This is a genomic window from Nocardioides luteus, from assembly GCF_000960475.2.
Lineage (GTDB): Bacteria > Actinomycetota > Actinomycetes > Propionibacteriales > Nocardioidaceae > Nocardioides > Nocardioides luteus_A.
Genome location: NZ_JZDQ02000009.1, coordinates 56,229 through 111,600, shown reverse-complemented (window position 1 = coordinate 111,600; position 55,372 = coordinate 56,229). Strand labels below are relative to the sequence as shown.

Annotated in this window: 56 protein-coding genes (2 of these 56 only partly in view); 27 read left to right on the top strand and 29 right to left on the bottom strand. The window is 70.6% G+C overall.

Annotated features, from left to right (window positions below; translation table 11 throughout):
- The 4 genes from UG56_RS08200 to UG56_RS08185 form a co-directional block, all read right to left on the bottom strand.
- On the bottom strand, positions 1 to 76 hold the 5' end (the start) of the coding sequence (locus tag UG56_RS08200) for an acyl-CoA dehydrogenase family protein (RefSeq protein WP_045549177.1). 986 nt of this gene lie to the left of the window's left edge; only the first 76 of its 1,062 coding nucleotides appear in the window; its start codon is at positions 74 to 76; its stop codon lies off the left edge, out of view.
- On the bottom strand, positions 73 to 1,047 hold the full coding sequence (locus UG56_RS08195) for an acyl-CoA dehydrogenase family protein (RefSeq protein WP_045549178.1): 975 nt from the start codon (positions 1,045 to 1,047) through the stop codon (positions 73 to 75). Before UG56_RS08195 ends, UG56_RS08200 begins: the two co-directional genes overlap by 4 nt.
- On the bottom strand, positions 1,044 to 2,174 hold the full coding sequence (locus tag UG56_RS08190) for an acyl-CoA dehydrogenase family protein (protein WP_045549179.1): 1,131 nt from the start codon (positions 2,172 to 2,174) through the stop codon (positions 1,044 to 1,046). The genes UG56_RS08195 and UG56_RS08190 overlap by 4 nt, the downstream gene beginning before the upstream one ends.
- 124 nt (positions 2,175 to 2,298) lie before the next feature.
- Positions 2,299 to 3,141, bottom strand: a complete 843-nt coding sequence (locus UG56_RS08185; RefSeq protein WP_045549180.1) for an enoyl-CoA hydratase — start codon at positions 3,139 to 3,141, stop codon at positions 2,299 to 2,301.
- Between the two features lie 47 nt (positions 3,142 to 3,188).
- On the opposite strand from UG56_RS08185, the gene UG56_RS08180 reads away from it, so the two are divergent.
- Genes UG56_RS08180 through UG56_RS08170 form a run of 3 tightly spaced genes read left to right on the top strand, consistent with a single transcriptional unit; the run spans position 3,189 to position 6,322 of the window.
- A complete protein-coding gene (locus UG56_RS08180; RefSeq protein WP_045549181.1) occupies positions 3,189 to 4,367 on the top strand; it encodes an acyl-CoA dehydrogenase family protein in 1,179 nt (392 codons plus the stop codon).
- Positions 4,364 to 5,158 (top strand): SDR family oxidoreductase, encoded by a 795-nt coding sequence (locus UG56_RS08175; RefSeq protein WP_045549182.1) that lies wholly within the window; start codon positions 4,364 to 4,366, stop codon positions 5,156 to 5,158. The genes UG56_RS08180 and UG56_RS08175 overlap by 4 nt, the downstream gene beginning before the upstream one ends.
- A 15-nt stretch (positions 5,159 to 5,173) precedes the next feature.
- Positions 5,174 to 6,322: an acetyl-CoA C-acetyltransferase gene (locus UG56_RS08170; protein ID WP_045549183.1), complete on the top strand. Its 1,149-nt coding sequence runs from the start codon at positions 5,174 to 5,176 to the stop codon at positions 6,320 to 6,322.
- Positions 6,323 to 6,392: 70 nt separating this feature from the next.
- Here UG56_RS08170 and yidC read toward each other — a convergent pair whose 3' ends face one another.
- The 5 genes from yidC to UG56_RS08145 are packed head-to-tail and all read right to left on the bottom strand — an operon-like array spanning position 6,393 to position 9,982.
- On the bottom strand, positions 6,393 to 7,205 hold the full coding sequence (yidC, locus tag UG56_RS08165) for a membrane protein insertase YidC (protein WP_045549184.1): 813 nt from the start codon (positions 7,203 to 7,205) through the stop codon (positions 6,393 to 6,395).
- A gap of 56 nt (positions 7,206 to 7,261) precedes the next feature.
- The gene (locus tag UG56_RS08160) at positions 7,262 to 7,549 is read right to left on the bottom strand and encodes a hypothetical protein (RefSeq protein WP_045549185.1); all 288 of its coding nucleotides are present in this window, start codon (positions 7,547 to 7,549) and stop codon (positions 7,262 to 7,264) included.
- A 35-nt stretch (positions 7,550 to 7,584) separates the two neighbouring features.
- Positions 7,585 to 8,154, bottom strand: a complete 570-nt coding sequence (locus UG56_RS08155; protein ID WP_045549186.1) for a GNAT family N-acetyltransferase — start codon at positions 8,152 to 8,154, stop codon at positions 7,585 to 7,587.
- Positions 8,155 to 8,171: 17 nt separating this feature from the next.
- Complete coding sequence (locus UG56_RS08150; RefSeq protein WP_045549187.1) at positions 8,172 to 9,242, bottom strand: NAD(P)H-dependent flavin oxidoreductase; 1,071 nt, start codon at positions 9,240 to 9,242, stop codon at positions 8,172 to 8,174.
- Complete coding sequence (locus tag UG56_RS08145; protein ID WP_045549188.1) at positions 9,239 to 9,982, bottom strand: enoyl-CoA hydratase family protein; 744 nt, start codon at positions 9,980 to 9,982, stop codon at positions 9,239 to 9,241. Before UG56_RS08145 ends, UG56_RS08150 begins: the two co-directional genes overlap by 4 nt.
- 111 nt (positions 9,983 to 10,093) lie before the next feature.
- On the opposite strand from UG56_RS08145, the gene UG56_RS08140 reads away from it, so the two are divergent.
- Positions 10,094 to 10,975, top strand: coding sequence for an SDR family oxidoreductase (locus UG56_RS08140; protein ID WP_045549189.1), 882 nt, complete (start codon positions 10,094 to 10,096; stop codon positions 10,973 to 10,975).
- A 152-nt stretch (positions 10,976 to 11,127) separates the two neighbouring features.
- Here UG56_RS08140 and bla read toward each other — a convergent pair whose 3' ends face one another.
- Positions 11,128 to 12,009, bottom strand: coding sequence for a class A beta-lactamase (bla, locus tag UG56_RS08135; RefSeq protein WP_045549190.1), 882 nt, complete (start codon positions 12,007 to 12,009; stop codon positions 11,128 to 11,130).
- A gap of 108 nt (positions 12,010 to 12,117) precedes the next feature.
- On the opposite strand from bla, the gene UG56_RS27840 reads away from it, so the two are divergent.
- The 3 genes from UG56_RS27840 (at position 12,118) to UG56_RS08120 (ending at position 15,504) form a co-directional block, all read left to right on the top strand.
- Positions 12,118 to 12,981 carry a LysR family transcriptional regulator gene (locus UG56_RS27840; protein ID WP_071326957.1) on the top strand — a complete coding sequence of 288 codons (864 nt, stop codon included), beginning with the start codon at positions 12,118 to 12,120 and terminating at the stop codon, positions 12,979 to 12,981.
- Positions 12,978 to 13,901 carry a serine hydrolase gene (locus UG56_RS08125; protein ID WP_045549214.1) on the top strand — a complete coding sequence of 308 codons (924 nt, stop codon included), beginning with the start codon at positions 12,978 to 12,980 and terminating at the stop codon, positions 13,899 to 13,901. The genes UG56_RS27840 and UG56_RS08125 overlap by 4 nt, the downstream gene beginning before the upstream one ends.
- Positions 13,902 to 14,208: 307 nt before the next feature.
- Complete coding sequence (locus tag UG56_RS08120) at positions 14,209 to 15,504, top strand: MFS transporter (RefSeq protein WP_256206504.1); 1,296 nt, start codon at positions 14,209 to 14,211, stop codon at positions 15,502 to 15,504.
- A gap of 21 nt (positions 15,505 to 15,525) precedes the next feature.
- Here the strand turns inward: UG56_RS08120 and UG56_RS08115 are convergent, their stop codons facing one another.
- Together UG56_RS08115 and UG56_RS08110 are read right to left on the bottom strand one after the other, a co-directional pair.
- Positions 15,526 to 17,571, bottom strand: coding sequence for an acyltransferase family protein (locus tag UG56_RS08115; protein WP_045549212.1), 2,046 nt, complete (start codon positions 17,569 to 17,571; stop codon positions 15,526 to 15,528).
- Between the two features lie 45 nt (positions 17,572 to 17,616).
- On the bottom strand, positions 17,617 to 18,924 hold the full coding sequence (locus tag UG56_RS08110) for a D-arabinono-1,4-lactone oxidase (protein ID WP_045549211.1): 1,308 nt from the start codon (positions 18,922 to 18,924) through the stop codon (positions 17,617 to 17,619).
- 199 nt (positions 18,925 to 19,123) lie between these two features.
- Between UG56_RS08110 and UG56_RS08105 the strand changes: the two genes are divergently transcribed.
- A complete protein-coding gene (locus tag UG56_RS08105; protein WP_045549210.1) occupies positions 19,124 to 20,332 on the top strand; it encodes an amino acid deaminase/aldolase in 1,209 nt (402 codons plus the stop codon).
- A 9-nt stretch (positions 20,333 to 20,341) separates the two neighbouring features.
- Here the strand turns inward: UG56_RS08105 and UG56_RS08100 are convergent, their stop codons facing one another.
- Complete coding sequence (locus UG56_RS08100) at positions 20,342 to 20,947, bottom strand: TetR/AcrR family transcriptional regulator (RefSeq protein WP_045549209.1); 606 nt, start codon at positions 20,945 to 20,947, stop codon at positions 20,342 to 20,344.
- A gap of 97 nt (positions 20,948 to 21,044) precedes the next feature.
- Here UG56_RS08100 and UG56_RS08095 point away from each other — a divergent pair, with 97 nt between their 5' ends.
- Positions 21,045 to 22,268, top strand: a complete 1,224-nt coding sequence (locus UG56_RS08095) for an alanine racemase (protein ID WP_052693611.1) — start codon at positions 21,045 to 21,047, stop codon at positions 22,266 to 22,268.
- Positions 22,269 to 22,272: 4 nt separating this feature from the next.
- Here the strand turns inward: UG56_RS08095 and UG56_RS08090 are convergent, their stop codons facing one another.
- The 4 genes from UG56_RS08090 to UG56_RS08075 form a co-directional block, all read right to left on the bottom strand.
- Positions 22,273 to 23,175, bottom strand: coding sequence for an endonuclease/exonuclease/phosphatase family protein (locus UG56_RS08090; protein ID WP_045549208.1), 903 nt, complete (start codon positions 23,173 to 23,175; stop codon positions 22,273 to 22,275).
- An 85-nt stretch (positions 23,176 to 23,260) separates the two neighbouring features.
- Entirely contained in the window at positions 23,261 to 24,346 is a 1,086-nt protein-coding gene (locus UG56_RS08085; RefSeq protein WP_045549216.1) for an EstA family serine hydrolase, read from the bottom strand.
- 16 nt (positions 24,347 to 24,362) lie between these two features.
- Complete coding sequence (locus tag UG56_RS08080) at positions 24,363 to 25,142, bottom strand: hypothetical protein (RefSeq protein ID WP_143054958.1); 780 nt, start codon at positions 25,140 to 25,142, stop codon at positions 24,363 to 24,365.
- A gap of 125 nt (positions 25,143 to 25,267) precedes the next feature.
- Complete coding sequence (locus tag UG56_RS08075) at positions 25,268 to 25,720, bottom strand: carboxymuconolactone decarboxylase family protein (RefSeq protein ID WP_045549206.1); 453 nt, start codon at positions 25,718 to 25,720, stop codon at positions 25,268 to 25,270.
- Positions 25,721 to 25,859: 139 nt separating this feature from the next.
- Between UG56_RS08075 and sigJ the strand changes: the two genes are divergently transcribed.
- Complete coding sequence (gene sigJ, locus UG56_RS08070) at positions 25,860 to 26,741, top strand: RNA polymerase sigma factor SigJ (protein WP_084100718.1); 882 nt, start codon at positions 25,860 to 25,862, stop codon at positions 26,739 to 26,741.
- 12 nt (positions 26,742 to 26,753) lie between these two features.
- Here the strand turns inward: sigJ and UG56_RS08065 are convergent, their stop codons facing one another.
- The gene (locus UG56_RS08065; protein WP_045549204.1) at positions 26,754 to 27,413 is read right to left on the bottom strand and encodes a maleylpyruvate isomerase family mycothiol-dependent enzyme; all 660 of its coding nucleotides are present in this window, start codon (positions 27,411 to 27,413) and stop codon (positions 26,754 to 26,756) included.
- 154 nt (positions 27,414 to 27,567) lie between these two features.
- Between UG56_RS08065 and UG56_RS08060 the strand changes: the two genes are divergently transcribed.
- Positions 27,568 to 28,341 (top strand): IclR family transcriptional regulator, encoded by a 774-nt coding sequence (locus UG56_RS08060; protein ID WP_045549203.1) that lies wholly within the window; start codon positions 27,568 to 27,570, stop codon positions 28,339 to 28,341.
- Between the two features lie 53 nt (positions 28,342 to 28,394).
- Entirely contained in the window at positions 28,395 to 29,186 is a 792-nt protein-coding gene (locus UG56_RS08055) for a hypothetical protein (protein ID WP_045549202.1), read from the top strand.
- 11 nt (positions 29,187 to 29,197) lie between these two features.
- Here UG56_RS08055 and UG56_RS08050 read toward each other — a convergent pair whose 3' ends face one another.
- Positions 29,198 to 30,103: a hypothetical protein gene (locus UG56_RS08050; protein ID WP_045549201.1), complete on the bottom strand. Its 906-nt coding sequence runs from the start codon at positions 30,101 to 30,103 to the stop codon at positions 29,198 to 29,200.
- Between the two features lie 384 nt (positions 30,104 to 30,487).
- On the opposite strand from UG56_RS08050, the gene UG56_RS08045 reads away from it, so the two are divergent.
- From UG56_RS08045 to UG56_RS08035, 3 genes are all read left to right on the top strand, one after another.
- On the top strand, positions 30,488 to 31,360 hold the full coding sequence (locus UG56_RS08045; RefSeq protein ID WP_045549200.1) for a S1 family peptidase: 873 nt from the start codon (positions 30,488 to 30,490) through the stop codon (positions 31,358 to 31,360).
- Positions 31,361 to 31,601: 241 nt separating this feature from the next.
- On the top strand, positions 31,602 to 32,399 hold the full coding sequence (locus UG56_RS08040; protein ID WP_256206503.1) for a S1 family peptidase: 798 nt from the start codon (positions 31,602 to 31,604) through the stop codon (positions 32,397 to 32,399).
- A gap of 218 nt (positions 32,400 to 32,617) precedes the next feature.
- Positions 32,618 to 33,478 carry a S1 family peptidase gene (locus UG56_RS08035; protein WP_045549199.1) on the top strand — a complete coding sequence of 287 codons (861 nt, stop codon included), beginning with the start codon at positions 32,618 to 32,620 and terminating at the stop codon, positions 33,476 to 33,478.
- A 51-nt stretch (positions 33,479 to 33,529) separates the two neighbouring features.
- Here the strand turns inward: UG56_RS08035 and UG56_RS08030 are convergent, their stop codons facing one another.
- On the bottom strand, positions 33,530 to 34,729 hold the full coding sequence (locus tag UG56_RS08030) for a glycosyltransferase (RefSeq protein ID WP_045549198.1): 1,200 nt from the start codon (positions 34,727 to 34,729) through the stop codon (positions 33,530 to 33,532).
- Between the two features lie 348 nt (positions 34,730 to 35,077).
- Between UG56_RS08030 and UG56_RS08025 the strand changes: the two genes are divergently transcribed.
- On the top strand, positions 35,078 to 35,917 hold the full coding sequence (locus tag UG56_RS08025) for a hypothetical protein (protein ID WP_045549197.1): 840 nt from the start codon (positions 35,078 to 35,080) through the stop codon (positions 35,915 to 35,917).
- On the opposite strand, the gene UG56_RS08020 is transcribed toward UG56_RS08025, so the two are convergent.
- On the bottom strand, positions 35,901 to 36,806 hold the full coding sequence (locus tag UG56_RS08020) for a class I SAM-dependent methyltransferase (RefSeq protein WP_045549196.1): 906 nt from the start codon (positions 36,804 to 36,806) through the stop codon (positions 35,901 to 35,903). The genes UG56_RS08025 and UG56_RS08020 overlap by 17 nt on opposite strands.
- A 35-nt stretch (positions 36,807 to 36,841) precedes the next feature.
- Between UG56_RS08020 and UG56_RS08015 the strand changes: the two genes are divergently transcribed.
- A complete protein-coding gene (locus UG56_RS08015) occupies positions 36,842 to 37,573 on the top strand; it encodes a hypothetical protein (protein ID WP_045549195.1) in 732 nt (243 codons plus the stop codon).
- A gap of 272 nt (positions 37,574 to 37,845) precedes the next feature.
- Here the strand turns inward: UG56_RS08015 and UG56_RS08010 are convergent, their stop codons facing one another.
- Complete coding sequence (locus UG56_RS08010) at positions 37,846 to 38,640, bottom strand: HAD family hydrolase (RefSeq protein WP_045549194.1); 795 nt, start codon at positions 38,638 to 38,640, stop codon at positions 37,846 to 37,848.
- A gap of 124 nt (positions 38,641 to 38,764) precedes the next feature.
- On the opposite strand from UG56_RS08010, the gene ssd reads away from it, so the two are divergent.
- The 7 genes from ssd (at position 38,765) to UG56_RS07980 (ending at position 43,667) form a co-directional block, all read left to right on the top strand.
- Positions 38,765 to 39,820 (top strand): septum site-determining protein Ssd, encoded by a 1,056-nt coding sequence (ssd, locus tag UG56_RS08005; RefSeq protein WP_071326956.1) that lies wholly within the window; start codon positions 38,765 to 38,767, stop codon positions 39,818 to 39,820.
- Positions 39,817 to 40,983 carry a TadA family conjugal transfer-associated ATPase gene (locus tag UG56_RS08000; protein ID WP_045552156.1) on the top strand — a complete coding sequence of 389 codons (1,167 nt, stop codon included), beginning with the start codon at positions 39,817 to 39,819 and terminating at the stop codon, positions 40,981 to 40,983. The genes ssd and UG56_RS08000 overlap by 4 nt, the downstream gene beginning before the upstream one ends.
- A complete protein-coding gene (locus tag UG56_RS07995) occupies positions 40,980 to 41,753 on the top strand; it encodes a type II secretion system F family protein (RefSeq protein ID WP_084100712.1) in 774 nt (257 codons plus the stop codon). Before UG56_RS08000 ends, UG56_RS07995 begins: the two co-directional genes overlap by 4 nt.
- Positions 41,750 to 42,466, top strand: coding sequence for a type II secretion system F family protein (locus UG56_RS07990; protein ID WP_071326955.1), 717 nt, complete (start codon positions 41,750 to 41,752; stop codon positions 42,464 to 42,466). Before UG56_RS07995 ends, UG56_RS07990 begins: the two co-directional genes overlap by 4 nt.
- 284 nt (positions 42,467 to 42,750) lie before the next feature.
- Positions 42,751 to 42,927 (top strand): DUF4244 domain-containing protein, encoded by a 177-nt coding sequence (locus UG56_RS27475; protein WP_084100706.1) that lies wholly within the window; start codon positions 42,751 to 42,753, stop codon positions 42,925 to 42,927.
- 3 nt (positions 42,928 to 42,930) lie between these two features.
- Positions 42,931 to 43,305, top strand: a complete 375-nt coding sequence (locus UG56_RS07985) for a TadE family protein (RefSeq protein WP_045548631.1) — start codon at positions 42,931 to 42,933, stop codon at positions 43,303 to 43,305.
- Positions 43,302 to 43,667, top strand: coding sequence for an Rv3654c family TadE-like protein (locus UG56_RS07980; protein ID WP_071326954.1), 366 nt, complete (start codon positions 43,302 to 43,304; stop codon positions 43,665 to 43,667). The genes UG56_RS07985 and UG56_RS07980 overlap by 4 nt, the downstream gene beginning before the upstream one ends.
- On the opposite strand, the gene UG56_RS07975 is transcribed toward UG56_RS07980, so the two are convergent.
- Entirely contained in the window at positions 43,664 to 43,966 is a 303-nt protein-coding gene (locus UG56_RS07975) for a hypothetical protein (RefSeq protein ID WP_052693510.1), read from the bottom strand. The two genes, UG56_RS07980 and UG56_RS07975, sit on opposite strands and share 4 nt — an antisense overlap.
- 15 nt (positions 43,967 to 43,981) lie before the next feature.
- Positions 43,982 to 46,288: a DEAD/DEAH box helicase gene (locus UG56_RS07970; protein WP_045548632.1), complete on the bottom strand. Its 2,307-nt coding sequence runs from the start codon at positions 46,286 to 46,288 to the stop codon at positions 43,982 to 43,984.
- Between the two features lie 188 nt (positions 46,289 to 46,476).
- Here UG56_RS07970 and UG56_RS07965 point away from each other — a divergent pair, with 188 nt between their 5' ends.
- Positions 46,477 to 46,812, top strand: a complete 336-nt coding sequence (locus UG56_RS07965) for an anti-sigma factor antagonist (RefSeq protein WP_045548633.1) — start codon at positions 46,477 to 46,479, stop codon at positions 46,810 to 46,812.
- Positions 46,813 to 46,837: 25 nt separating this feature from the next.
- On the top strand, positions 46,838 to 48,316 hold the full coding sequence (locus UG56_RS07960; RefSeq protein ID WP_045548634.1) for a DUF7059 domain-containing protein: 1,479 nt from the start codon (positions 46,838 to 46,840) through the stop codon (positions 48,314 to 48,316).
- Here UG56_RS07960 and UG56_RS07955 read toward each other — a convergent pair.
- Entirely contained in the window at positions 48,264 to 49,004 is a 741-nt protein-coding gene (locus tag UG56_RS07955) for a hypothetical protein (RefSeq protein ID WP_045548635.1), read from the bottom strand. The two genes, UG56_RS07960 and UG56_RS07955, sit on opposite strands and share 53 nt — an antisense overlap.
- A 327-nt stretch (positions 49,005 to 49,331) precedes the next feature.
- Here UG56_RS07955 and topA point away from each other — a divergent pair, with 327 nt between their 5' ends.
- Positions 49,332 to 52,025 carry a type I DNA topoisomerase gene (topA, locus tag UG56_RS07950; RefSeq protein ID WP_045548636.1) on the top strand — a complete coding sequence of 898 codons (2,694 nt, stop codon included), beginning with the start codon at positions 49,332 to 49,334 and terminating at the stop codon, positions 52,023 to 52,025.
- Positions 52,026 to 52,068: 43 nt separating this feature from the next.
- Here the strand turns inward: topA and UG56_RS07945 are convergent, their stop codons facing one another.
- The 4 genes in view from UG56_RS07945 to UG56_RS07930 are tightly spaced (at most 11 nt apart) and all read right to left on the bottom strand, a layout consistent with a single transcriptional unit that may run on beyond the window.
- Complete coding sequence (locus tag UG56_RS07945; protein WP_045548637.1) at positions 52,069 to 52,503, bottom strand: HIT family protein; 435 nt, start codon at positions 52,501 to 52,503, stop codon at positions 52,069 to 52,071.
- An 11-nt stretch (positions 52,504 to 52,514) separates the two neighbouring features.
- Positions 52,515 to 53,540, bottom strand: a complete 1,026-nt coding sequence (locus tag UG56_RS07940) for a potassium channel protein (RefSeq protein ID WP_052693511.1) — start codon at positions 53,538 to 53,540, stop codon at positions 52,515 to 52,517.
- On the bottom strand, positions 53,540 to 55,111 hold the full coding sequence (locus UG56_RS07935) for a polyamine aminopropyltransferase (RefSeq protein ID WP_143054956.1): 1,572 nt from the start codon (positions 55,109 to 55,111) through the stop codon (positions 53,540 to 53,542). Before UG56_RS07935 ends, UG56_RS07940 begins: the two co-directional genes overlap by 1 nt.
- Positions 55,108 to 55,372, bottom strand: the 3' portion of a protein-coding gene (locus UG56_RS07930; RefSeq protein ID WP_045548639.1) for a DUF350 domain-containing protein. It continues 158 nt past the right edge of the window; only the last 265 of its 423 coding nucleotides appear in the window; the start codon falls outside the window, past its right edge; its stop codon occupies positions 55,108 to 55,110. The genes UG56_RS07935 and UG56_RS07930 overlap by 4 nt, the downstream gene beginning before the upstream one ends.

Here is a 55,372-nt window from a genome sequence, read left to right as displayed (position 1 = left end):
ACGCGGCCCGCTTGGCGATCAGCGTATGAACCGTCGCGACCAGGTCGGACTGCTCCTCGGTCAGCGCGAACCTCATCGCGCCTCCACCAGCGACTCGAGGATCCGGGCACGGTGCTCGGCCGGGGTGCCCCAGGCTCCGACCAGCGCGCGCACCTTGAGGATCCACAGGCTCAGGTCGAACTCGCGGGTGTAGCCGATCGCGCCGTGGACCTGGAGCGCGGTGCGCGAGGCGAGGTACGCCGCATCCCCCGCCGCGACCTTCGCGGCCGAGACCGCACGGCCGGCCGTGGGGGTTCCGGCGTCGAGCTCGACGGCCGCGTTGTGCACCAGCGGGGCCGCGAAGTCCAGGGCGACGCGTACGTCGGCCAGCAGGTGCTTCACCGCCTGGAACTCCCCGACCGGACGCCCGAACTGCGTCCGCTGCTTCACGTAGGCGACCGAGTCGTCGAGCAGCCTCAATCCGGCGCCGAGGAGCTGGGCCGAGCAGGCGAGCGTGCCGAGATCGCGGGCGCGGGAGGGGTCGATCCGGCCAGTGATCGGATAGCCCGCTGACATGACGAACAGTCGTCGCTGTGGGTCCACCGAAGTCTTGGTAGCGCCTGGGTTCAGTTCGATGACCATGTCGTCGAAGACGCCGTAGGCCTTGGATGCAATATCGGCGTCAAGAGCGTAGGGCCCGCCGGGCGCGGCAACGGTGACGATGCTTTCGCCAGATGCCACCTGACTGAGGATCGTGGTGGCGTCGGACCCTTCGAGTAATTGCGGGGCAACGGCGACGGACTCGATCCAGGGGCCGGGAACGCCGTGGTACCCCAGCCGCTCGAAGGCCACGGCGAGGTCGGCACAACCTGCTCCGACGCCACCGTGCTCCTCCGGCACCAGCAGCCCGGTGACGCCGAGCTCGGCGAGCCGCTGCCAGAGCTTGAGTCCGGCCGAGTGGTCACCGGCCGCCCAGGCGCGCGAGGCCGACGAGACGTCGGCGGCGCCGAGGAGATCGTCGAGTGCTTCGGAGAAGGCGTGCTGCTCCGGCGTACGTCCGAACCTCATCGGCCACCCCTCGGCAGGCCGAGCACGCGCTCGGCAACGATGTTGCGCTGGATCTGGTTGGTGCCGGCGTAGATCGGGCCGGACAGGGAGAAGAGGTAGTCGTCGAGCCAGGGGCCGGAGAGCTCGGCGTCGGCACCGAGCAGCGAGAGCGCGGTCTCGTGCAGCGAGAGGTCGAGATCGGACCACCACAGCTTGTTGATCGAGCCCTCCGCGCCGACCGAGCCACCGGCCTCGACGTGGGTGACGGTGCCCCAGGTGTAGAGGCGGTAGGCCTCCGCGCCGATCCAGGCGTCGACGACCTGGTCGCGCAGGTGCGGCTGAGGGTCGGACGCCCACAGGTCGAGCAGGCGGTCGGCCGCGGCGCAGAAACGGCCCGGCGAACGCAGCGAGAGACCCCGCTCGTTGCCGGCGGTCGACATCGCGACCTTCCAGCCGTCCCCGACCCCGCCGAGCACGTCGTCGTCGGGCACGAAGACGTCGTCGAAGAAGATCTCCGCGAACCCGGGCGTCCCGTCGAGCTGGTCGATCGGGCGGACCGTGACGCCGTCGGCGTCGAGCGGAAAGAGGAAGTACGTCAGCCCTCGGTGCCGCTCCGCGGAGGGATCCGAGCGGAAGAGCCCGAAGCCACGGTCGGCGAAGGGCGCCCGGCTGCTCCAGGTCTTCTGGCCGTTGAGCCTCCAACCGCCGTCGACCTGCGTCGCGGTCGCACGGAGCGAGGCCAGGTCCGACCCTGCCTCCGGCTCGGACCAGGCCTGCGCCCAGACCAGGGTGCCGTCGGTCATGTCGCGCAGGTAGCGCTCCTTCTGGGCCTCGGTGCCATGGCCGAAGATGATCGGGGCGAGCAGCGAGATGCCGTTCTGGCTGATCCTTGTCGGGGCGCCGGCGAGGTAGTACTCCTCCTCGAAGATGACCCACTCGGTCAGCGACGCGTCCCGGCCGCCGTACGTCTCGGGCCAGGTGACCACCGACCACCGTCCGGAGGCCAGGGTGCGCTCCCACTCCCGGTGCGCCGCGGCGCCCTCGGCGGTGTCCATCGACGGCAGCCGGCCGGGGTTGTGGGCGGCGAGCCACTCGCGGGCCTCGAGCCGGAAGGCCTCCTCGGCCTCGGTGAACTCCAAGGTGCTCATCGCGCTCCTCGCTCGCTGTAACACGTCGTTCGTGGGACTATCCGGTCGTTCCGAACGGGCGAGTAGTCCGACGAACGACGTGTTACAGCGGCGCTCGTCGGCCGCAGCGGGCCATGCTCGGGCTTCACGACTTCATCGCCTTCGCGTCCATCCCGGCGAGCGAGTCCTTGCCGACCTCGGCGTTGTGCGCGTGCGCGGCGTGGTGGAGGCCGAAGACCGAGTCCATCCCGGCGCGCATCCCCATCAGGTCCTCGGCCTGGTTGACCGCCTTCTTGGCCAGCGCCAGCCCCAGGCGCGGCATCTCGGCGATCCTTCCGGCGAGGGCGAGCGTCTCGGTCTCGAGATCGTCGCGGGGCACGACATGGTTGACCATGCCCCAGGTCTCCGCCTGCGAGGCCGAGAAGCGGCCGCCGGTGAAGAGCATCTCCTTGGCGGCGCGGGGGTTGGTGACCCACGGATGGGCGAAGTACTCGACCCCCGGGATGCCCATCTTGACCACCGGGTCGGAGAAGAAGGCGTCGTCGGAGGCGACGATGAAGTCGCAGGACCAGGCCAGCATCAGGCCGCCGGCGATGCAGGCGCCCTGCACCATCGCGATCGTCGGCTTCGGCAGCTCACGCCAGCGGCGGCACATGCCCAGGTAGACCTCGGACTCGCGCGCGAACCGGGAGTCGACGCCCTCCTTGCCGACGTGGTCCCACCACATCACGGCCTTGCGCTCGAAGCTCTTGTCGATGTCGCGGCCCGGGGTGCCGATGTCGTGGCCGGCGCAGAAGTGCTTGCCGTTGCCACCGAGGACGATCACCTTGATCTCGTCGTCGTTGGTCGCCCGCGTGAACGCCTCGTCGAGCGCGTAGGTCACCTTCGAGTTCTGGGCGTTGCGGTATTCGGGGCGGTTCAGCCGGACGATCGCCACGGGTCCGCGGGTTTCGTACGTCACCACGTTGGTCTCGGGAGTGCCGCTCATGCCGCAGACGCTACCAAACAAGTGCTTGGTTTGGTAGGTTGTCCGGCATGGACCTGACCTACTCCGCCGAGGACGAGGCGTTCCGTGCCGAGGTGCGCGAGTGGCTGGCCGACCACCTGGTCGGCGAGTGGGCGGCGCTGCGCGGCACCGGCGGGAACGGCCGCGACCACGAGTCGTACGAGGCCCGGCTGGCGTGGAACCGCTACCTCGCTGCCCATGGGTGGACGTGCCTGGGCTGGTCGGAGGAGCACGGCGGCCGCGGCCTGCCGCTGTTCCAGCAGGTGATCTTCCACGAGGAGTACGCCCGCGCAGATGCCCCGGTGCGGGTGAACCACCTCGGTGAGGAGCTGCTCGGACCCACCCTGATCGCGCACGGCACCGCGGCCCAGAAGGAGCGGTTCCTGCCCAAGATCGTCGCCGTCGAGGAGCTGTGGTGCCAGGGCTACTCCGAGCCCGGCGCCGGCTCCGACCTGGCCGGCGTGCGCACTCGCGCGCGGCTGGACGGCGACCAGTGGGTCGTCGACGGGCAGAAGGTCTGGACGTCGAACGCCCACCTCTCCGACTGGTGCTTCGTGGTGTGCCGCACGACGCCCGGCTCCGAGCGCCACCACGGGCTGTCCTACCTGCTCGTGCCGATGGCGCAGGACGGGATCGAGGTGCGGCCGATCGAGCAGCTCACCGGCACGTCCGAGTTCAACGAGGTCTTCTTCGACGGGGCGGTCACCGCCGCGGACATGGTCGTCGGCGAGCCGGGCGACGGCTGGAAGGTCGCGATGGCGACGCTCGGGTTCGAGCGCGGGGTCTCCACGATCGGCCAGCAGGTCGGCTTCGCGCGCGAGCTCGAGACGGTCGAGGAGGCCGCCCGCGCCAACGGCGCCATCGACGACCCCGGCATCTCGTCCAGACTCGCCCAGGCCCATGTCGGGCTGGAGGTGCTCCGGCTGCACGCGCTGCGGACGCTCTCGGCGTACGACTCCGGCTCCTCGGGCCCCGAGGCGAGCGTCTCCAAGCTGCTCTGGGCGCGGTGGCACCGTGACCTCGGCGAGCTGGCGATGGACGTCGTCGGCCTCGCCGGACTGACCACCGGGGAGGACTACGCCCTCGACCGGCTGCAGTCCCTCTACCTCTTCTCCCGCGCCGACACGATCTACGGCGGCTCGGACGAGATCCAACGGAACATCATCGCCGAGCGCGTCCTCGGCCTGCCACGAGAGGCTCGACCATGAAGCCGGAACAGCCCACCCCCGCGTACGTCCTCGGCCACTCGCTCCTGGAGGGCCGGGTCGTCGTCGTGACCGCCGCCGCAGGTGCCGGGATCGGGGCGGCGGTCGTGCGGAAGGTGCTCGAGGAGGGCGCCAAGGCGGTCGTCATGTCCGACACCCACGAGCGACGGCTCAAGGAGTCCGTCGATGCGCTCGGAGAGGAGTTCGGGGCACACCGGGTCACGGCCGTGACCTGCGACGTCACCCAGGAGGACCAGGTCCAGGCCCTGCTCGACGCGGCCGATCCGTTCGGTGGTGTCGACGTGATGATCAACAACGCCGGGCTCGGTGGGACCGCGTCGGTGCTGGAGATGACCGACGAGCAGTGGTCGAAGGTTCTCGACATCACCCTGACCGGGACCTTCCGGTGCATCCGGGCGGTCGGGCAGCGGTTCGTGGCCGCCGGGAAGCGCGGCGTCATCGTCAACAACGCCTCCGTGATCGGCTGGCGGGCGCAGGAGGGGCAGGCCCACTACGCCGCGGCCAAGGCCGGGGTGATGGCGCTGACCCGCTCGGCCGCCGCCGACCTGGCGCCGCACGGCATCCGGGTCAACGCGGTCTCGCCGTCGCTGGCGATGCACCCGTTCCTGGAGAAGGTCACCTCGCCCGAGCTGCTCGTCGAGCTCAAGGGTCGCGAGGCCTTCGGCCGCGCCGCCGAGCCGTGGGAGGTCGCCAACGTCATGGTCTTCCTGGCCAGCGACTACTCGTCCTACATGACCGGCGAGGTCGTCTCCGTCTCCAGCCAGCACGCCTGATCGAGAGGATCACCGATGCCCGAGGCATTCATCATCGACGCCGTTCGTACGCCGGTGGGCAAGCGCGGTGGCGCGCTCGCCGGCATCCATCCGGCCGATCTCGGCGCCCACTCGCTGGTCGCGCTCGTCGACCGCACCGGGATCGACCCGGGGGCCGTCGACGACGTGATCATGGGCTGCTGCGACACCATCGGCGGCCAGGCCGGCGACGTCGCGCGGACCGCGTGGCTGGTGGCCGGGCTGCCCGACCGCGTACCCGGCGTGACCATCGACCGGCAGTGCGGCTCCTCGCAGCAGGCGGTGCACTTCGCGGCGCAGGGGGTGATGTCGGGGACGCAGGACCTCGTGGTCGCGGGTGGGCTGCAGAACATGTCCGCGATCCCGATCTCGGCGGCGATGCTGGTGGGCGCCGAATACGGGTACACCACGCCGTTCGCCGAGTCGCCCGGCTGGGTGAAGCGCTACGGCGACCAGGAGGTCTCCCAGTTCCGTTCCGCCGAGATGATCGCCGAGAAGTGGGACATCTCGCGCGAGGACATGGAGGCCTATGCGCTGGCGTCCCACCAGCGCGCCAAGGCGGCGATCGAGGAGGGCCGGTTCGACCGGGAGATCGTGCCCGTGGGTGACTTCGCTGTCGACCAGTGCCCGCGCGAGACGTCCCTCGAGAAGATGGCCGCGCTGGAGCCGCTCGCTCCCGGGGGGCGGATCACCGCGGCCGTCGCCTCGCAGATCTGCGACGCCTCCTCGGCGCTGCTGGTCGCCTCGGCCGCGGCCGTGCGAACCTTCGGTCTGACCCCGCGAGCCCGGATCCATCACCTCTCGGTCCGCGGTGACGACCCGGTCTGGATGCTCACCGGACCGATCGAGGCGACCCGTCACGCCCTTGCCAAGACGGGTCTCACGGTCGACGACATCGACCTGTTCGAGTGCAACGAGGCCTTCGCCTCCGTGGTCCTGGCATGGATGAAGGAGCTCGACATCCCGCATTCGAAGGTGAACGTGAACGGCGGCGGCATCGCCCTCGGCCACCCCATCGGCGCCACCGGCACCCGACTGATGACGACGCTCCTCAACGAGCTCGAGCGCACCGGCGGCCGCTACGGCCTGCAGACCATGTGCGAGGGCGGCGGCCAGGCGAACGTCACCATCATCGAGCGCCTCTGAGGCGTGGAGTTGTGAAGCTGAGAGTGGCCTATAGACCACTCTCAGCTTCACAACTGCGGGACCGGCCCCGTCAGGCCGGCTGCAACCTGAGCGTGCGGCGCTCGGCGGCGGGGGAACCGGGGGTCGGGAACCAGCGGTGGATGACCGCGGCCTGGCCGGCGGTCCACAGGCCGCTGATGACCCAGTAGACGAGCAGGGCGAGGGGGACGCTGCTGCCGGCGAGGAGCATGCCGCCGGCGGAGATGACGGGCATGAGCTCCTGCATCCGGATCATCGACTCGGGCATGTCGGCGCGCACCATGTTGGGCAGGACCCACAGCCGCTGGCTGAGGTAGCTGACCGCGGCGGCGGTCGCGGCGAGGCCGAGGGTGATCACCAGGTGGGTCGTGTCGCCGGAGAGGTAGCCGCGGCCGGTCAGCGGTGTGCCGAGGAAGGTCGCAGCCCCGAGCGAGGCGACCAGCGAGTCACCCATCGCGCCGACCGCATGCTGCCGGCTGACGTCGGAGAGCAGGTGGTAGAGCGCCAGGAAGATCGGCAGCTGGGCGAAAGCGGCGAGCATCGCGAAGCGGGGTACGCCGTGCTCCTCGTTGATCTTCCGCCGCTCCTCCATCATCGCCATCATGTCGGCCTGGCTGGCGCTACCCTTCGCGGTCTGCTTCTGGTACTTCTTCGTCAGCGCCTGGAGCTGCGGGCGCGCCCGGGCGGCGGCGTGGGCGTGGCGTACGCCGCGGATCGTGAGCGGGAGGAGGACGAGCCTGACCAGCACCACGACCGCGGCGATGGCCAGCAGCCAGCTGGTGTTGGAGCCGGCGAAGGACAGGGCGTGGTGGGCGCCGGCGAGGACGGCCGCGAGGGCGTGTGAGACGGGGGCGAGAACGGACATGGGTGTGCTCCTGAGGTGAGTGGGTAGGACTGACGGGCTCGCCAGTGGGCGAGCGGTCAGTCCTGCTCAGGAGCGCGCGGTCGGCGCGGGGAGCACACCGGGTCGGTGACCCGGGCAGCGAGATGGTGAGGCCCGTCGGAGACATCCGGAGGGACCGTCGAACGTGCCCTGACCAGGGCGAACGTGCTGATGTTGTGGAGCGCGCCCAGCGCGACGGCCGCGAGCGCGGTCGAGACGGCGATGGTCAGCAGCGCCTGCTCGGGGTCGACGCTCATCAGCGCCGGGAGCATCAGCGTGAAAAGCGCGACGAGCGCGATGCGTACGCGGCTCGTCTCGGTCTTCACGCAGGTCAGTGTAGCGATCGTGGTCAACCGGGTGGTCAGCTCAGGTCGCGCCGCATCAGGATGCGTGGGTGGCCGGCGAGGACCGAGGTGGTGTCGGCGGCCCAGGTGAAGCCGGCCGCCTCGAAGTTCTTGCGGATCCCCGCGTACGCCATCGTCTGGTCGACCTTCGCGCCCTGGTTGTCGAGCGGGTAGGCCTCGATGGCCGGGGCGCCGCGGTCGCGCGCGAAGTCGACGGCACCCTCGATGAGCGCATGCGAGATGCCCTTGCCGCGGTGCCCGGGCCGGACCCGGATGCACCAGACGGACCAGACCGGCAGGTCGTCGACGTGCGGGATCTTCCGGTTGCGGGCGAACGTGGTGTCCGCGCGTGGGGCGACGGCGGCCCAGCCGACCGGTTCGTCGCCGTCGTAGGCGAGCACGCCCAGCGGGCCGTCGGCCAGCAGGTTGCGCACGAACTCCCCGCGCTCCTGGCCGCGCATCTTGTTGTTGATCGTCGACGGGATCCGGTAGCTCAGGCACCAGCACACGCTGGCGTCGGCCCGTTTGGGGCCGACGAGGGTGCGTACGTCCTCGAACACCTCTGCCGGGCGAACCTCGATCACCATGGGCGCAAGGTTGCTGCTCAGGTGTGGGTCGCGTCCAGATGTTTTAGGCGATCCACGGCGCCGGCGATGATCCGGTCGACGAGCTCCTCGCAGGTCGGCAGGTCGTCGAGGAGGCCGACGACCTGGCCGCTGGAGAGCATCCCGGCGGAGGTGTCGCCCTCGACGAGGCCGGCGCGCAGCAGCATGGGGGTGTTGGCGGCGAGGACGACCTCGGCCCAGGTGCGGTCGCCGCCGTGGACCATGCTCCGGCCGTCCTTGACGAGCGTCCGCCAGGGGAGGCCGGACATCTCCTTGAACTGCCTCGTCCGCTTGATCGTGCGGGCCAGCTTCGCGGTGACGCCCTCCTTCTCGAGGGTGTCGATGAACTCGGTGCGGAGCAGGCGGTGCGGCATCCCGTCGGCCTTCGTGGTCACGACGGTGCCGTCGAGGCCGAACTCGAGATAGCGGCGGCGTACGTCCTCGGGGACCGCCGAGTCGGCGGTGAGCAGGAAGCGCGTGCCCATGCCGATGCCGGCCGCGCCGTAGGCCATCGCCGCGGCGAGACCCCGGCCGTCGAAGAAGCCGCCCGCGGCGACGACCGGGATGTCGACGGCGTCGAGGACGGAGGGGAGGAGCAGGGTGGTCGGGACCGCGCCGGTGTGGCCGCCGCCCTCGCCGCCCTGGATCATCACCATGTCGGCGCCCCAGCTCGCCACCTTCTTGGCGTGCTTGGCTGCGCCGATCGACGGCATCACGACGATGTCGTGCTCCTTGAGCGTGGCGATCAGCTCGGGTTTCGGGGCGAGGGCGAAGCTCGCGACCTTCACCCCGTGGTCGATGAGGAGCCGGCAGCGGTCAGGAGCGTCGGAGGCGTCGGCGCGCAGGTTGACGCCGAACGGCTTGTCGGCGCGCCCCTTCACCTCGACGATCGCCTTCTCGAGCTCGTCGAGCGTCATCGTGGCCGAGGCCAGGATGCCGAGCGCGCCCGCGTTGGCGGTGGCGGAGACGAGGCGCGGGCCGGCGACCCAGCCCATCCCGGTCTGCACGATCGGGTGGTCGACGCCGGTCAGCTCGGTCAGCTTTGTTTGAAAGGTGGGTGCGGTGGTCATCGGCCCTCCTTCACGAAGGCGTCACGGCGCTCGTCGGCGACGCCGGCGAGGTTGAGCTCGTAGGTGAAGCCCTGCTCGAAGCGGTAGGAGGCGTTCACATCGACCGGGTCGATGCCGTTGAGGGCGGCCTTGGCGGCACGGATGACCTGCGGGTCCTTCTGCGCGATCTGCCGGGCGATCTCGAGGGCCTTGTCGTCGAGGTCGTCGCGGGGGACGACGGCGTGGACCGAGCCGAGCTCGTGGAGGCGCTGGGCGGTGATGGTCTGGGCGGTGAAGTAGAGCGTGCGCAGCATGTGCTGGGGTACCAGCCGGCTGAGGTGGGTGGCGGCGCCGAGGGCTCCGCGGTCGACCTCGGGTACGCCGAAGAAGGCGTCGTCGCTGGCCACGATCGTGTCCGCGTTGCCGACGAGCCCGACGCCGCCGCCGAGGCAGAAGCCGTTGACCGCGGCGATGACGGGGACGGGGCACTCGTAGATCGCCTTGAAGGCCGCGTAGCAGCCGCGGTTGGCGCCGAGGATGCCCTCGAATCCCTCGATCTGCTGCATCTCCTTGATGTCGACGCCGGCGTTGAACCCCTTGCCCTCGGCGCGCAGGATCACGACCCGGGCGCCGTTCTCGGCGGCGGTCGTGACCGCGTCGGCGACCTCGAACCAGCCCTTCACCGGCAGCGCGTTCACCGGCGGGTGGTTCATCGTGACGACGGCGATCTGCTCGTCGGTGATCTCGGTGGAGATGCCCATGGCGTCCGTCCTTGACTCTGCACTGCCTAACCTAGCGATTGCTTGGTAGCCTAGCAGTTGCTTGGTTCACGCTGGCAAGACCGACGTACGTATCGACGCAGGGAGCACTCAATGACCGGACTCTTGGACGGCCGGATCGCGATCGTCACCGGAGCGGGGCGGGGGATCGGCCGGGCGCACGCGCTCGAGCTCGCCCGCCACGGCGCGAAGGTGGTCGTCAACGACTTCGGCGTCTCGCTCGCGGGTGAGGGGACCGGTGAGTCGCCGGCCGAGCAGGTCGTCGCCGAGATCGTCGCCGCAGGTGGGGAGGCGGTTGCCAACGCCGCCGACGTCGCCGACTTCGCCGCGGCGGAGGCTCTGGTGAGGCAGGCGGTCGAGACGTACGGGGGTCTGGACATCCTCGTCAACAACGCCGGTTTCGTACGCGACCGGATGCTCGTCAACACCTCCGAGGAGGAGTGGGACGCGGTGATCCGGGTGCACCTGAAGGGCCACTTCGCGACGCTGCGGCACGCGGGCGCCTACTGGCGGGCGGAGTCCAAGGCAGGCCGGCAGCGGGACGCCCGGGTCGTCAACACCTCCTCCGGTGCCGGCCTGCAGGGCTCGATCGGGCAGGGCACCTACTCCGCCGCCAAGGCCGGCATCGCGGGCCTCACCCTCGTAGCCGCCGCCGAGATGGCCCGCTACGGCGTCACCGTCAACGCCATCGCCCCGGTCGCCAAGACCCGGATGACCGAGGGCGCCTTCGACACCTCCGCCATGGCGCTGCCCGAGGACAACTCGCCGGTGGTCGCGTGGCTCGCCTCCGAGGATGCCCGCGACATCACCGGCCGCGTCATCGAGATCGACGGTCCGAAGATGACCGTCGAGAACGGCTGGGCTCACGGCCCCTCCGCCGACGCCGGGGCTCGGTGGGTCGCCGGCGACGTCGGTCCCGCGCTCCGCAAGCTGCTGGCTGAGGCGCCCGAGCCGGAGCCGGTGTACGGGGCCTGACCCGCCGAGGCGTCAGGTGCGTCGGCCGAGGCGTCGGGTGCGTCGGCCGAGATCCGACCGCCGCACGTGTAACACGTCGTTCGTAGGACTATCCGGTCGTCCTGATAGGGCGAGAAGACCTACGAACGACGTGTTACAGCTCGCGCAGCCCGTCAGCCGAGCTCCGCGCAGACGGTCGCCGCGATGTCCGCGAGCGGGGCGTCGAGCGGCGGAGCGGCGGGGTCGTCGGAGCGGGTGAGGGCGGCGATGACGATCGGGGCGCCGTCGGGGGTCCAGGTGACGCCGACGTCGTTCCGCGACGCGTAGTCACCACCACCGGTCTTGTCGGCGAGCCGCCAGCCGGCCGGAACCCCGGCGCCGAACCGGCTGACGGTCGACTGGTTGGCGAGCATCCAGGTGAGCAGCTGGTCCCGGTCCGCACCGCCGAGGGCGTCGCCGAGCACCAGCTTCGTGTAGGTCCGTGCGATGGCACGCGGCGAGGTGGTGTCGCGCGGGTCGCCCGGGATCGCGCTGTTGAGGTCGGGCTCCCAGCGGTCGAGCCGGCTGACGGTGTCGCCGAGCGACCGGGCGAGAGACGTCACGCCGGCCGGGCCGCCGATGAGCTGGAGCAGCTCGTTGGCCGCCGTGTTGTCGGACCGCGTCATCGTCGCCTCGGCGAGCTGCGCCACGGTCAGGCCGTTGCGGGTCGTGAGCGAGGTGACCGGCGAGTTGACGACGACGTCGGCGTCGTCCCAGGTCAGACGCTGCTGGAGCGTACGTGCGGGCAGGTCGCGCAGGATCGCGGAGACGAGCAGGGTCTTGAAGGTCGACAGCATCGGGAAGCGCTCGTCGGCACGGTGCTCGACAACGCGTCCGGTCCGCACGTTCTGCGCCCAGACGCCGAGGTGGCGCTGGTGCTTCTGCTCCAGGGCGTCGATCGAGGGACTGTCGGCGGCGTACGCGACGGAGCCACCGGCACCGGCGGTCGTTGCGACGACGGCAGCGGTGGCGGCTCCGCCCAGCAGGGCGCGGCGGCTGAGGATCGGGTGGGTCATGCCCGGCATCGTGACCCCGTCGCGGCGACGGCGTCCAAGGACGATCCGGCATGGACCTATGCATCGCCGACATGGGACGAGGTCGAGGCGATCAGCCATCCTGTACGCGTGGACCTACTGCTTCACCTGCGCGGCTTCACCGCGGTCGCCGATGAGATGAGCGTCTCCGAGGCGGCCCTGGAGCTGGGTGTCGACCAGCCGCTCCTCAGCCGTCGGTTGCGCGCCCTCGAGCGGGAGCTCGGGGTGGAGCTGCTCGACCGCAGCCGGCGGCAGATCGCCCTCACCCCCGCCGGCCACGCGCTGCTGCCGCGGGCTCGGCATCTGGTTGACCAGGCCGACCATCTGCTGCAGAGCGTCCGCCGGCACGAGCGGGAGCCGTTCGTGGTCGCGGTGCCGCCGGGCTGCGAGCCGGCACCGCTCTCTCGCCTGGTCGCGCTGCTGGAGGAGGAAGGCGTCGACGTACGCCTTGCCGGGACCGCCACCGACCCGCCGGAGTCGGCCGCCTGGCTGGTCGAGGCGTGCGACCCCGACGCGGCCACCTGGGTCACCCCGCTGGGTGCGGCCACCGCGCCCGGGACCGCGCAGGGGCCCGTGTCGTTGAGCGCCCTGCGACCCCGCAGAGGCGGGGAACGTACGCAGGTGCTGGCTCTCCCGCGAGACCTGGACGACCCCGCCGGCCGACTGCGACGGCTGGCGGACCGGGCCGGCGTCGGACCGGCCACCCTGCGCGCCGCGCCGCACCAGCTCGCGGTGGCCGAAGCACTGGCAGGGCGCGCGACGCTGGTCTGCGCGCGGCACGAGGCGGTGACGTACGGGCTGAGCTGGTCGCCCTTCGTCGACCCCGTGTCACGCGGTCACCGGCTCGTCGAGCAGCCGCCAATCCCCGGACCGTTGACCGCCGGCCGCCCCCGCGAGCAGGCGCTCGCTCTGCTCGGTGCGTGTCTCGGCACCCCTGAGAAGGGGCGCGGATGAGTCCGCTCGTCGGCAGCGACCGGGGCCTGATCGATCTCGCCGAGGCCGCCGCCGAGCGCTTCGAGACGCTTCAGGTACGCGCCGCGTTCCTGGCCCGCGACATCGACACCGGCCAGGAGGTCGGGGTCGGCGTCGACCGGCCGATGCCGCTGGCCTCGGTGGCCAAGGTGCCGCTTGCCCTGGTCGTCGCGGACCGGATCGCCCGCGGGGAGGTCGACGGCGGCACGATGGTCACGCTGAGCGCGGCGGAGCGGAGCTACGGGCCGTACGGCATCTCGGCCTTCGCCCACGACGCGACCTGTTCCGTCGCCGACCTGATGCTGATGATGCTCGGCCTCAGCGACAACGCCGCCGCGGATGCGCTCTTCGACCTCGTCCCGCCGCGGGAGGTCGACGAGCAGCTCGCCGAATGGGGCGTCGAGGGGCTGCGGCTGCGGCACCGGATGCAGCCGATGTACGACTACGCCACCCGCGTCGCCGGCCCCGACTTCGCCCTCGCCACCCAGCTGGCGGTCGAGGGGCGCCGGCCGGGCGGCCGGCACGTCATCGAGTCGCTCGACGTCGAGCGCGCCACGGTCGGCTCGCCCCGCGCCTGTGTCGACCTGCTCGTGCGCGTCTGGCGTGACGAGATCGCCAAGCCCGAGGCGACCGAGATGGTGCGCCGGCTGATGGCCAAACAGGTCTTCACCCACCGGATCGCCGCCGACCTGCTCGCCGACGACATCCACCTCGCCGGAAAGACCGGCGGCTTCCTCACCCTGCGGCACGAGATCGCCGTCGTCACCCACCCCGGCGGCCGCGTGGCCATCGCCGTACTCACCGACTCCGACCGCACCGCCCGGATCCAGAACGACGTCGATCTCGCCATCGCCGCCACCGCCCGCGACGCCGTCGAAGCCCTCGCCTCCCGACGCTTCTGAGCCGAGCCGTCACGTACGTCGGCCGAGCCGTCACGTACGTCGGCCGAGCCGTCACCCCGATGCCACTTCGGGCGACGGGGCTGACGTCTCGGGCGACGCGCCTGACGTCTCGACCGACCGGGCTGACGCCTCGGGCGACGCGTCTGACGTCTCGGCCGACCGGGCTGACGTCTCGGCCGACCGGGCTGACGTCTCGGCCGACCGGGCTGACGTCTCGGCCGACGGGACTGACGTCTCGGCCGACGGGGCCGACTTCTCGGCGATAAACCGGATGCTTCTCGTCCGGTAGCGGTGATGGAATATGCCCGTGCCCGCATTGCCCGGTTTCATCGACAATCTGATTCCGCCGACGCCGTTGTCGAAGCGTCTGGCGACGCAGTCGCTGCTCTTCGCGGCGGGGGACGGGACGTTCAACACCGCGGCCGCGTTCTACCTGGTCGCGTTCGTCGGGTTGACCCCGGCGCAGATCGGTATCGGCCTGACAGTCGCCGGGATCGCGAGCTTCATCACCGCCTACCCGATGGGCCGGCTGGCCGACTTCGTCGGCCCGAAGCGGATCTGGGCGATCAGTGCCCTGCTCAGCGCGATGATGTTCGCCACGATGCCGTTCATCCACGGCTTCTGGGCCTACCTGTGCGTCATCGTCGTCTTCGAGGTGGTCAACAACGCCGGCGGCGCCGGCCGGAACGCGTACGTCCTCGATGTGCTCCCCGACAAGGAGCGGGTCGAGACCCAGGCGTTCATGTACTCGAGCCTCAACCTCGGCTTCACCATCGGCGCCCTGGTCGCCGGCATCGCCCTCGCGCTGGACACCGATACGGTCCTCAAGTGGGGCGTGCCGTTCTTCGCGCTGGCGGTCGGGATCGCCAACTCGGTCTGGATCACCCGGCTGCCGAAGGCGCCTCACGACGAGCGCCGCGCGGCCGGCGAGGTCGCCGAGAAGGTGCCCGGACCGGGTGCGTTGCGCAACGTCGGCTGGCTGCTGGTGACGACGTTCACCGGCACGCTGTGGTCCAACCAGGTGCTGCTGCACACCGTGATCCCGCTGTGGCTGGTCAACTACACCGACTCGCCGCGCTGGCTGCTGGCCTGGCTCTTCGCGACCAACACGGTGCTGTGCATCGTCCTCCCGGCCTACACCTCGAAGGGCGTCCACGGCGTCCGCGACGCGTTGCGCCGGGTGTGGTGGAGCAGTGCCTTCTTCGTCGCCGCCTGCGCGATCACGCTGGTCACCCACGACACCCGCGGGGTCCTGACGATCTTCCTGGTCTGGCTCGGTCACGTCGCCGTGACGGGCGCCGAGCTCGCCATCGGCTCCGCCGGCTGGGCGTTCCAGGCCGAGCTCATGGACCCGGCCCGACGAGGCGAGTACGAAGGCGTCGCCGGCATCGGCCGCCAGCTCGGCGGTGCCTGGGCCCCCGCCCTGTTCACGTTCCTCGCCATGGGCTGGCACCCCGCCTTCTACAGCGGCGCCGGCTGGATCGTCATCGCCGCCATCATCGTCGCTGCCGCCGCCGCGATGCGCCCGTCGGTCGCCCTGGCCGTACGTTTCAAGGAGACCCACTTCCCGCGCGAGGAAGAGCCGGAGCCGGCGGTCGCCTAGCCCGGCCGGATCAGCGCCGGATCAGCGAAGGATCGCGGCGATCCGGTCGCCGAGATACGGCGCAAGGGTGGCGGCATAGAGGGGCGAGATGTGGAATCCGTCCTGATAGACCTGCAGGCTGCCGACGACGGGGGAGCACGTCTCGGCCTCGCAGAAGTAGTCGGTGAGGTCGATGCGATGGGCGTTGGGGGCGAGCCGGGTGGCGCCGGCGGTGCCGTCGCCGCGTACGACCCGGTCCCGGTCCCGCGCGCACGAGGTCGATGCCGCGAGACCGGCGTCGTCGATGCACGGCTGGACGACCCTCGCGAACCGGGTGGTGCTGCCCTCGAAGATCGGGCTGTCCCGGATCGCGATGACCGGCACGGACCGGTCCGGCCGGCTCGCCCAGGCCTCGGCGAGACCGTTGCTGAGCGCCTCGCGGGGCGTCTCGCCGTCGCGGGCCTCGACCGCGATCTGGCTGGAGTGGATGACGACGTACGCGTCGATCCCCTGCTCGGCCTCCAGGTACGCGGCGAGCTGCGACTTCCACTCCCGGCACAGGTCGACGGTCGTCCGCGGTGACCCGACCCGGTCCCGGGCGTTCCAGTGGCAGCCGGCGCGACTGGCGACGTCGATGCGCCAGCCGCGACGCTCGGCGATCTCACGGTAGGCGGGGACGAGCTGGTGGTTGTGCGAGTCGCCGATCGCGAGAAGCCGGCGCGAATAGCCTCGCGAGGGCCCGAGCGTGCACACCTTGAACCGCACCGGCCGTTCCTTGTTGGACCAGCAGTCCGACCCGTCGGGCGCCTGGTAGCCGAGACTGGCGTCGAGCAGCCGGCCCGGCGCCTCGCAGCCGGCGGTCGCCGGGTCCAGGGTGGCGGCACCGATGCAGCCGGCGTACCTCGTCGCCGTCTCGACCGCGGCCTTCCTCGCCGCGGCGTCCTGGCGCTCCACCTCCGCGGCGCCGGTGAGCGTCCCGGCGGCGACCACCGCGAGCACGACGGGGACGGTCACCAGTCGCCGGAGCCCGGCGAAGGGCGGCCCCACGCGGGTGACCGGCAGCTCGACGTAACGGTGGGTGAGCCAGGCCAGCGCCACCGAGGCCGAGAGCACCACCACGGCCGCGGGAAGGGTGATCCGGGTGGCGTACGTCCAGCTCAGCCACGCCACGAGCAGCGGCCAGTGCCACAGATAGAGCGGGAACGAGATGTCCGCGACGAACCGCAGCGGTCTCACCGAAAGCAGCCGCTGCGGCCCCCAAAGAGCCGAGGACCCGGAGCCGAGCACGACCAGCAGCGCCCCGCCGACCGGCCACAGCGCCCACGGGCCCGGGAAGAGCGCCGCGCCGTCGAGGACGAACCCCGAGCTCGCGACCAGCAGCAGCCCGAGCCAGGCGAGCACCGGCCGCACTGCGTCCGGCGGACGCAAACGGTCGAGTCCGAGTGCGAGCAGCGCCCCCACCCCGAGCTCCCAGAAGCGCGCCCCGGTGTGGAAGTACGCCACCTGCTGGTCGGAGGCCCCGAGCCGCCACGCGAAGACGAACGAGACGAGCGTCCCCACCGCCACGACGAGCGCCAGCACGACCCGGAGCCGCGCTCGCGCCACCCACCCGACGACCACCACGACCACCGGCCACACCAGCAGGAACTGCCCCTGCACCGCCAGCGACCAGAAGTGCTGCAGCGGGCTCGCGCTCGGCCCGGCCGCCCCGTAGGCGAGCTGCGAGCGGATCATCTCCCAGTTCAGGACGTACGCCGCCGACGCAGCGATCTCCCGCAGCGTCGAGCCCCACATCGACCGAGGCATGACCGCGACCATCAGCACCGCCGTCCCCGCGAGCACGACCAGCGTGGGAGCCGAGAGCCGCAGGAACGTACGCCCGTAGTGGTCGGCGAGCCGCAGCTCCGAGGCGGTGACCCGGCGGACCAGCGACCGGGTCACCAGGAACCCGGTCAGCGCCAGGAAGACGTCGACGCCGCCGGAGACCCGGCCGTTGCCGAAGAGGTGGAAGACCACGACGAGCGCCAGCGCGAGCCCCCGCAGCCCGTGGATCTCGCCGATGCGTTGAGACGGGGGAGGCGGCGGCATCGGGTCACGCTAAGGGCCGCCGGTGACCCACGGGAGAAGCCCAGGTTAAGAGCCGAGGACCTGCTCGAGGTGGGGGTTTCCGAAGGTGCGCGACGGATCGAGCTTGTCGCGCAGCGCGACGAAGTCGCCGAGGCGCGGATAGCGTTCGGCCAGGTCAGCGGCGGAAAGCGTGTGCAGCTTGCCCCAGTGCGGCCGGCCGCCGACCTCGGTGGCGATCCGCTCGAAGGCTGCGAAATACTCCGAACGCCACGGCGACGACGGTGCGGTGTGGATGGCGATGTAGACGTTCTCGCGCTCGAACCCGGTGGAGAGCGGGATGTCGTCGGCGGCCGCGACCCGGACCTCGACCGGGAAGGAGATGTTCCACGAGGATGCCTCGACCGCACGCTGCAGTGAGGCCAAGACGGACATTCCGGCGGCGCGCGGGACGGCGTACTCGCTCTCCACGAACCGCACCTTCCGCTGCGAGGTGAAGACGCGGTAGGAGATGTCGGTGAACTCGCGCGGCGAGAGCGCGGAGGCGGCGAAGCGGGCCAGCGGCTTGACCAGACCGGGGACGCGGAGACCGAGCCCGACGGTCGCCCCGAACGCCGTGTTGGAGAGGAGCTCGTCGTCGAACCAGCCGCGGAGCCGGCCCACGGGGTCCAGCGGCGTCTCCGGCAGCGGCAGCCGGGTGTTGTGCTTGGTCAGCACGCGGGTGGTGTGCGGGAACCAGTAGAACTCGAAGTGATCGGTCCCCGAGGCGTGCTCCTCGAAGGCGGCCATGATGTCGGCGAGCTCCCCGTTGCCCTCACGAGCGTTCAGCGCGAAGAGTGGCTCGGTCTGGAGGGTGACCTCGACGATGATCCCGAGCGCACCGAGGCCCACGCGGGCCAGCTCGAAGATCTCCGGATTCTCCGACGCGGAGCACGTGACCACGGACCCGTCGGCGAGGAGCAGTCGCAGGCCGCGTACCTGCGTCGCCAGGCCACCGAAGCGCGCCCCGGTTCCGTGCGTACCGGTCGAGATCGCGCCGGCGATCGACTGCTCCTCGATGTCACCGAGGTTCGTCATCGAGAGGCCGAGCGCCTCCAGCGCGCGGTTGAGGACCTTGAGGCGGGTGCCGCCGCGGACCGTCACCAGCCCGGTCGTTGCGTCGGCCCGGACGATCCCGGAGAGCCGGTCGAGGCTGACCTGGACGTCGACCGGCGACCCGATCGCGGTGAACGAGTGGCCCGCGCCGATCGGCTTGACCCTCCGCCCGGCCTCGGTGGCGGCCGCAACGACCGCGGCGAGCTCCGCCTCGTCGCGCGGCGCCACGATCTCGATCGACCCCGTCTGCTGGTTGCCCGCCCAGTTCTGCCACTGACTCACGCCACCACCTCCGTAGCGCAAGCGCGAGAATACGGACGCGGTGGCGTGTTGGTTGTCTGGTTCACTCGCTGGCGCTCGCTCACGCGGAAAGGGTGTCGGCTCGGAGCCGTCCGGTCAACAGATCCTTCGGACCGCGCGGCGGCACAGTTGGTCATCTGCCGTTGACGCGAGTGGCACACGGGGCATAGACACTTGGGTCGTGGTCACGACTTCCCACCATCTCTCGGCCCAGCAGCACGAGCGGCTCGACCGCGCGACCGCGGCTCTCGACGGACCCGTCGGAGCCGTCGACCTGGAGGCGTTCGACGCCAACGCCGACGATCTCGTGCGCCGGGCCGCGGGCACCCCGATCCGCGTGGCCAGCAAGTCCGTACGCTGCCGGGCGCTGATCGACCGGGTGCTCGCCCGCGAGGGATACGAGGGGATCCTCGCCTTCACCCTGGGCGAGGCGCTGTGGCTGGCCGAGTCGCACTACGACATCGTGGTCGGCTACCCGACGGTCGACCGGGTAGCGCTCGCCGCTCTGTCGAAGGACGAGGAGAAGCTCGCCCGGGTCACCCTGATGATCGACAGCGCCGAGGGATTGTCGCTGGTCAAGGCCGCGATCGGCACCCCGGCCGCTCCCGTACGTGTCGCCATCGACCTGGACGCCGCGCTGGTCATCGCCCACCGCATCTGGCTCGGCGCCCGCCGCTCCCCGGTCCGCACCCCCGAGGATGCCGTCGCGCTGGCCCGGATCATCGCCGAGGATCCTGACTTCCAGCTGGTCGGGCTGATGGCCTACGAGGGCCAGGTCGCCGGCACCGTCGACCGCCCGCTGAGCGGCAACCCGCCCGCACCCGTGATCCGGCGGATGAAGAAGGCCTCCATCGCCGAGATCGCCGAGCGCCGCGGAAGGATCGTCGCGGCCGTACGCTCGCTGACCGACCTCGAGTTCGTCAACGGTGGCGGCACCGGCTCGATCGAGTCCACCCACGCCGACCTCTCGGTGACCGAGATCGCGGCCGGCTCCGGCCTCTACGGTCCGACCCTCTTCGACCGCTACGACGGCTTCACGCCCCACCCGGCGGCGTACTTCGGGCTGAGCGTCGTCCGCCGTCCGGCCCCGGGCATCGTCACCGTCGCCGGCGGTGGCTGGATCGCCTCGGGACCACCGGGACTCGACCGCGTCCCCAGCCCCACCTACCCCTTCGGCCTGTCGTACGTCGGCACCGAAGGCGCCGGGGAGGTCCAGACGCCGCTGCGTGGCCATGCCGCCGACGAGCTCGCGATCGGGGACAAGGTCTGGTTCCGTCACGCGAAGGCGGGCGAGGTCTGCGAGCGGCTCGATGTGCTCCAGCTGATCGAGGGCGACTCGATCATCACCGTCGCGCCGACCTACCGCGGCGAGGGTCAGACCTTCCTCTGACCTGCCCGATCACTCACCGAGGAGCTGGAACCAGCTCTCGGTGAGCAGCTCGCACATGCGGTCCTGGTCGGCACCCCACACGCCGTCGGTCCAGTGCTGGAACACATAGTCGAACTGCCCCATCGCCAGCGCGCCGCGGAACTGCCGGCCGTCGGCCTCGAACCGGTCGGCCTTGGCGAGCCCGGCACCGATGTCGTCGATCGCCTGGTCGATCCAGATGTCGATGCCCGCGCACAGGTCGGGGTCGATCGCCTGGGCGGCGCGGCAGATCCTGATGATCGGCTGCAGCCTCGGCCAGTGAGCTGCGACGTCACGGATCCAGGCGCCGAGGTGCTCGCGGGTGCCGGCCGCCACGGCGTCGATGAGTGCCACGGTCGTCGTGCATCCCTCGGAGGCGAGCGCGAGCTCCCCCTCGAGCCGCTCGGCGATCAGCGCCTTGACGATCTCCGACTTGGAAGGGAAGTAGGCGTAGAAGGTCACTCGTGTCGTGCCCGCCGCGGAGGCGATCTCGTCGATCGTCGTGGCCGCGTAGCCGCTGGCGACGAACCGCTCCATCGCCGCGTCCAGAAGGAGGCGGCGCGTCATCTCCCGCTGTGCTGTCCGGCGGCTGGCCATGGCGTCACGATATGCGACGCCGGGAACGCCGCGGAGATTTCCAAGTTTTCTCGAAACCCGATGCCGGGCAGATGGGCCGTCGGTAGGTTCGGTCCCGATGGACGATCATGTGACCTGGGCGGACAAGGGCTTCATGGAGCCGGGAGAAGCCGTCGATCTCACCACGTACGCAACCTCGGGCCGCAACCTCTTCGACGGCTCGTTCACCTGGCCGGTGATGGTGCTCAAGAAGAGCGCGCTGGAGCACAACATCGCGACCCTCGCCGAGTTCGCCGAGGAGCACGGCCTGCTGCTGGCGCCGCACGGCAAGACCACGATGGCGCCCACGCTCTACCAACGACAGCTGGACGCCGGGGCGTGGGCGATCACGGTCGCCACGCCCAACCAGGCGCTGGTCGCCCGCCACGGCGGCGTACGCCGGGTCCTGGTCGCCAACGAGATCCTCGACCACAGCGCGCTGAGCTGGGTCGCCTCCGAGCGTGCCGCCGATCCGGAGTTCCTCCACCTGCACTGGGTCGACTCGGTCGAGGGCGTCGAGGCGGCCGCCGAGGCCTCGGCCCTGGTGGGTGTCGCCGACCGGCCGCTGGCGGTGCTGATCGACCTGGGCTTCCCCGGCGGGCGCACCGGCTGCCGCTCCGTCGAGGAGGCGGTCGCGCTCGCGCGCGTGGTCGACTCCACTCCCGGCGTACTCCTGGCGGGGGTGGCCGGCTACGAGGGCGGGCTGGGGACGGCGGAGGCCGTCGGCGACTACTTCGATCGTCTGAAGGAGCTCGCCTCGACCCTGTTCACCCAGGGCCTGATCACGGCCGACGCCATCGTCTCCGCAGGTGGGAGCGCCTTCTTCGACGTGCTCGCCGAGCGCTGGGCCTCCGGGTGGCCGGACCGGATGGCGCCGCGCAAGGTGCTGCGGAGCGGGACGTACGTCACCCACGACCACGGCCTCTACGCCGAGGAGACGCCCTACAACCGCATCGAGGGCACCCTGGACCCGGCGATCGAGGTCTGGGCCCAGGTGGTCTCCGCCCCCGAGGAGGGGCTGGTCATCGTGGGCATGGGCAGGCGGGACGCGCCCTACGACAACGGCCTGCCCGTCCCGCTCGCCGTGCGGCGCAACGGGTTCGGCGGCGCGGAGCCGTTCGCGGGTACCGTCGAGAAGCTGGCCGACCAGCACGCCTTCCTGCGCACCGACGCGGGCCTGCGGCCGGGCGACCTGGTCAGCTTCGGGATCTCGCACCCGTGCACGGCCTTCGACAAGTGGCGGCTGATCCCGGTCGTTGACCTCGACTACACCGTGACCGAGCTGGTCCGGACGTACTTCTGAGGGATCAGGCGACCCCGGAGAGCCGCACCCGGAGCTGGTAGAACGCGCCGTGGTCGGTGGCCCGGCGGGCCGAGGGGCCGGAGTAGACCTGGTAGCGGTCGGGGCGCAGCGACGGGCTGAGGAAGGCCTGGTCGATCGGCGCCCGGCGCCCGGTGGCGCACTCCGCGTGCGTCGCGAGCGGGCTCACCAGGCCCGTCCCGGGTGAGGTCAGGGCGCACAGGATGTCGTTGCGCTGGTTGAAGTCGCCGGCGACGACCATCGGCACCTCGGCGCGCGCGACCACATCCTTGACGATCCCGGCGTTCACGTCGCGCCATCTCTTCTGCCGGGGAGCCGCCGGGATGCTCGCCGGGAAGTGGACGGGAAGGACTCCCACCCGCTGCCCCGTGGAGCGCTCCTCCAGCACCACCACCGGCGCGGTCGTACGGGCTCCGTGGCGGTAGTACATCGTCACCGCATCCCTGCTGACCAGCCGGAACACCGAGCGACGGTAGAAGACCACGTCGTCGGTGGCGTCCGGCGTGGAGACCAGCGCATACTCCCGGCCGAACGACTCGAAGGCCTCCCGCTGCGGCGCCTCCACCTCGGCGAGCACGCCGAAGTCGACGGCCGTACGCCGCAGGTGCCCGACCACGATCCGCATCCGCGGCACGCCGTCGAGCCGGCCCGCGGCAGCGCCTCCGGGTGCGGTGTGGTGGTCCGCCCACGCGTTGAGCCAGGCGAAGCGCTGGAAGCCGGGCTGCACCGGCGCCGCCTGGGCGACCTTGACGGTCGGCCCGGCGGCCGCGGTCGTCGGGACGAGGAAGCTCAGCGCAGCGCCGAGAACGCCGCAGAGTGCGATCGCGGGCACCGCGGCGCGCAGCAGTGCGGCCGGTTCGGGACCCGAGGCGAACAGTCTGGGGGGCACGCCTACTGACGGTATGAGTCCGCCGTGTGCGCTGAACCAAACGCTTTCTAATACTCAGAAACCTCGGGTGAACTCCGGTGACGGCTCAGACAGGCGGCCCGATCTCGGAGGTCACCAGGTCGGTGAGGCGCTGGGCGGTGCCGAAGTCGGGGGTGAGGCGGTTCCTGGTGATCGCGAACGAGATCTCCGTGGTGGGGTCGGCACAGGCGTAACTGCCGCCTCCGCCCGGCCAGCCGAGCGCGGTCCCTGCCTCGCCGGACGCGGCGCCGATACGGCCCAACGGGTAGCCCAGCGCCAGCCGGGCCGGGTTGCCGAAGACCTGGTCGGTGCCCTCGAAGGCGACCGCCGACAGCTCCTCGAGCTGCTCCGGGGCGATCAGGCGACCGTCCAGCATCGCTGCGTACGCGGTCGTGATCCCGCGCGCAGTGAAGGTGCCCACCGAGGGGATGTCGGCGACGAGGAGCTGCGGGTCGTTGCCCATCGACGCGCTGGGTTTTCGCTCCCACGGCGCCAGGACGTGCCGCCGGCCCGGCGCATCGGGTGGTGGCGCCTCGGCGGCCTCGAGCTGAGCGAGCCGCGGAAGCTCGCCAGGAGGGACGCCGAAGTGCAGCTCACCGGTGATCCCGAGAGGAGCGGCGACCCAGTCGTCCAGCAGCCGGCCCATCGGCATCCCGGTGACCCGGCGCGCGATCTCGCCAACCAGAAAGCCGAAGGTGAAGGAGTGGTAGCCGGTCCGGGTGCCGGGGCGCCACAGGGGCTGCGCCGCGGCGAGCGCCGCGCACACTCGGGACCAGTCGGTCAGATCGTGGGGGCCGAGTCCGCCGGGCAACGCGGGCACGCCGACCGTGTGGGTCAGGACGTGACGTAGCGTCGCGGCATCCTTGCCGTGCGCCGCGAACTCCGGCCACACCTCTGCGACCGGGGTGTCGTAGCCGATCAGGCCCTTGCCGACCAGGAGATGGGCGATCAGCGCGGCCATCCCCTTGCCGGTGGAGAAGCTGAAGAACAGCGTCCCGGGGTTGACCGGCCGCCCGGTCCCGCTGTCCGCGACCCCGGCGACGGCGTCTACGACCCGGTGCCCCCGGTGGTCGACGGCGACCTGCAGGCCGGTCTCCGCGCCGGCGGCGACGAGCTCGTCCAGGACGTACTGGACCCGGGCTTGGAGGGTCATCGCCACCTCGCCCGGCCTAGAGGTCCATGAAGATCAGGGCGCCCGCGATGTCGGCGGTGCCGTAGTGGAGGAAGTCGTCGACGGTCGTCTCCGGCACACCCTTCTGCGCGGTCACGAAACCGACCACGACCGCCTTGGAGGAGTCCTTGGCGACCCACTTCCCGATCACGTCGTCCTGGACGAGACTGCCGGTGGGCAGGTCGATGTCGGTCTCCTTCACCGACTCCGCGGCCGCCGTCGCCGTCGCCTCGCTGTCGAAGACGTAGACGACCCGGAGCATCCGGAGCTTCCCGCCCTCGGCATCGTGGATCCCCATCGCGGCGTAACGGCAGCCCTTGCCCTCCAGCGCCGCCGACGCGATCGGCCCGCAGTCCGGGTAGTCCTGGGAAGCCACGTACGTCGCGTTCATGCTCACGTCGCCGAGCCTGAAGCGCCAGTCACCCTCGAAGAGCTCCGCGGCCAGCCCGCCGGGGTCAGGGGCCGCGGACGACGGGTCCGGCGACGTGGTCGGGGTCGCGGTCACCGTCACCGGACCAGGCCGGGTGGTGGGATCCTCGTCGCCGCGGAGGATGACGATCGCCGCCGTGATGATCACGCCGATCACCAGCACCCCGGCGATCGCCCCGAGCCCGATCACGATGGGCCACGGGTTGTGCGGCTTCTCCGGCGGCGGCCCTCCCGGGGTGAACGAACTTTCGTTCGGCGGCCAGCCGCCCTGGGGCCCGAGGTTCGGCGCCGGCGGCATCGCGCCGTACCCGTCCGGCGGCGGTGGCGGCGGTGGTGTCGGTGTCGTCATCAGTCCCTTGCCGAGTGAAGAAGCGCTTCCGCGTGGTTCCATCCAAACGTAGTCCGGGACGTTCCGGTCCCTCTACCCGCGGGTAATGGGCCGGAACGTCCCGGACTACCTCGTCACCCCGTCGGTCAGGGGGCGACCGGGTAGTGGCTGGAGATCGCGATGCGGTTCCAGCTGTTGATGGCGATCGCGACCCAGGTGAGGGCGGCGATCTGCTTGGCGTCGAGGATGCTCTCGACATCCACCTTCGGGGCGGCGGCGGTGTGCAGGTCGCCGATGCGGGTGATCTGCTCGGCGATGGTGAGGGCGGCCTGCTCCTCGGGCGTGAAGTACTGCGACTCCCACCAGGCGGCGACGAGAGCAAGGCGGTCGGCGGTCTCGCCGTTCTTGAGGGCGTCCTGGGTGTGCATCCGCAGGCAGAAGGCGCAGCCGTTGATCTGGGAGGCGCGGAGCTTGACGAGGTCGACGGTCAGCCGGTCGACGCCGGCGACGGTGATGGCCTCCTCGACAGCCTCCTCGACCGCCATCTGAGCCTTGTACGCAGCGGGGAACAGCTTGGTCACGTTGACGTTGGCGAGCATCGTGGTCCTTCGGGTCGGCCCGCCACAGCGCGGGCATTCACACTGCTTGACGAGACGTCGGAGACGAATGTGAGGTCGCCACCTCACATTCGCGCTGTCCGGCTCGTCACATCAGGTGAACCCCGGAGGAGATGCCACGATGCCTGACATGGACGACCTGGGCGAGGTGATGATCGAGCGCCGTCGCCTGATCGCGCTCGCCTACCGACTGCTCGGCACGCTCGAGGAGGCGGAGGACGCGGTCCAGGAGACCTATCTGCGCTGGTATCGCCTCTCCGACGACGAACGGGCCGCGATCGACAACCCGTCGGGCTGGCTGAGCCGCGTCGCCAGCCGGGTCTGCCTCGACGTGCTCAAGTCGGCAAGATCCCGCCGGGAGAGGTACGTCGGGCCCTGGCTGCCCGAGCCGGTCCGGCCGGGTCTCCTCGCCGGACCCGAGGATCCGGCCGACCGGGCGACCCTGGACGACACGGTGAGCACCGCGCTGCTGGTCGTGCTCGACGCGATGACCCCGGCCGAGCGGGTCGCGTTCGTGCTCCATGACATCTTCGCCGTCCCGTTCGGCGACATCGCCGAGGTGGTCGGTCGCTCGCCGGCCGCGGTGCGCCAGCTCGCCACCTCGGCACGACGCCGGGTCGCCGAGCAGCGCGTCGACGTCGCCCCGCAGCCGGAGCACGACGACGTGGTCCGCGCCTTCGTCGCGGCCACCGCCGGTGGCGACCTCGGCCGCCTGGTGACCCTGCTGGACCCGTCGGTCACGCTCCGCTCCGACGGCGGCGGCCGGGTCAGCGCGGCCCTCAACCCGATCGAGGGAGCGGAGAAGGTGGCGCGGTTCCTGCTGGGCGTGCTCACCAAGCGACCGACGTGGGCCATCCGCACCGAGGCCACCGCCGACGGACTCGGGTTCACCTTCGTCGAGGACGGCGCTCACCGTGGTGTCGCCAACCTCCGGGTCGCCGGCGGCCGGGTCACCGACGTCTGGATCGTCCTCAACCCGGACAAGCTGGCCCGCTGGAGCTGATCTCGGGAAGGGTCACAACCAGGGCCCGAGCTCCGGCGCCCCGACGAGGCCGTGCGGCCGCCCGGCGAGCCAGGCGGCGACCTCGGGCAGCGTGCCGGAGACACCGCTCAGGTCGTCGTCGGAGAGCCCCCGCTTCGTACGGATCTCGTCGGCGAGGACGAGCAGGAAGTCGTCGGGCAGGTCCGCGAAGGTGATCCCGACGCCGAGGTCGACGGCGTGGATGAAGACCTCGCGGGCACGCATCCACGGGACGTCGCTGGCCTGGCGGGTGACCAGCTGCGCGGTGATGATCTCGTGCTCCCACTGCTCGGCGGTCAGCCGGTCCATGGCCGCGTCGAGCTCGCCCGCGCTGCGGAGATACCACGCCCGGAGCTCCTCGGCCGGACGCGTCGCGGCCGCCTCGATGTCGGCGTTGCGCTGCTCGGTGGAGGCGTACATCCGCTTCTCCACACCCGTCTCCGCCCAGGAGATCAGGTTGCCGAGGGCGTCGGCGTTGGCGGCGACGTGGCCGAGCAGGTGCTTGCGCGTCCAGCCGGGCAGCTGTGAGTCGCCGTCGTAGTCGGCGGGGGCGAGGCCGTCGATGGCGCCGGTCAGCAGGGCCGTGCCTTCGGTGACCCAGCGACGCGAGTCGTCGAACGTACGCGTGGGGGTGGTGCCGATGAGGAGGGACATGACGATCAGCCTTTCATGATGGTCGGGTTCACAGCGAGCGGGGTTTCAGGCGTGACAGAAGACGTCATTCTGTTCTCAAGAACATGTAGGTCGGTCAATCTCCTGCGAAATCAGACGAGAGATGCCAGGTTTGATGTGATCAGGAAGAGGTGGGATGGACAAGCCGCTGAAGACACGGCCCCCGTACGCGATCACCAGCGTCGACCACGCGCTCAAGCTGGCGGCGATCCTTCAGCTCGAAGGCCGTTTGACCGTCTCGGAGGCAGCGGCTCGGCTCGACGTTGCCCGCTCCACCGCCCACCGGCTGCTCGCGATGCTGGTCTACCGCGACTTCGCGGTCCAGGACGAGGACAAGGTCTACCGGGCCGGACCGGTGCTGGAGCTGGCCGCCCACTCGCGCTCGACCGCCTCGCGGCTCCGCCAGGTGGCGCTGCCCCACCTGCAGCGCCTGGTCGACCTGCTCGGCGAGTCCGCCAACGTCGCCGTACGCGCCGGTGACACCTGCCGGTTCATCGCCTCGGTCGAGTCGCCGCAGTCGCTCAAGGTCGGCTCCCGCGAGGGCATGGTCTTCCCGGCCCACCGCACCACCGCCGGCCTCCTGCTCCTGGCCCAGATCTCCGAGGACGAGCTCGCCTCGATCTACTCCCGGGAGAGGTACGCCGACCATCTGGCCGATCGTCCAGACATGGACGCGCTGCGTACCGAGCTCGAGCGCGTACGCCGCAACGGCTTCGCCTTCAACGACGGCCGTTCCGAGCGCGGCGTGATCGCCGTCGGCGTCCCTGTCCGTGGCGCCGGGGGCGACGTCGTGGCCGGGATGTCGATCTCCATGCCCAGCGTCCGTTACGACAAGGAGTCGCTGCCGAGCGTCGTGGCGACCCTGATGTCCGGTGCGGCGGCTCTGGAACGTGACCTGAGTCAAGGGTGATCTGCGTCAAGTTGGCTCCGGTAGCGTAGTTTCGCGAGTTAATCTGGAGGTCGATGAGCGACAATCCGCCCTCCCGCGACACCCCCGCAACGAAGCCGATCGACTGGATCGCGACCACGGCAGGCGCCCTCGCAGCCGTCACCTCCGCGCTGCTGCTCTCCACCCTCGGTGCCGTCGGCACCCTCGTCGGGGCGGCGATCGGCAGCGTCGCGGCCACGATCGGCTCCAACCTCTACTCGCAGTGGCTCGCCAAGACGCACCAGAAGGTGACCAGTGCCCAGGCCCTGGCCCGCTGGCGGTCGGCCGGGCTCGCCGGCGTACGCAGCGGCTCGGGGCCGACGGCGGAGCCCGACACGGAGACCGCGGCCGCGGAGAGCGGCGAGGCCGAGCCGGTGCCGCCCTGGCGCGAGCGCCTCAGGACTCTGCCCTGGAAGCGGATCGCGCTGCTGTCGCTGGCGATGTTCGTGGTGGTGGTCGCCGTGATCACGACCTTCGAGCTGCTGGCCGGACGCAGCGTCAGCTCGATCGTGGGCGACGGGAACGACGGCACGACGATCTCCGGTGTGACCGGTGGTGGCTCCGACAAGGGCGACGACGGGCCGCGCGAGAGTCCCTCGACGGGCCCGACCGCGACCCCGGACGAGTCGCCGAGCGCGAGCACGGAGCCCTCGGAGGACGCCGAGCCGTCGGAGCCGGCCTCGACGGAGGAGCCCAGCGCCGAGCCGTCGTCCTCGACCGGGTCGAGCGCCTCGCCCTCGGCGCAGCCGAGCGAGAGCGGCAGCGCATCGAGCGAGCCTTCGCCCTCGGCCCCGACGTCATCGGCCGGGGACCAGCCCACGCCCTGAGCCCGGGGCCCTCACATCCGGAAGAGGATCTCCGCGCCGAGGTCGGTGTTGCCGTAGGAGGTGTACTCCTTGCCCTTGGCCACGGTGATGGCGTCGTTGGCCGTGACCATGGTGTAGACGACGTACTTGCCGTAGTCCTTCACCTTGAACCAGCCCTGCGTGTAGCCGGGCAGGGAGGCTTCCTCGGGCGGGATCACGTGCTTGGGCTCGATCGTCGCGGCGGCCTTCTCGGCGGCCTCGACGGTGCTGAAGTCGTAGATGAAGTGGGTCATCCGCAGGTTGCCCTGCTGGGCTTTGTAGGAGACCCGGACGGCGTAGTCGCAGCCGATGTCGCGGATCGCGCGCCGAAGCGTCGCCTTGCAGCCGGAGTAGTCCTTGCCGCTGAGGTAGCGGGCCTTCAGCGTGACCTCGCCGTAGGTGAACTTCCAGGGGCGGGGGACGTCGGCCTTGGAGAGGTGCTCGGGGCCGATCGTCGAGCGCGAGGTGGCGCCGTCGCTCGGGTCGGCCGGCGAGCTCGTCCCGGGCCAGCCGGGCCCTCCGCTGGCCTCGCCGCCGACGTCGGCGGTTCCGCCGCCCGGCTTCGCCGACTCGGTCGGTCCCCTGCCCGTCGACGGGGTCTCGCTCGCGGTCGGCGCGCCGGTGGTCGTGGCCGCATTGTTCTCGCGGGTGAAGAGGGCGTAGACGACCACCCCGCAGACGACCACGAGCGCGAGGGACGCGGCGATGGTCAGGACCTGGCGCAACGGACCGCCGTGCCCGGCTCGCTCCTTGCGGGCGTTGAAAGCAGGCCGGTTGCCGCCGATCTCCTCGGAGAGCCCGATCAGGCGCTCGTTGTAGTCGAACGGCGCAGGCTGCTTCTGCGGCTCCTCGTCAGGCGCGCCCGAACCGGGGGAGCCTGGGGGCGGCGGATACGGCATGGGGTTTGTCTACCATCTATCAACGGTCGCCACGCCGAAGGTGTGGAAGACGGACGATTTCCGTCCGAATCCCCCGCTCGAGCAGCGAGATGAACAGGGATACCCACCGTACGCGGCTCGCGACCCGGGCACCTACAACTTGGCCATGCTTACCCAATCCTCTTCGAAGGGCTGAGTGCCGGAAACCCTGCGGTCATCGCGTGTTGCTGCAGTGCAGGAATCCGAAGAACGAGTCTTTGCAATGCAGATTCTTGGGGAATCGAATGTGATGCGGGGTGGCGGAAAGAACACGAAACTCAGTTACCCGTTCCCGGTAATGCCGCGAAACCCGTGGATCCGGGTGCGGAGCCCGCATCAAGCGGGCTTTCCCCCAGGAGGAGACGTATGAGGTTCGAACGCACCACCTTCCGTCCCCGCACGCTCGCCGCGCTCGTCGCGGGTGTGGGTCTCGCGGCCTCCGCCGCCGTCGCCGTCCCGGCAGCCGCCGCGGACGCCGAGTTCAGCAAGGCTGAGGTCGCGTCGGTCAAGTCGGCCGTCGCCGAGTCCGCCCCGGTCGGCTCGTCGTGGTACACCGACCCGGCCACCAACAAGGTGGTCATCACGGTCGACGAGACCGTCTCCGCCTCGGCGATCGCCGAGGTGAAGAAGGCAGCGGCCGAGAAGACGAATCAGGGCGACCAGGCCGTGACCGTCAAGCACACCAAGGGCGAGTTCACCCCGCTCATCGGCGCGGGTGACGCCATCTACGGGGGCGGCTACCGCTGCTCGCTCGGCTTCAACGTCAAGGTCGGCGGCGCCGACTACTTCCTGACCGCGGGCCACTGCACCAACGACGTCTCGACCTGGTACGCCAACTCGTCCCAGACCACGCTGCTCGGCTCGACCGCTGGCTCGAGCTTCCCGGGCAACGACTACGGCATCGTCCGCTACAACTCGACCATCTCCAAGACCGGTGGCTTCACCGCGGGCACCGCCCGGGTCGGCCAGAGCGTCACCCGTGACGGCTCCACCACCGGTGTCCACACCGGCACCGTGACGGCGGTCAACGCGAGCGTCCGTTACGCCGAGGGCACCGTCAGCGGTCTGATCCAGACCAACGTGTGCGCCGAGCCCGGTGACTCCGGCGGTGCGCTCTACTCCGGTTCGACCGCGCTCGGTCTGACCTCCGGCGGTTCGGGCAACTGCACCACCGGCGGTACGACCTTCTTCCAGCCGGTGACCGAGGCGCTCAGCGTGTACGGCGCCACGATCTACTGATCAAGCACGGGTACGCCGCGGGGTGAGGTGGTTTGGGCCACTTTGCCCCGCGGCGTACGAAATTTCGTCGAACTATGAAAGTTTTTTGCCAACGACTGGCCGTTGAGGCATCTACAACGACATACTCACTGTGGTCGTGTTCGGGCACATCGCGGTGGAGGAACGTATGAGGTTCACCAGGTCACGTAACCGTCTGCTTGCTGCAGCGGTCGGTCTAGGACTCGCGGCTACCGCCGCGGCCATGCCGGCGGTCGCCGCTCCTCCGGAGCAGAAGCGCAACGCCAGGGCGCTCGCGGCCGTCTACTCCGCCGTCGATGCCGCGGTGAACAGGTCCGCGCTGTCGGGCATCGCGTGGTACACCGACGAGGCTACCGGCAAGGTCGTCGTGACCGCCGACTCCACCGTCCCCGAGGGCGCGCTGAGCAAGCTGACCGACGCCGTCGGTGTCGATGCCGACGCGATCACGCTGAAGCGCGCCGAGGGCGAGTTCAAGCCGTTCCTCGGCCCCGGCGACGCGATCCACGGGGGCGGCTACCGCTGCTCGCTCGGCTTCAACGTACGCAGCAACGGGACCCACTACTTCCTCACCGCCGGCCACTGCGCCGACGAGGTGGAGACGTGGTACACCAACTCCGGTCAGACGACCCGGATCGGACCGACCGTGAAGTCGAGCTTCCCGGGCAACGACTACGCCCTGGTGCGCTACGCCAACAGCTCGTTGAGCCATCAGGGTGGCTACAGCGTCGGTGACGCCCGGGTCGGGCAGCGGGTCACCCGCGACGGCTCGTCCACCGGCGTGCACTCCGGCGAGGTCGAGGCGCTCGACGTCTCGGTCCGCTACCGCGGGTCCGGCACGGTGCGCGGGATGATCCAGACCGACATCTGCGCCGAGTCGGGCGACTCCGGTGGTCCGCTCTACGCGGGCTCGACCGCGCTCGGGATCACCTCGGGCGGCTCCGGCGACTGCTCCTCGGGCGGCACCACCTTCTACCAGCCCGTCCGCGAGGCGCTGAACGCCTACGACGTGAACATCTACTGACGCCAAGACTGACGCCACAGAGGGCGAAGTGGTCCAGACCACTTCGCCCTCTTTGGTAATGATTTCGTCGCGACGGTGAAATTTTCTTTCTCCGCATGGCCGACCCGCTGACCCGCCGACATACTCCCGAGAGGGCCGTGCTCGGGCACATCGCGGTGGTCGGGCAGCCCTGGCGCCTGCAACCACGCGGGTGCCTGGTCGTTTCGTAGGAGGAACACATGAGTTTCACCACGTCCCGCACCCGCCTGGCCGCAGTCCTGGCCGGCCTTGGCCTGGCAGCCACCGCTGCCACCATGCCGGCTGTCGCCGCGCCAGCTGGCAAGGAGTTCAGCCCGAAGGCACTGGCCGCGGTCAACTCCGCCGTCGACAAGTCGGCCGTGTCCGGCATCGCCTGGTACACCGACGAAGCCACCGGCAAGGTGGTCGTCACCGCTGACTCCACCGTCTCGAAGGCCGAGCTCGCCAAGGTCACCAAGGCCGCCGGTGCCAACGCCGACGCGCTCACCATCAAGCGTTCGGCAGGCACGTTCACGACGCTGCTCGCCGCCGGCGACGCGATCTACGGCTCGGGCTACCGCTGCTCGTTGGGCTTCAACGTGCAGAGCGGCAGCAGCTACTACTTCATCACCGCCGGTCACTGCGGTGACGTGGTTCCGACCTGGTACGCCAACTCGGCGCAGTCCACCCTGATCGGCCCGACGGTCTCGTCGAGCTTCCCGGGCAACGACTACGCGTTGGTCCGCTACGACAACGCCTCGCTGTCGCACCCCGGTGGCTTCACGGTCGCCGATGCGTACGTCGGGGAGAAGGTGACCCGGGACGGCTCCACCACCGGCATCCACACCGGCACCGTCCAGGCGCTCAACGTCACCGTCCGCTACCAGGGCTCCGGCCGGGTCAGCGGCCTGATCCAGACGAACGTGTGCGCCGAGCCGGGCGACTCCGGCGGGGCGCTCTACGACGGCACCAAGGCCATCGGCATCACCTCGGGCGGTTCCGGCAACTGCACCACGGGCGGGACGACCTTCTTCCAGCCCGTTCGTGAGGCCGTCAACGCTTACGGCGTGACCGTCTACTGATCCACCCTTCCGCTGGTCGAGCCCCGCTCCGGGGCTCGACCAGCGGTCGTCTCAGACCGCGACCGGGATCAGGGCCGAGTCGGCCGACTCCTTGATGAGCCGGGCGTACGCATCGAAGAGCCGTTGCTCGGAAAGACGCTGCCGGTTGCGGAAGATGCGCTCGAAGTGCTCCTCGCGCTGGGCGAAGGCGGCCTTCCAGGACTCGGCCATCTCGGCGGGGTCGAAGCTCGCCACCAGGCGGGGGTCGCCGACCATCGCCGGGGCGTCGCCGACGGGCGTGGTCACCGGGACCGCGCCGCAGGCCATCCCCTCGAGCAGGCACAGCGGGGCCGCCTCGCCGAACGCCGAGGTGAGCGTGATCAGGTCGGCGGCGTTGTAGAGCGGCGCCATCTGGCTCTGGATCCCGAGCGCGTGCAGGTTGGTCTCCAGCGCCGGCCAGGCGCCCAGCTCCTCGGCGATGAGCTGCGCGAAGGCCGGGTTGTCCGCGGTCATCCCGGCGCCGCACATCACCAGGTGGGCGTCGGGGTGCTCCTGGACGAACCGGCGCGCGGCGCGGACGAAGAGCGGGATGTTCTTCATCTCGTCGAAGCGGGCCGCGATCATCACGACCGGCTCCTCGCCGCTCACGCCGAGCTCGGCGCGCTTGCTCGTCCGCAGCTCGGCGTCGGTGCTGAACTTGTGGAGGTCGACCCCGTTGGGGAAGACCGGGAGCCGCTCCAGCGGGATCCCGGTCGCCTCGTGATAGGCCCGTTGGGTCGACTCCGCGCAGCAGACCGCCGCGGTCAGCAGCCCGGCCCGGTCGAGGTCCATGAGCTCCTGTACGCCGGCTCCCTGGTGCTCCGGGTCGGAGCGGTGCAGGCAGGTGATCAGCGGGGTGCCCGACGTGCCGACCCGGCCCAGCACCGTGAGGGGCTGCTCCTTGAGGGAGAGCACCACGTCGGCCTTCGCCACCGACTGCTCCACGCGCTTGAGCTGGCTGGCGGTGATGGGTCCCGTGGGCGTACGCCGCAAGGCTCTCACCGGCACACCGGCCGCGGTCAGGCGCCGGTAGGAGTTGTCGGAGGAGATCCGCTGGGCGGTGAACTCGCGTTGCACGCGGTCGCTGAGGCTCAGCACGCTGTGTCGCTGCGGTGTGGTCGCGTCGAGTGCACGGACGACTGCGGTGTGCAGGATCCGGGCGCCACCGGCGAAGAATCCTTCGTACAGGGAGAGGACGGAGGGACCGTCCTCGAGGTATGCCACGGTAGACATGTCGACCTCACTTTTCCGCAGAGGCATCGCCCGAGCGGTGATCGTGGTGGGGCTACGGCAGAGATTTGCGGCTTCGTCCGGACGCTAACGCGTCCGTGGGCGCTTCCCAAGACATCGTCGGCTCGGGGCGAAGGATTTCACTTGATGGTCATCTTCACGCGCGCATCGTAGGGAGAGGCGGAGGATTTCTCGAAACCGGCGAACATCCGGAGTCGATTTACGTTATCTGATGTGGCGTGCGTCACGCTATGCGTTCACCCAGATTGCTCGGTGAAGGTTGGAGCGGGTCTCGGACGCGTTGTCGGATAGGGGCCCGCGGACGGCCGGATCCCGCTACCTTCGGGGAGTATGACCGAGGTGACGACGTACCGCTATGTCCGTTTCGCGCTGTGCTGTCTGCTCGCCGGACTGGCGATCTCGGTGGGCGCCCAGACGATCGCGAGCGGCGAGTGGGAGACCTCCATCTCGTCCTACTACTACACCGCGGCGGGCCCGGTCTTCACCGCGGTGCTCTGCGCGCTGGGCGTGTGTCTGGTGGTGCTGCGGGGCTACACCGACGCGGAGGACACCGCGCTCAATCTCGCCGGGCTCTCGGCGCCGATGGTCGGATTCGTGCCGACCCCGGAGATCGGGGAGGAGATCGACAAGGCGGCCATCGTCAACAACGCGTGGAGCTACCTGGCGGTGATGGCGATCGGCTGGGTGGTCGTGCTGATCTTCGGCCTCCGCAAGCGCGCCGTCTCCGGGGCGTGGCCCTCGCGATGGGGTCTGATCGGTCTGGTCTCGGTCGCCGGGGCCTGGGTCGTCGGCGTGGGCTGGCTGCTGATCGACCAGGACACCTTCGCGACCAAGGCGCACGGGCTCGCCGCGATCTTCACCTTCACCCCGTTCGCGCTCGCCGTCGTGCTCAACACCGACTGGGGCGTGCGGAAGATCGCGCGCGAGGCCGACAAGGCGCGTACGCGGCTCGACAAGACCTACTGGGCGCTGGTCGTCGCGATGGTGGTGCTGCTGGCGGCCGGCATCGTGCTCGGCCTGACCGGCTGGAACTACTGGCTCCTGGCGACCGAGATCTCGCTGCTGGGATGTTTCACGATCTTCTGGGTGATCCAGAGCTTCGACCTGATGGACCCGGAGCGCGACGCCGCCACCACGCGGCCGCGCGACCCGCTCACCGGAAGTCGATGAGCAGGTCGTCGTCGCCGTTCTCGGGGTCGGTGACGACCCGGGGGAGGCGTACGGCGGTGTCGGTGCGCTTGGCCAGCGGAACCCTCGGCTCCTCGCCGGCCTCCACGACCTCGTGCCCACCGGTGGTCGGGCCTGTCGACGCCACCACGGCGTGCGGGAGCACCTGCGCGCGCCAGGCACGGCAGTTGTAGGGCAGTTGCATGCCGTCCATGCCACGGCCGTAGTCGTCGTAGAAGGCCAGCACCTCGCGGCGCTTGTGGTCCTGGGCCTCGGGCTCGAGGACGGCGATGTTGGAACGCGACACGACCAGGTCCTGGATCGAGTGGCGGTCGACGACCTGCCAGTGCCGGAAGGTCTGCGCCTCGACGGCCGAGAACATCCCGGAGTCGTCGAGGATCTCGGTCGGGTCGAACCCGGTGTCTTGCGTGCCGATCAGTCTGCCGAGCTTGCGCACCCAGGGGATCCGCTCGTCGCGCTCGTTCTGGATCACCGCGAGTCGTCCGTCGGTCTTGAGGACGCGGCCGATCTCCGCCAGCGCCTTGGCGTGGTCGAACCAGTGGAACGCCTGACCGACGACGACCACGTCGTAGAGGCTGTCGCCGGTCGGGATCTGCTCGGCGGTGCCGCTGGTGGCGCGTACGTCCGGGAGCTTCTCGGAGAGGATGTCGAGCATCGCGTCGTCCGGGTCGGTCGCGAAGACGTCGTGGCCGAGCTGCACGAGGACCTCGGTGAGCTTGCCGGTGCCGGCGCCGAGCTCGAGAACGCTGACCGGTTCGTCGCCGACCAGCCACTTCACCGCATCTGCCGGGTAGGACGGGCGCCCGCGGTCATAGCTGTCCGCCACGCCTCCGAAGGAGCGTGCCGGGTCGGGGTTCGCTGGGTCCGTCATCGTGGCCAGGGTAACCCCCGCTTAGGCTTCATCGTGTGAAGGATGATCCGCTGGCCCGGTTGGTGTCGCTCGAAGGTGTGGCCTCGGGCTTCGCCGCAGCTCGTGACGGTATCGACGTGATGCTGCGCGACCGGGGACTGCGGCGTACGTCCCCGGAGACGACCGCCGAGTCGCTGCTGCGCGGGGCGCACGCGTCGGCCGTGCTGGAGGGGTCCTCGTCGTCCCTGGGCGAGGTCCGTGCCTCCGGCGGCGACGCGATCGCGCAGGACGCGGTGCGGCTCTCGACCGAGCTGCTCTCGCTGGTGCCGGTGGTGAAGCAGGCGCCGTTGCAGGCGTTCGCGCGGATCCACGCGTTGGCGGCCGGGGCGTCGTTGGACGCGGAGGAGCTGGGGCGGCCGCGCTCGTCGGCCGCCGCTGAGAGGTTGCGGCGTCTCTCCGATCTGCTGCTCACGCCGACGTCCGCGCCGGCCCTGGTCGTGGCGGCGTTCGTGCACGCGGATCTTGCTTCGTCTGCGCCGTTCGCGTCGCACAACGGCTTGGTCGCTCGTGCCGCAGAGCGGCTCATCCTTGTCGCACGCGGCGTGGACGAGAAGTCGCTGGTCGTGCCGGAGGCCGGCCATCTGGCGCTGCGCGCCGCCTACGAGTCGAACCTGCGCGGCTTCCGTGAGGGCGGCCAGGCCGGGGCGCACTCGTGGCTGCTCTACGCGGCCGAGGCGTACGCCGCCGGGGCCGAGGCATCGCCGCTGCGCCTGAACGCCGCCGAATAAAGTGGTGGCACCCGGTGGGTTGTGATCACCGGATGCCACCGTGTCCACGAGGCTTTCTGGTTACCAAGCGTGCAAGGTCTGGTCACTGCGTCGGGATGTCTCCCCGGCTACAGCACCCCATCAGATGGGTGGATCGCCGCGTGGGTGCCTGGCCTCGTGTACGTCCTGTTACGACATTGTTTCTACGCTGATTAGCGGCCAGATTCAAGGCTGGAATTTCTGCAGGATGAGGAGGATCATGTCGCTCCTGCAGAATCCCTGTTGCGGCTGCGTCAGGCGCCGAGGCGGCGGCGTTTCGTGCCCGCCCAGATGACTCCGCCGGCGATCGCCACGGCACCGCCGACGGCCAGCGCGGCCAGGGTCGGGGTGGAGGGCGTGAGCACCCTGCTGCGCAGGGCGACCGGCTTGTTGAAGACCAGGATGTCCCAGCCGCGCTCCTTGGCGACCTTGCGGAGGTCCTTGTCGGGATTGACCGCGAACGCGTGACCGACCTCCTCCAGCATGGGGGTGTCGGTGATCGAGTCGGAGTAGGCGTAGGACTGTTCCAGGTCGTAGCCGAACCGCTCGGCCAGCTCCTGGACCGCGCGGGCCTTCTCCTCGCGGTAGGCGTAGAGGGCGATCTCGCCCGTGTAGCGACCGTCCTCGATCTCCATCTGGGTGGCGACGACGTGGTCGGCGCCGAGCATCGCCCCGATCGGCTCGACCAGCTCGGTGCCGGAGGCGGAGACGATGATGACGTCGTGGCCCTGGGCGTGGTGCTGATCGATGAGCTGCACGGCCTCCTCGTAGACGAGGGGGTCGACCACGTTGTGGAGGGTGTCGGCGACGATCTCCTTGACGGTCGCCACGTCCCAGCCGGTGACCATCTCGGAGAGCGCCTTGCGCATCTTCTCCATCTGGTCGTGGTCGGCACCGCCGACGACGTAGACGAACTGCGTGTAGGCCGAGCGGATCATGGCCGCGCGGGTGATCAGGCCGCCGGCCTGGAAGTGCTTGGAGAACGCAAGCGTGCTCGACCTCGCGATGATCGTCTTGTCGAGATCGAAGAACGCAGCGATGCGTGTCATGGGCACATCGTAGACGGCCCTTGGGTGGGCCGATCACCCTCCACAGGGCGGGTTCGGGACGAGGTTATCCACAGGCTCCGGATATGCGGGTGGAAATGTGGGTGCCGCGGCGGATCCTGCTGCCATGACCTCGGAACCTCTCGTCATCACCTCGGACTCGTTGCTGGCTGCCGAGGCGGCCCGTCTGGCCGCCGCCTCCGGCGTCACCGTCGAGGAGTGCCCCGACGCCGTCGGTGCACTCCGCCGATGGCAACGACCACCCCTGATCCTCGTCGGCGCCGATCTGCTGGCGGAGGTGGCGTCCATGCGCCCACCTCGCCGGGACGGGGTCTATGTCGTGGGATGGGGTTCGACCGGCGAGCCGCTGCTGCGGGCTGCGCTGGAGATCGGTGCGGAGACATTGCTGGAGCTGCCGTCGGCCGAGGCCGCCGTCGCCGGACTGCTCGCCGACATCGGTGACGGTGAGGGTGGCGCCGGCCTGGTCATCGGCGTGCTGGCCGGATCGGGTGGTGCCGGGGCGACGACGTACGCGGCGGCCCTGGCCAGCTTGGGAGCCGATCGTGGGCCCACGCTGCTGATCGACGCGGACCGGCTCGGCCCTGGTGCCGGGCGCGTGCTCGGCCTCGACGAGATCCCAGGCGTGACCTGGGCTGATCTCGGGCAGACCGCGGGACGGCTGGGTGCGCGTGCGCTGCGTGAGGCGGTGCCACACGTCGGCTCGCTCGGTCTGCTGGGCTGGCCCGGTGGCGACGTGGTGCCGCCGCGGCCGGAGGTCGTGCGTGAGGTGCTCGCCGCGGCACGTCGAGGTCATGACCTCGTCGTGGTCGACCTGCCGCGCGAGCCGGACGCCGGCGCCGAGGCGCTGCTGACCGGCTGCGACATCGTGCTGGTCGTGGTTCGGGCGAGCGTCACCGGGACGGCGTCCGCCGCCCGGTTGGTCTCGCGCCTGCCTGAGCGGGACCGGGTGCGGGTCGTCGTCCGCGGTCGCGCGGCCGAGCCGGAGGCCGTCGGGCGTGCGCTCGGGCTCCCGGTGATCGCGTCGATGTCCGACCAGCGCGGGCTCTCCGAGGCCATCGACCTGGGGCTCGGCCCGATCCGCTCGAAGAGGGCGCCGCTGGCGCGGGCGGCGGCCGAGGTGCTGATCCGCTGCCGGATCCGCGCGGGGGTGATGGCGGCATGATCGGCGCCGTCGACATCGCGCCCCAGGTCGTCGATCTCGTCCGCGACCACCTGGCGCGTACGCCGGGAGAGCTCACCCCGCACCGGGTCCAGGAGGCGCTCCGTGCGGAGGGGCGGATCGTCGGTGACGCGACCGTGCTGGCGGTCTTCGAGATGCTGCGCCGCGACGTCGTCGGGGCGGGGCCGCTGGAGCCGCTGCTGCGGTTGCCCGGGGTGACCGACGTGCTGGTCAACGGGGCCGATCAGGTCTTCATCGACCGCGGCGCCGGTCTGGAGCCCGCTCCGGTCGCGTTTCCCGACGACGATGCGGTCCGGCGGCTGGCGCAGCGGCTGGCGGCGGGGGCTGGCCGACGGCTCGACGACGCCTCGCCCTATGTGGATCTCCGGCTGGCCGATGGCAGCCGGTTCCACGCCGTGCTCGCGCCGCTGGCCCGTCCGGGCACGGTGATCTCGTTGCGAGTGCCTTCTGCGCGGGCCTTCACGCTCTCCGAGCTGGAGTCTTCGGGGATGGTCGTCCCGTCCGTGGCCGACCTGTTGCGGCGGTTGGTGCTGGCGCGGTCCGCGTTCCTCGTATCGGGAGGCACCGGCACCGGGAAGACCACCCTGCTGGCGTCGCTGCTGTCGCTGGTGCCGCCCGAGGAGCGACTGGTGCTGGTGGAGGACGCCTCCGAGCTGCGCCCGGACCATCCCCATGTGGTCGGTCTCGAGGCACGGCCGGCCAACATCGAGGCTGCCGGTGCCGTCGAGCTGCACACGCTGGTCCGCCAGGCGCTCAGGATGCGGCCCGACCGGCTGGTCGTGGGCGAGGTGCGAGGCGCCGAGGTCGTCGACCTGCTCGCTGCGCTGAACACCGGCCACGAGGGCGGCTGCGGCACGCTACACGCCAACTCGGCGGCCGATGTCCCGGCCCGGGTCGAGGCGTTGGCGCTCGCGGCGGGTCTCGGCAGAGAGGCGGCACACAGCCAGTTCGCCTCCGGGGTGGATGTCGTCGTGCATCTGCGCCGACGCGGGGGCCGCCGGGTGCTGACCGAGATCGCGGTCCCGTGTCGCGGGGCCGACGGGCTGGTCCGGATGGAGACCGCCTGCTCGGTGGCCGCCGACGGAGAGGTGATCGCCGGTCCCGCCTCGAGCCGGCTCGAGTCCTTGCTGGGAGCCGACCGGTGAGCGGGCCGAGCCTCGGGCTGATCACCTGCCTGGCGGGTGCCGCGGCGGCGCTGATGGTCCGCCCGCGCGCCGCTCTCGGGTCACGGCTGCCGGTGTGGAGGGTGCCGCGGTGGTCGTTCCTCCTGGTCGCCCTGATCCCCATCGTCTCCCCGGGCAAGGCGGTCGTCGCGGCTGTCTTGCTCGGGATCGCAAGCTGCGGCGGTGTCGCCCTGTGGCGGCGCCGCTGCGAACGGATCGAGGCGGGACGTACGGCTGAGCGGGTGGTCGAGGCCTGCGAGCAGATGGCCGCCGAGCTGGCCGCCGGGCACCCGCCCGGGCCGGCGCTGTCGCAGCTCGCCACGGAGTGGCCGGTGATCGAGCCGGTCGCGGAGGCGCAGCGGATGGGCTCCGATGTCCCGGCGGCCTGGCGACAGGTCGCTGAGGTTCCCGGGGCGGGTTCGCTCCGCGTGGTGGCCGCGGCCTGGCAGATCGCGCACCAGACCGGCAGCGGTCTCGCCGACGCACTCGACCGGGTGGCGCTCGACCTGCGGGCGGCGGCCGCCACCCAGCGGGTCGTCGACGGCGAGCTCGGGTCGGCCCGGTCCACCGCTCGGCTGATCGCGGGTCTGCCGGTGGCTGCCCTGGCGATGGGCAGCGGAGTCGGCGGTGACCCGCTGGCGTTCCTCCTCGGCTCGCCGGTCGGCCTGGCCTGCCTCGGTCTGGGCCTGCTGCTCGGCTGGCTGGGACTGTGGTGGATCGAGGGCATCGCGCGTGGGGTCGAGGCGAGATGAGCATGTGGCTCGCGGCGATCGCGCTCGGGTTGGCGGCGGCATTGCTCCCAGCGCCGACCGCGCTCCTTCCCGGCACGGTCACGGCCGTTGTGGATCGCGGCGACCCCGACGGCTGGATGATGCGCTGGCGGCCGCTGCTGGCGCTCCTGGCCGCCGTTGCGGTCTACGTGTTCGTCGGGGGCACCGTCGGCGCCGTGCTCGCTGCGCCGGCGGGCGTCGTCTGCTGGCTGGTCATCGGCCGGGTCGAGCCCGTCGAGGCCCGGCGTGAACGAGAGGCCGCGAAGGCCGAGCTGCCTGCCCTGGTCCGTCTCCTTTCTGCCGCCCTCTCCTCCGGCGCAGCACCGGCCGAGGCGTTGGTGGCGGTTGCGGCCGCGCTGCCCGGTCCGGCCGCCGCCCGGCTGCTGCCGGCGGCCTCCCGCCTCCGTCTGGGAGCCGATCCGGAGAAGACGTGGCGCACCTTGGTGGACGATCCCGCGCTGGCGCCGTTGGGCCGGGCGCTGGCCCGAGCCCAGGCGACCGGTGCTCCGGTTGCCACCACCGTCGAGCGCCTCGCCGACGACCTGACCAGGAACGCCCGCGCCGAGGTCGAGGACCGGGCCCGTGCGGTGGGCGTCAAAGCCGCCGTACCTCTCGGCATCTGCCTCCTCCCCGCCTTCCTGCTCCTGGGCGTCGTCCCGGTCGTCGGCGGCCTCCTCTCCAACCTCGGCATCTGACCCTCCGCCGAAGCACCCGCGTCTACGGAGGCCGAGGCGTCAGCCCGGTCGGTCGAGACGTCAGCCCGGTCGGCCGAGTTGGCAATCGACTGCCGACTCGGCCGACGTACGTGACGTCTCGGCGGGCTGTTTTCCCTGCTCAACGGGCCGTTTGCCATCCACAGGACGGGTTCGGGATCGAGTTGTCCACAGCCGGCGACATGGCGGTCGCGAATCTCGCCGGAGCGGGTCATGGTCGTCCTTGAACGGCCGTACGGACGGCCATCGACCAGAGAGGACCAACCATGGCGAAGGCACATCTTCAGAAGAACGAGAAGGGGATCACGACGGCGGAATATGCCGTGGGCACGGCGGCCGGTGCGGGGCTCGCCGGCCTGCTCTACAAGCTGCTCACCGGTGGCTTCGGCAACGATCTGCTCAACCGGCTGTTCCAGCACGTGCTCAGCCTGCTGGGGATCTGAGCCGTGGTCCGCGGGCAGCGGAACGAGCGGGGCGCCGCCACCGCAGAGCTGGTGATGGTCATCCCGCTATTGGTGGCCGTGACCATCGGCCTGGTCTGGCTGCTGTCGGTGGGAGCGGCGCAGATCCAGGTGGTCGATGCGGCTCGGGAGACCGCCCGCGCTGTCGCGCGAGGCGACGACAGTGGCTCCGCCGCGGCTCGCGGACGTCGGATCGGACCTGCGGGCACCCACGTGAGCGTCAGTGCCGGCGCGGAGGAGGTCGTTGCCTCTGCGCATGCCCGGGTGACCGGGCCCGGCGGGATCTTCAGCTGGATGCCGGGTGTGACCGTCCGGGGCGAAGCGGTTGCCGCGACCGAGGCGACCCAGGGGGAGCGGTGAGCGCGATCCGAGCCGGGCAGGACGAGCGCGGGTCGGCCGCGCCGTTCGCGGTCGGCGCGATCGGGCTGCTGCTCTTCCTGGGTGCGGCGCTGGGTGTGGTGGGCGCGGTCTTCGTGGCCCACCGCACCGCGCAGTCCGCGGCCGACCTGGCAGCGCTGGCGGGTGCCAACGCGCTCCAGATCTCCGAGGACGCATGCGCGGCAGCGACGACGATCACCGAGCGCAACGGCGCCAGGTTGGAGTCGTGTGAGGTCGCAGGAGAGGACGTCACGGTCACGGTGCGGGTCGACGGGCCGCGCTGGCTCGGTCAGCCGGGGGATCCGGTCGCCGAGGCGAGGGCCGGCCCGACGGGGCCGGACTAGTTGGTGGCGTCGTCCTTCGACTCGGGCGCGGCTTCCTGCAGAGACTGGGCCAGCTTCCGCAGGTGGCGCTTCTCCTTCATGTTCTTGGCCTGGAGCTTGCCGCCCCACTTGGTGAGCCAGAGACCGAGGAGGAGAAGCACACCGGCGACGAGGCCGATCACGAAGATCGTGGTCGCGCCGACCGGTAGACCGAGCAGAGTGGCGGTCGGGTCATCGAGGTCACCGTTGCCGGTGGTGAAGAGTCCGAGAACGACGAGTGCTGCGGCAACGACGATCAGCACGAGTCCCAAGATCAGCATTTCCCCAGGGTATGCCTATTTCTGGAGCAGGAGACGCAACAACACGATCGCACCATGCTTGTCGAGGGGGTTGTTCTGGTTGCCGCACTTGGGCGACTGGACACAGGAGGGGCACCCGTCGTCGCACTCACACGCCTCGATGGTCTCCAGGGTGGCGCCGAGCCACTCCCGGGCGGCGCGGAAACCGCGCTCGGAGAACCCGGCCCCGCCGGGGTGACCGTCGTAGACGAAGACGGTGAGCATCCCGGTGTCCGGGTGTGACGCGGTGCTGACACCACCGATGTCCCAGCGGTCGCAGGTCGCGATCAGCGGGAGCAGCCCGATCGAGCAGTGCTCGGCGGCATGGGCGGCGCCCGGGATGTCCGCCTTGTCCAGGCCAGCAGCCTCCAGAGCCGATGCGGGGACGGTCCACCAGACGGCGGAGGTGCGCAGCGTACGTTCGGGGAGGTCGAGGAGCTCCTCGCCCAGCACCTCGCCGCTCGGCTGGCGGCGGCGTAGGAAGGAGACGACCTGGTGGGTGACGTCGACGTCGCCGTAGGCCAGGTGGCACTCGCCCCAGGCGACCTGTTCGCGCTCGGTGACGGTCGAGATCTCCGTGATCTCCCGGGCGGAGGTGGAGTAGCCGGGGTCGTCGCGCGAGATCACCGCTACGTTCTCGTCCAGGTCCAGCTCGTGCACGAGATAGGTCTCACCGCGGTGGATGTAGACGGCGCCGGCGTGCGCGCTCGCGTGCGAGCTCGCCGCGTCGACCGTGCCGACGACCCGGCCGGTCTCGGCCTCGATCAGCTGCACCTGCGATCCGCCCGAGGACCGGATGTCGGCGAGGTCCGCGGCACGTCGCCGGTCGGTCCAGTACCAGCCACGAGGCCGCTTGCGCAGCAGCCCCGAGGCGACCAGGCTCTCCAGGATCTCCCGGGCGCCCGGGCCGAAGAGCGGCAGGTCTGCCTCGGTCAGCGGCAGTTCCTGGGCGGCGGCACACAGGTGAGGGCCGACGACATATGGGTTGGCCGGGTCGAAGACGGTGGCTTCGACCGGCTGACCGAGAAGCGCGTCCGGATGCGTGACGAGATAGGTGTCCAGCGGGTCGTCGCGGGCGACCAGGATGCCGAGGGCGTCGCCCGCACCGCGCCCCGCGCGGCCGATCTGCTGCCAGAAGGCAGAACGTCGGCCGGGATAGCCCGCCAGCACGACCGCGTCCAGGCCGCTGATGTCGATGCCGAGCTCGAGTGCGTTCGTCGCCGCGAGTCCCAGCAACTCGCCCGACCGCAGTGACGCCTCGATCGCCCGACGCTCCTCGGGAAGATAGCCGCCACGGTAGGACGCCACGCGCCCCGGCAGCGAGGGATCGACCTCGGCCAGCTCGGCGGCCGCGGTCAGAGCGACCTGCTCGGCACCGACCCGGGAGCGTACGAACGCCAGCGTGCGGACGTCCGAGGAGACCAGGTCGGCGAGGAGGTCGGCCGTCTCGGCGGAGGCGGCGCGGCGTACGGGGGCGCCGTTCTCGCCGGCGTACGTCGTCAGCGGAGGCTGCCACAGCGCGATCGAGAGCTCGCCGCGCGGTGAGGCGTCGGCGGTTACCGGGAGCACCGGGAGTCCGATGAGCCGCTCGCCGGCGATGGCCGGCTCGGCGACGGTGGCCGAGGCCAGGATGAAGGTCGGTGAGGAGCCGTAGAGCGCGCAGATGCGCCGCAGCCGCCGGAGCACGTGCGAGACGTGGGCCCCGAAGACACCGCGGTAGTGATGGCACTCGTCGATGACGACATAGCGCAGCGACCGGAAGTAGGTCTTCCAGCGCTCGTGCCCGGGAAGCAGCGAACGGTGCAGCATGTCGGGGTTGGTCAGGATGTACTCGCCGAAGTCCCGCGCCCAGTCCCGCTGCTCCCGGGTGCTGTCACCGTCGTGGGTCACCGCGCGTACGTCGACACCCAGCTCGCGCAGCCCGGTCAGCTGGTCCTGGGCGAGGGCCTTGGTGGGGGCGAGGTAGAGGACGCCGGCGCCGCGCTCACCACGTGGACCCCGTCCGTCTCGGATCGCGGTCAGCGCGGGCAGCTGATAGGCCAGCGACTTCCCAGAGGCGGTGCCGGTCGAGACGATCACATGGCTGCCCTCGTGAGCGGCCTCGGCGGCCACCACCTGATGCTGCCAGGGACGCTCGATCCCGCGAGCGGTGAAGGCGCGGACCACATCAGCGGAGGCCCAGGTCGGCCAGTCGGCAAAGACGGCTTCACGTGGTGGAACCTGCTCGAGGTGGGCCAGCCGGTCCTCGCGACCGGGGACGGCAGCGAGCCGGCGTACGAGATCACCGGTCGCAGTCGTCAACACCTTCGTATTCTCCCAGAATCCTGGTCGCAGTCACGCGTGCGGTCCCGCTTCTGGCGCATGACGTTGCGAGTTTCTTGCGCGCATCCTGGTGAGCCGTGGTTACATTACGATCGACTCCGGGTATCGGACGCGAGGATGCTCGATACCGGAGTCAGTTGTCTCACGTTCCTTGGCAGGAGAACTTCGAAGTGGATCTGACGCTTGCGACTCGCGAGCTCGACTCGGCCACCATCGTGGCCGTGGGCGGCGAGATCGACGTCTATACCGCGCCGAAGCTGAGGGACAAGATCACCGAGCTCGTCGCCCGGGGTCACTACGACATCGTCGTCGACCTCGAAGCCGTGGAGTTCCTCGACTCGACCGGCCTCGGCGTCCTCGTGGGTGGCCTGAAGAAGGTCCGCCAGCACGACGGCATGCTCCGCCTGGTCTGCACCCAGGAGCGGCTGCTCAAGATCTTCCGGATCACCGGCCTCGCCAAGGTCTTCGACATCCACGCCAGCGCCGAGGGCGCGGCAGCGAGCTGACCTCACCAGGCCCTAGGCTCCAGGTGTGAGTGACCTCCCACACCGGCTCCGTGACGCCCTCCAGCAGGCCGACTTCTCCTACGACTCCGTCGCCGAGCTGCTCGGCCCGATCGCCCACAGCGCGCTGAGTCGCAACGAGACGCTGCCGGGCAGGCGGCGCACTCACGGAGGCTCCCCGCTCGAGACCCTCATCCGGCTCTTCCTGCTGCAGACGACCGTCTCGCTCGACCACGCCGAGGCAGCCCTCCCCGGGCTCGTCGACCGGCTCGCCGTCGAGGGGATCCTGGAGCAGTCGGTCGGCGAGGTCGCGGCCCGCCTCGACGTCCGCCCGTACGCCACCGATGACACCGCCCTCTGGGTCGTCTCCGATCTCACGCCGGGGCTCGACGGCGGCCCGCAGCGCGTCGGTCCCGAGCACGTGCTCGGGATCAGCCCTGCCTCGACCTCTCTTGCCCAGCTGACCATCCGCGACCAGGTCGGCACCGCCCTCGACCTCGGCACCGGCTGCGGCGTCCAGGCCCTCCACCTGGCCACCCACAGCGAGCGCGTGGTCGCGACCGACGTCAACCCGCGAGCCCTGTGGATCACCGCCTTCAACGCTGCGCTCAACGACGTGGCCGACCGGGTCGACGTACGCAACGGGTCGTTCTTCGAGCCCGTCGCCGATGAGCGCTTCGACCTGATCGCCACCAATCCGCCGTTCGTGATCAGCCCGGCGACCGGCGAGCGCCTCGTCTACCGCGACTCCGGCCTCCCCGGCGACCGGGTGGTCGAGGACATCGTCAATGCCGCACCCGGGATGCTCACCGAGGGAGGCTGGTGTCAGATCCTGGGCAACTGGATCATCTCCGAGGACCAGCCCTGGGACGACCGTCTCGAGGGGTGGCTCAGCGATGAGGTCGATGCGTTCGTCGTCCAGCGCGAGGTGCTCGACCCTGCGGCGTACGTCGAGCTCTGGCTCAAGGACTCCGGCCACCACGGCGCCCAGGACTACCTGACCCGCTACGACACCTGGCTGTCCTGGTTCGAGGATCAGAAGATCGAGGGCGTCGGGTTCGGCTGGATCAACCTCCACCGCACGGACTCGGCCAACCCGAAGCGCGAGCTCCTCGAGTGGCCCTACGACGTCGAGCAGCCGATCGCCCCGGCGCTCAAGGCATGGGGCGAGGCCGCCCGCGTCGACGTCACCGAGGACTCCACGCTGGTGCTCGTCGAGGACGTCCAGCAAGAGACCCTCGGCCAGCCCGGCGCCGAGGACCCCAGCACCGTCATCCTGCGCCAGCAGCGCGGTCTGCGCCGCGCACGCCAGGCTGACACGATCGAGGCCGCCTTCGCGGGCGCGTGTGACGGCGACCTGACCGTCGGCCAGATCCTCGACGCGCTCGCGCAGATCCTCGACCGCGACCCCGCGGTCGTGCGCAGCAGCTATCTGCCGATCGCCCAGGAGCTTGTCAGCGAGGGCTTCCTCCGTCCTGCGCCAGGCGAGCCTGGTCCCGCAGCCTGACCAGGCGTCGGCGCACGCCCGAGACGAGCAGATCGGGATAGCCCAGTGGCTCGAGGTCGGGCAGGTCGTGCATGCCCCACGGTCGCTGGGTCTGCCACGGCCAGAAGCCTCGGAGCGCGGCCGCCAGCTGCTTGCCGTAGGCCGAGGGCGTCGAGCTCACGCCCAGTCGCGCCTTGAGCTCGGTCGCGGTGACCAGGCCGCCCGGGCCGGCCAGCCCGTTGGCGCCCAAGACCGTCCACACGATCCCGGCCGCCACCTGAGCCGGCTCGGTGGGACGGTCGACGACCAGCGGGTCGATCTCCCACAGCCGCAGCAGCGCCCGCCGCAGTGCGAAACCGACCTCCTCGACCGGGAAGTCGGCGGCGATCTCGTCGAGCAGCGCGGCGACCGCCTCCAGCTGCGTACGTCCCACCGCATCCTCCACGACCGGCAGGTCCAGGGCGTCCTCGACCAGCGGCGCGGCATCCAGCGCGGCGACCGCCTCGTGGCCGCCGCAGAGCGCGGCCAGCCAGTCCAGCGCCACCTCGTGCTCGGGACGGGGTGGCACCACCGGCCGGGTCAGCTCGGCCTCCAGCCGCTCCAGGATCCTGTTGGTCCGGGTGAGCAGCTGGGCGCACTCGGAGCACACCAGGTGCTCCGGGGGTGTGGTCAGACCTTCTGTGTAGTCGGTGTATTCGGCGTCGATCATCAGCGGAGACCTCTCGGTTCGGATGGGTCTCGCCGTCCCCGAAAGACACCCTAGGGGCGACCACCGACAGTTCCGGAGGGCCGCCGACGGCCACCCAGGAGGCGGTCACAGCGGTGACCACGATGAGACACCGATTTCACGCTCCCGCTCCCCAGCGTGCTAGGTATTGTCTTCGCGGCGCCCAAGGCAACACGCCATGTTGTCCGAGAGCACAGTGCCGCATGAACCGCGGTGGCTGGACCCATGCCGGCTGGAGACACGCGCTAACGTGTCTCGCCAGAGCTTGTCAGTGGTGCCAGGCTCTGCTGCAGTGAGATAAGGACGTCAGTGGCACACAAGTTGGTGATCGTCGAGTCCCCGGCGAAGGCTCAGAAGATCGGCGGATACCTCGGACAGGGGTATGTCGTCGAGGCATCCGTCGGGCACATCCGCGACCTTCCGCAGAGCGCGGCAGACACCCCCGCCAAGATCAAGGACAAGCCGTGGGGGCGCTTCGGCGTCGACGTCGACAACGGCTTCACCCCTTACTACGTCGTGCCCAGCGACAAGAAGAAGCAGATCGCCAAGCTCAAGTCGCTCCTCAAGGACGCCGACGAGCTCTACCTCGCCACCGATGAGGACCGCGAGGGTGAGGCCATCGCCTGGCACCTCCTCGACGAGCTGAAGCCGAAGAAGGACATCCCGGTCAAGCGGATGGTCTTCCACGAGATCACCAAGCCCGCGATCCTCGCCGCCGCGGAGAACCCCCGCGAGCTCGACATGGACCTCGTCGAGGCCCAGGAGTCCCGCCGCATCCTCGACCGCCTCTACGGCTACGAGATCTCCCCGGTGCTCTGGAAGAAGGTCATGCCCCGGCTGAGCGCCGGGCGGGTCCAGTCCGTCGCCACCCGGCTCGTCGTCGACCGCGAGCGCGAGCGGATCGCCTTCCGCACCGCCTCCTACTGGGACCTGGCCGGCACCTTCGACGCCGGCTCCGACCACGACCCGCGGATGTTCCCGGCCAAGATCACCTCGATCGACGGCAACCGTGTCGCCCGCGGCACCGACTTCGGCCCCGACGGCCTGCTGAAGAGCGACAAGGTCGTCCACCTCGACCGCACCCGCGCCGAGGCCCTCGTGGCCGCCCTCGACAATCAGACCTACGAGGTCCGCAGCGTCGAGTCGAAGCCCTACAAGCGCAGCCCCTACGCCCCCTTCCGCACCACCACGATGCAGCAGGAGGCCAGCCGCAAGCTCGGGATGAGCGCGTCGACCACGATGTCGGTCGCCCAGCGTCTCTACGAGAACGGCTTCATCACCTACATGCGTACCGACTCCACCACCCTGAGCGGCGACGCGATCAGCGCCGCCCGCGCTCAGGTCAGGGAGCTCTACGGCGCCGAATACCTGCCGGATGCGCCCCGGACGTACGCCTCCAAGGTCAAGAACGCGCAGGAGGCCCACGAGGCGATCCGGCCCGCCGGCGACTCCTTCCGCACGCCGGCGCAGACCGGGCTGGCCGGCGACCAGTTCCGTCTCTACGAGCTGATCTGGATGCGCACCGTCGCCTCCCAGATGAAGGACGCGGTCGGCAACTCGGTCGCGATCCGCCTCGGCGCCACCGCGACCACGGGTGAGGACGTCGTCTTCTCCGCCACCGGTCGCGTGATCACCTTCCACGGCTTCCTGAAGGCCTACGTCGAGGGCACCGACTCCGCCGAGCAGACCTCCGACGACCAGCAGACCCGGCTCCCGAACCTCGCCGAGGGCGACACGGTCAACGCGGCCAGCATCACCGCCGACGGCCACGAGACCAAGCCTCCGGCCCGCTACACCGAGGCGACCCTCGTCCGTGAGCTCGAGGAGCGCGAGATCGGCCGCCCGTCGACCTACGCGAGCATCATCCAGACGATCATCAACCGCGGCTACGTCTTCAAGAAGGGCACCGCGCTGGTACCCGCCTGGGTCGCGTTCTCCGTGGTCAGGCTGCTGGAGGAGCACTTCCCCCGGCAGATCGACTATCGGTTCACGGCGAGCATGGAGGAGATCCTCGACGAGATCGCCAAGGGCGCCAAGGACATGACCACCGAGCTCGGGGAGTTCTACTTCGGCTCCGAGCGGGTCAAGGGCCTCAAGCCGCTGGTCGACGGTCTCGGCGACATCGACGCCCGCGAGCTGGCGACCTTCCCGGTCGGCGGCCCGGATTCCGGCGTCAACCTCCGGGTCGGTCGCTACGGTCCCTACATCGAGGGCCCCGGCGACGACGGCACCCCGTTCGCGGTGCGTGCCAACGTCCCCGACGACCTGCCCCCCGACGAGCTCACCCTGGAGAAGGCCAAGGAGCTCTTCGCCAACCCGGCCGGCGAGGAGCTGAACCTCGGCGTCCACCCCGACACCGGGCTCACCGTCGTCGCGAAGAGCGGCCGGTTCGGTCCCTACGTCACCGAGCAGCTCCCCGAGGACGCCAAGAAGGGCGCCAAGCCCCGCACCGCCAGCCTCTTCAAGTCGATGTCGCTGCAGACCATCACGCTCGAGGACGCGGTCAAGCTGCTGACCCTGCCCCGGGTCGTCGGCACCGCCGCCGACGGCGAGGAGATCACCGCCCAGAACGGCCGCTACGGGCCCTACCTGAAGAAGGGCACCGACTCCCGCACCCTGAGCTCCGAGGACCAGCTGCTCACGATCACGCTCGAGGAGGCCGAGCAGATCTACGCTCAGCCGAAGCAGCGCGGCCGTGCCGCGGCCAAGCCGCCGCTCAAGGAGCTCGGCCCCGACCCGGTCTCCGGCCAGCCGATGATCGTCAAGGACGGCCGCTTCGGTCCCTACGTCACCGACGGTGAATACAACGCCACCCTCCGGGCCGCCGACGACCTGGAGACCCTGACCGCCGATCGAGCCGCCGAGCTGCTCGCCGAGAAGCGCGCCAAGGGTCCGGCGAAGAAGACCACCAAGCGGGCGACGAAGAAGACGGCCAAGAAGTCGCCGGCGAAGAAGTCGACCGCCAAGAAGACGACCAAGAAGGCCGCGACCAAGAAATCCTGAGCGAGTTGTGAAGCTGAGCGTGGCCTATAGGTCACTCTCAGCTTCACAACCGGCTGCGGAGGGCCAGCGCGAGCCGGTCGCGCTCCGCCTCGGGCAGCCACCGGGTCTCGTCGTCGGTGAGGTAGCCGAACACGTTCGGCCCCTTCAGGTGAGCCGGCTGATCGGCCATCCGCGGCACCAGGTGCACGTGCAGGTGCTCGAAGCCCTCGGCCTCGGAGAACTGCATGACGTACGTCTTCACGCACCCGGTCACGGCCCGCAGCGCCGCCGACAGCGATCCGAGCAGCGTGCCGAGCTCCGCGTGCGCGTCGGCGGGCAGCTCGTCGAGAGCGGCGACGTGCGGGACGGGCGCGATCACCAGCCAGCCGGCGAGGGTCGAGTTGAACGCGTGGCCGACCCGCCAGTGCTGCGTACGGACGATCGACTCGCGGGGCGGCAACGACGGGAGGGCGCTGTTGCGGCAGTTGAAGCAGTCCATCGCGAGACCCCTCAGCCGAGCGACCCGACGACCTCGTCGTAGTCCAGCCGGTCGGCGGCGATGTAGAAGAGCCGGGCGCCGGGGGCGACGGGCAGGTCCCAGGAGGGGCTGACCTGGATGCCGTCAGGGGTGCGGACGGCGAGGAGCGTGGCGCCGTGCGAGCGGCCGAGAGCGGCTTGCCAGGCGCCGACGTCCACGGTCGCGGCCGACGCAGGGACCGTGAGCGAGTAGGTGCCCTTGCCGCCGGCGGTGGCGAGCTCTTGGTAGACCTCGGCGATCCCGGGGTCGCTGAGCTCCTCGGCGATCAGCTGGGTGTTGTGCCACTGCACGCAGTGGACGGTGGTGTCCACGCGGAAGATCGTGCGCTGCACCCGCAGGTCCCGCAGGGCGACGATGGTGTGCACCGACGGCGCGGCGGTGTGGGCGGCGACGGTGAGGGTGACCGCCTCGTTGTCGTCGCGCGCGTCGATCAGCACGCTGTGGGCAGCGGACAGCCCGGTCCGAGCGAGCACGGAGAGATCGGTGATGTCGCCGCGTACGAAATGGAGGCGGTCCTCGCCGGCCATCGGGTGCTCGGCGAGCTGGTCCTCCCAGGTGGCGAGCACGACCTCGCGTTCGGGCTCGGAGAGCAGCTCGGTCAGGAGCCGCTCGGTGCGTCCGGCGGTGTAGCCGAGCAGCACGATGTGGCTTCGTCCGCTGAAAGAGATCTCTCCACGCATGCGGCGTCCTTTGGCGTTCTCGATGATGGCCGAGAGTCGGCTGAACAAGATGGCAAGGGTGGTGATCGACCCGAAGACGACGTACGCCCCGACGAACCGGCCACCGGTGGTCTCCGGGAAGAGGTCGCCGCAGCCGACCGTGGTCGCGGTGATCAGGAACCACCACCAGTAGTTGGCGGGGTGCACGATGTCGGTGCCCGGCTGGGCCAGCGCCATCGCGATCCAGCCGGTGACGAAGACGAAGCAGATGATGGCCAGCGGCAGCACCCAGGCGTAGTGGCGCGAGCTGCGCCGGACCATGCGGAGCAGGAAGAACATCAGTAGCCGACCCAGCCCTTGCGGGCGTAGTCCAGGATCGCCGGATCGAGCAGCGTGGTGACCGAGGTGGGCCGTTCGGCACGGTCGGGCGGGAAGGACGAGGCAGCCGCGAGGACGGCGTCGCTGGCATAGCGGAGACCGCCCGGCGTCTCGTCGTCCAGGGCGAGCGGGGGAGCCGAGGAGCCCCGGGAGGCGAGGACGTAGCCCCAGTTGCCGAACGAGGGCACGTCCGCCTGGTACGGGGTGGTGCGGTAGCCGGCGGCATCGAGGGTGTGGCGCACCGACCAGAACGCGTCCGGCGCGAAGAACGGGCTGCCCGACTGCACGACCAGTCGCCCCGACGGAGCCATCAGCCGGGAGATCATGGTGTAGTTCTCGACCGAGTAGAGCTTGGCCAGCGCGGTCGAGTCCGGGTCGGGGAAGTCGGCGACGACCACGTCGAACGGAGCCCCCGAGTAGTCCCGCACCCAGGAGAACGCGTCGGCCGGGACGTACGTCAACCGCGGGTCGTCGAGGGAGCCGTGGGTCTGCGCCCGCAACGGCCCGAAGGTGCGCGCCAGCGACACCACCGCCGGGTCGAGGTCGACCAGCGTCACCGACGAGACCGACCGGTAGCGCAGCACCTCCCGCGCGGCGAGCCCGTCGCCGCCGCCGAGGATCAGCACCCGCTGGTGCGGCCCGTTCATCGCCGGGTGGACGAGCATCTCGTGATACCGGTACTCGTCCAGCGACGAGTACTGCAGGTCACCGTCGAGGAAGAGGCGTACGTCGTCGAACTCCGGTCCGAACGGCGCGCCCCGCGTCACCACGATCTCCTGGTAGTCCGAGCGTTCGGCGTGGACGATCGGGTCGCGGTAGAGCGCCTGCCGGGCGTTGAGCTCGAAGGAGTCGGCCAGCACCGCGGTCGTGCCCAGGGCCACGGCCAAAAGCCCGCAGACCGCCGTGACGACGCCACGGTGACGGCGCGACCCGGCCAGCGCGACCCCGACCGTCCAGGCGGCGAGCACGTTCAGGGCGGCCGTGGCCACGGTGCCCACCAGCAGCCCCATGGTCGGCAGCAGCACGAACGGGAACGCCAGCCCGCCGATGAGCGCGCCGACGTAGTCGACCGCGTTGATGTCGGCGACCGCGAGCGAGGCCTGCTGGCGTCGCAGCCGCTGCAGCAGCTCCATCAGCAGCGGGATCTCGGCCCCCACCAGCGCGCCGATCAGGAAGGTCACCAGCAGCATCATCGGGGTGTAGAGGTGCAGCCAGGCGAACGCGGCGTAGAGCGCCGGCACCGAGGCGCCACCGACCGCGGCCAGCGCGATCTCCACCCCGACGAACGCGCGCAGCGGCCGTGCGGTGAGCGGCTTGGCGAGCACGGCACCGACGCCCATCGCGAACATCGACACCGCGATCACCAGCGAGGTCTGCGCGATCGAGTTGCCGAGCAGATAGCTCCCCAGCGTCACCAGCGCGAGCTCGTAGACCAGGCCGCACGCCGCGCAGACGAACACCGCCGCGAGGACGAGCAGCCGGGCCGCTCGTCCCGCGGGCAGAGCAGGCGCCGAAGGGACGGACAGGCTCACGTGATCGAGGCCGCCACGATCACGCCGACGGCCAGCTGCACCGCGACCGCGACCCAGATCGCCGGGTCGTCCTTGTCGTCGGTCATCAGCTCACCGAGCCGGCCCGGGGTGAGCAGGTCGAGGATCACGAAGGCGACCGCGAGCAGGGCGATCCCGATCAGGCCGTACGCAGCGGTCTCGGCGAGCCCCTGGAAGGTGTCGGCCTCCGCGGTGTAGATCGAGGTGGCCACGATCGTGGCGATCGCGACGACCGAGGAGCCG

Bases quoted from the DNA above. Each gene is read 5' to 3' on its own strand.
- UG56_RS08195 (WP_045549178.1), bottom strand. From the start codon at position 1,047: ATGAGGTTCGGACGTACGCCGGAGCAGCACGCCTTCTCCGAAGCACTC.
- UG56_RS08190 (WP_045549179.1), bottom strand. From the start codon at position 2,174: ATGAGCACCTTGGAGTTCACCGAGGCCGAGGAGGCCTTCCGGCTCGAG.
- UG56_RS08185 (WP_045549180.1), bottom strand. From the start codon at position 3,141: ATGAGCGGCACTCCCGAGACCAACGTGGTGACGTACGAAACCCGCGGA.
- UG56_RS08180 (WP_045549181.1), top strand. From the start codon at position 3,189: ATGGACCTGACCTACTCCGCCGAGGACGAGGCGTTCCGTGCCGAGGTG.
- UG56_RS08175 (WP_045549182.1), top strand. From the start codon at position 4,364: ATGAAGCCGGAACAGCCCACCCCCGCGTACGTCCTCGGCCACTCGCTC.
- UG56_RS08170 (WP_045549183.1), top strand. From the start codon at position 5,174: ATGCCCGAGGCATTCATCATCGACGCCGTTCGTACGCCGGTGGGCAAG.
- yidC (WP_045549184.1), bottom strand. From the start codon at position 7,205: ATGTCCGTTCTCGCCCCCGTCTCACACGCCCTCGCGGCCGTCCTCGCC.
- UG56_RS08155 (WP_045549186.1), bottom strand. From the start codon at position 8,154: ATGGTGATCGAGGTTCGCCCGGCAGAGGTGTTCGAGGACGTACGCACC.
- UG56_RS08150 (WP_045549187.1), bottom strand. From the start codon at position 9,242: ATGACCACCGCACCCACCTTTCAAACAAAGCTGACCGAGCTGACCGGC.
- UG56_RS08145 (WP_045549188.1), bottom strand. From the start codon at position 9,982: ATGGGCATCTCCACCGAGATCACCGACGAGCAGATCGCCGTCGTCACG.
- UG56_RS08140 (WP_045549189.1), top strand. From the start codon at position 10,094: ATGACCGGACTCTTGGACGGCCGGATCGCGATCGTCACCGGAGCGGGG.
- bla (WP_045549190.1), bottom strand. From the start codon at position 12,009: ATGACCCACCCGATCCTCAGCCGCCGCGCCCTGCTGGGCGGAGCCGCC.
- UG56_RS08125 (WP_045549214.1), top strand. From the start codon at position 12,978: ATGAGTCCGCTCGTCGGCAGCGACCGGGGCCTGATCGATCTCGCCGAG.
- UG56_RS08115 (WP_045549212.1), bottom strand. From the start codon at position 17,571: ATGCCGCCGCCTCCCCCGTCTCAACGCATCGGCGAGATCCACGGGCTG.
- UG56_RS08100 (WP_045549209.1), bottom strand. From the start codon at position 20,947: ATGGCCAGCCGCCGGACAGCACAGCGGGAGATGACGCGCCGCCTCCTT.
- UG56_RS08095 (WP_052693611.1), top strand. From the start codon at position 21,045: ATGGACGATCATGTGACCTGGGCGGACAAGGGCTTCATGGAGCCGGGA.
- UG56_RS08085 (WP_045549216.1), bottom strand. From the start codon at position 24,346: ATGACCCTCCAAGCCCGGGTCCAGTACGTCCTGGACGAGCTCGTCGCC.
- UG56_RS08080 (WP_143054958.1), bottom strand. From the start codon at position 25,142: ATGACGACACCGACACCACCGCCGCCACCGCCGCCGGACGGGTACGGC.
- UG56_RS08075 (WP_045549206.1), bottom strand. From the start codon at position 25,720: ATGCTCGCCAACGTCAACGTGACCAAGCTGTTCCCCGCTGCGTACAAG.
- sigJ (WP_084100718.1), top strand. From the start codon at position 25,860: ATGCCTGACATGGACGACCTGGGCGAGGTGATGATCGAGCGCCGTCGC.
- UG56_RS08065 (WP_045549204.1), bottom strand. From the start codon at position 27,413: ATGTCCCTCCTCATCGGCACCACCCCCACGCGTACGTTCGACGACTCG.
- UG56_RS08060 (WP_045549203.1), top strand. From the start codon at position 27,568: ATGGACAAGCCGCTGAAGACACGGCCCCCGTACGCGATCACCAGCGTC.
- UG56_RS08055 (WP_045549202.1), top strand. From the start codon at position 28,395: ATGAGCGACAATCCGCCCTCCCGCGACACCCCCGCAACGAAGCCGATC.
- UG56_RS08050 (WP_045549201.1), bottom strand. From the start codon at position 30,103: ATGCCGTATCCGCCGCCCCCAGGCTCCCCCGGTTCGGGCGCGCCTGAC.
- UG56_RS08045 (WP_045549200.1), top strand. From the start codon at position 30,488: ATGAGGTTCGAACGCACCACCTTCCGTCCCCGCACGCTCGCCGCGCTC.
- UG56_RS08040 (WP_256206503.1), top strand. From the start codon at position 31,602: ATGCCGGCGGTCGCCGCTCCTCCGGAGCAGAAGCGCAACGCCAGGGCG.
- UG56_RS08035 (WP_045549199.1), top strand. From the start codon at position 32,618: ATGAGTTTCACCACGTCCCGCACCCGCCTGGCCGCAGTCCTGGCCGGC.
- UG56_RS08030 (WP_045549198.1), bottom strand. From the start codon at position 34,729: ATGTCTACCGTGGCATACCTCGAGGACGGTCCCTCCGTCCTCTCCCTG.
- UG56_RS08025 (WP_045549197.1), top strand. From the start codon at position 35,078: ATGACCGAGGTGACGACGTACCGCTATGTCCGTTTCGCGCTGTGCTGT.
- UG56_RS08020 (WP_045549196.1), bottom strand. From the start codon at position 36,806: ATGACGGACCCAGCGAACCCCGACCCGGCACGCTCCTTCGGAGGCGTG.
- UG56_RS08010 (WP_045549194.1), bottom strand. From the start codon at position 38,640: ATGACACGCATCGCTGCGTTCTTCGATCTCGACAAGACGATCATCGCG.
- ssd (WP_071326956.1), top strand. From the start codon at position 38,765: ATGACCTCGGAACCTCTCGTCATCACCTCGGACTCGTTGCTGGCTGCC.
- UG56_RS08000 (WP_045552156.1), top strand. From the start codon at position 39,817: ATGATCGGCGCCGTCGACATCGCGCCCCAGGTCGTCGATCTCGTCCGC.
- UG56_RS07990 (WP_071326955.1), top strand. From the start codon at position 41,750: ATGAGCATGTGGCTCGCGGCGATCGCGCTCGGGTTGGCGGCGGCATTG.
- UG56_RS27475 (WP_084100706.1), top strand. From the start codon at position 42,751: ATGGCGAAGGCACATCTTCAGAAGAACGAGAAGGGGATCACGACGGCG.
- UG56_RS07975 (WP_052693510.1), bottom strand. From the start codon at position 43,966: ATGCTGATCTTGGGACTCGTGCTGATCGTCGTTGCCGCAGCACTCGTC.
- UG56_RS07955 (WP_045548635.1), bottom strand. From the start codon at position 49,004: ATGATCGACGCCGAATACACCGACTACACAGAAGGTCTGACCACACCC.
- UG56_RS07945 (WP_045548637.1), bottom strand. From the start codon at position 52,503: ATGGACTGCTTCAACTGCCGCAACAGCGCCCTCCCGTCGTTGCCGCCC.
- UG56_RS07940 (WP_052693511.1), bottom strand. From the start codon at position 53,540: ATGTTCTTCCTGCTCCGCATGGTCCGGCGCAGCTCGCGCCACTACGCC.